At 71.7% G+C, this 49710-nt stretch carries 45 protein-coding genes; 12 read left to right on the top strand and 33 right to left on the bottom strand.

Annotated elements, in window-relative coordinates; all coding sequences use genetic code 11:
* The 8 genes from ACZ7HT_RS27755 to ACZ7HT_RS27790 all read right to left on the bottom strand — a co-directional run.
* A partial coding sequence (locus ACZ7HT_RS27755; protein ID WP_471171162.1) for an FAD-dependent oxidoreductase occupies positions 1 to 164 on the bottom strand: 164 nt, incomplete at its 3' end.
* 215 nt (positions 165 to 379) lie between these two features.
* Positions 380 to 1039, bottom strand: coding sequence for a hemerythrin domain-containing protein (locus ACZ7HT_RS27760; protein ID WP_471170940.1), 660 nt, complete (start codon positions 1037 to 1039; stop codon positions 380 to 382).
* Between the two features lie 343 nt (positions 1040 to 1382).
* A complete protein-coding gene (locus ACZ7HT_RS27765; protein WP_471170942.1) occupies positions 1383 to 2270 on the bottom strand; it encodes a LysR family transcriptional regulator in 888 nt (295 codons plus the stop codon).
* A 367-nt stretch (positions 2271 to 2637) separates the two neighbouring features.
* Complete coding sequence (locus ACZ7HT_RS27770; RefSeq protein ID WP_471170944.1) at positions 2638 to 3546, bottom strand: hypothetical protein; 909 nt, start codon at positions 3544 to 3546, stop codon at positions 2638 to 2640.
* The gene (locus tag ACZ7HT_RS27775) at positions 3543 to 3701 is read right to left on the bottom strand and encodes a hypothetical protein (RefSeq protein WP_471170946.1); all 159 of its coding nucleotides are present in this window, start codon (positions 3699 to 3701) and stop codon (positions 3543 to 3545) included. Before ACZ7HT_RS27775 ends, ACZ7HT_RS27770 begins: the two co-directional genes overlap by 4 nt.
* A gap of 357 nt (positions 3702 to 4058) precedes the next feature.
* Positions 4059 to 4817 carry a hypothetical protein gene (locus ACZ7HT_RS27780; protein ID WP_471170947.1) on the bottom strand — a complete coding sequence of 253 codons (759 nt, stop codon included), beginning with the start codon at positions 4815 to 4817 and terminating at the stop codon, positions 4059 to 4061.
* 3 nt (positions 4818 to 4820) lie between these two features.
* Positions 4821 to 7028: a hypothetical protein gene (locus ACZ7HT_RS27785; RefSeq protein WP_471170949.1), complete on the bottom strand. Its 2208-nt coding sequence runs from the start codon at positions 7026 to 7028 to the stop codon at positions 4821 to 4823.
* A complete protein-coding gene (locus ACZ7HT_RS27790) occupies positions 7025 to 7474 on the bottom strand; it encodes a hypothetical protein (RefSeq protein WP_471170951.1) in 450 nt (149 codons plus the stop codon). The genes ACZ7HT_RS27785 and ACZ7HT_RS27790 overlap by 4 nt, the downstream gene beginning before the upstream one ends.
* Before the next feature lie 1197 nt (positions 7475 to 8671).
* Between ACZ7HT_RS27790 and ACZ7HT_RS27795 the strand changes: the two genes are divergently transcribed.
* Genes ACZ7HT_RS27795 through ACZ7HT_RS27805 form a run of 3 tightly spaced genes read left to right on the top strand, consistent with a single transcriptional unit; the run spans position 8672 to position 10758 of the window.
* Complete coding sequence (locus ACZ7HT_RS27795; RefSeq protein WP_471170953.1) at positions 8672 to 9784, top strand: WXG100-like domain-containing protein; 1113 nt, start codon at positions 8672 to 8674, stop codon at positions 9782 to 9784.
* Positions 9785 to 9816: 32 nt separating this feature from the next.
* Entirely contained in the window at positions 9817 to 10281 is a 465-nt protein-coding gene (locus tag ACZ7HT_RS27800; protein WP_471170955.1) for a restriction endonuclease fold toxin-2 domain-containing protein, read from the top strand.
* A 24-nt stretch (positions 10282 to 10305) separates the two neighbouring features.
* Positions 10306 to 10758 (top strand): hypothetical protein, encoded by a 453-nt coding sequence (locus ACZ7HT_RS27805; protein WP_471170957.1) that lies wholly within the window; start codon positions 10306 to 10308, stop codon positions 10756 to 10758.
* Positions 10759 to 10931: 173 nt separating this feature from the next.
* On the opposite strand, the gene ACZ7HT_RS27810 is transcribed toward ACZ7HT_RS27805, so the two are convergent.
* Together ACZ7HT_RS27810 and ACZ7HT_RS27815 are read right to left on the bottom strand one after the other, a co-directional pair.
* On the bottom strand, positions 10932 to 12260 hold the full coding sequence (locus ACZ7HT_RS27810; protein ID WP_471170959.1) for a class I SAM-dependent RNA methyltransferase: 1329 nt from the start codon (positions 12258 to 12260) through the stop codon (positions 10932 to 10934).
* Positions 12261 to 12353: 93 nt separating this feature from the next.
* On the bottom strand, positions 12354 to 14405 hold the full coding sequence (locus tag ACZ7HT_RS27815) for an APC family permease (RefSeq protein WP_471170961.1): 2052 nt from the start codon (positions 14403 to 14405) through the stop codon (positions 12354 to 12356).
* A 234-nt stretch (positions 14406 to 14639) separates the two neighbouring features.
* Here ACZ7HT_RS27815 and ACZ7HT_RS27820 point away from each other — a divergent pair, with 234 nt between their 5' ends.
* Both ACZ7HT_RS27820 and ACZ7HT_RS27825 read left to right on the top strand, forming a co-directional pair.
* On the top strand, positions 14640 to 15308 hold the full coding sequence (locus ACZ7HT_RS27820) for a potassium channel family protein (protein ID WP_041131658.1): 669 nt from the start codon (positions 14640 to 14642) through the stop codon (positions 15306 to 15308).
* Positions 15308 to 15985 carry a potassium channel family protein gene (locus tag ACZ7HT_RS27825; RefSeq protein WP_471170963.1) on the top strand — a complete coding sequence of 226 codons (678 nt, stop codon included), beginning with the start codon at positions 15308 to 15310 and terminating at the stop codon, positions 15983 to 15985. The genes ACZ7HT_RS27820 and ACZ7HT_RS27825 overlap by 1 nt, the downstream gene beginning before the upstream one ends.
* A 256-nt stretch (positions 15986 to 16241) precedes the next feature.
* Here the strand turns inward: ACZ7HT_RS27825 and ACZ7HT_RS27830 are convergent, their stop codons facing one another.
* From ACZ7HT_RS27830 to ACZ7HT_RS27860, 7 genes are all read right to left on the bottom strand, one after another.
* A complete protein-coding gene (locus ACZ7HT_RS27830) occupies positions 16242 to 16991 on the bottom strand; it encodes a DUF3159 domain-containing protein (RefSeq protein ID WP_471170965.1) in 750 nt (249 codons plus the stop codon).
* Between the two features lie 3 nt (positions 16992 to 16994).
* Positions 16995 to 17393, bottom strand: a complete 399-nt coding sequence (locus tag ACZ7HT_RS27835) for an OB-fold nucleic acid binding domain-containing protein (RefSeq protein WP_015036728.1) — start codon at positions 17391 to 17393, stop codon at positions 16995 to 16997.
* A 69-nt stretch (positions 17394 to 17462) separates the two neighbouring features.
* Positions 17463 to 18149 carry a response regulator gene (locus ACZ7HT_RS27840; RefSeq protein ID WP_398440035.1) on the bottom strand — a complete coding sequence of 229 codons (687 nt, stop codon included), beginning with the start codon at positions 18147 to 18149 and terminating at the stop codon, positions 17463 to 17465.
* A 144-nt stretch (positions 18150 to 18293) separates the two neighbouring features.
* Complete coding sequence (locus ACZ7HT_RS27845) at positions 18294 to 20840, bottom strand: DUF4118 domain-containing protein (protein ID WP_471170967.1); 2547 nt, start codon at positions 20838 to 20840, stop codon at positions 18294 to 18296.
* 301 nt (positions 20841 to 21141) lie between these two features.
* Complete coding sequence (locus ACZ7HT_RS27850) at positions 21142 to 21900, bottom strand: DUF3710 domain-containing protein (protein ID WP_471170968.1); 759 nt, start codon at positions 21898 to 21900, stop codon at positions 21142 to 21144.
* A 1-nt stretch (position 21901) separates the two neighbouring features.
* Positions 21902 to 22414, bottom strand: coding sequence for a dUTP diphosphatase (gene dut / locus ACZ7HT_RS27855; RefSeq protein WP_116158406.1), 513 nt, complete (start codon positions 22412 to 22414; stop codon positions 21902 to 21904).
* Positions 22414 to 22998 carry a PaaI family thioesterase gene (locus tag ACZ7HT_RS27860; RefSeq protein WP_041131652.1) on the bottom strand — a complete coding sequence of 195 codons (585 nt, stop codon included), beginning with the start codon at positions 22996 to 22998 and terminating at the stop codon, positions 22414 to 22416. Before ACZ7HT_RS27860 ends, dut begins: the two co-directional genes overlap by 1 nt.
* 58 nt (positions 22999 to 23056) lie before the next feature.
* Between ACZ7HT_RS27860 and ACZ7HT_RS27865 the strand changes: the two genes are divergently transcribed.
* Positions 23057 to 23548, top strand: a complete 492-nt coding sequence (locus ACZ7HT_RS27865) for a DUF3093 domain-containing protein (RefSeq protein WP_471170971.1) — start codon at positions 23057 to 23059, stop codon at positions 23546 to 23548.
* 19 nt (positions 23549 to 23567) lie between these two features.
* Here ACZ7HT_RS27865 and ACZ7HT_RS27870 read toward each other — a convergent pair whose 3' ends face one another.
* The 4 genes from ACZ7HT_RS27870 to ACZ7HT_RS27885 all read right to left on the bottom strand — a co-directional run bounded on the left by ACZ7HT_RS27870 (position 23568) and on the right by ACZ7HT_RS27885 (position 27230).
* Complete coding sequence (locus ACZ7HT_RS27870; protein WP_471170972.1) at positions 23568 to 24629, bottom strand: hypothetical protein; 1062 nt, start codon at positions 24627 to 24629, stop codon at positions 23568 to 23570.
* Positions 24630 to 24641: 12 nt separating this feature from the next.
* Positions 24642 to 24938 carry a DUF4193 domain-containing protein gene (locus tag ACZ7HT_RS27875; RefSeq protein ID WP_003955561.1) on the bottom strand — a complete coding sequence of 99 codons (297 nt, stop codon included), beginning with the start codon at positions 24936 to 24938 and terminating at the stop codon, positions 24642 to 24644.
* 395 nt (positions 24939 to 25333) lie between these two features.
* Entirely contained in the window at positions 25334 to 26572 is a 1239-nt protein-coding gene (locus ACZ7HT_RS27880) for a sensor histidine kinase (protein ID WP_471170973.1), read from the bottom strand.
* Positions 26573 to 26576: 4 nt separating this feature from the next.
* Positions 26577 to 27230: a response regulator transcription factor gene (locus ACZ7HT_RS27885; protein ID WP_030687123.1), complete on the bottom strand. Its 654-nt coding sequence runs from the start codon at positions 27228 to 27230 to the stop codon at positions 26577 to 26579.
* Positions 27231 to 27593: 363 nt separating this feature from the next.
* On the opposite strand from ACZ7HT_RS27885, the gene ACZ7HT_RS27890 reads away from it, so the two are divergent.
* Entirely contained in the window at positions 27594 to 27767 is a 174-nt protein-coding gene (locus ACZ7HT_RS27890; RefSeq protein WP_181924475.1) for a hypothetical protein, read from the top strand.
* Positions 27768 to 27898: 131 nt separating this feature from the next.
* On the opposite strand, the gene ACZ7HT_RS27895 is transcribed toward ACZ7HT_RS27890, so the two are convergent.
* Both ACZ7HT_RS27895 and ACZ7HT_RS27900 read right to left on the bottom strand, forming a co-directional pair.
* On the bottom strand, positions 27899 to 28699 hold the full coding sequence (locus ACZ7HT_RS27895; RefSeq protein WP_471170975.1) for an inositol monophosphatase family protein: 801 nt from the start codon (positions 28697 to 28699) through the stop codon (positions 27899 to 27901).
* 9 nt (positions 28700 to 28708) lie between these two features.
* Positions 28709 to 29836 (bottom strand): ferrochelatase, encoded by a 1128-nt coding sequence (locus ACZ7HT_RS27900; RefSeq protein ID WP_471170977.1) that lies wholly within the window; start codon positions 29834 to 29836, stop codon positions 28709 to 28711.
* Positions 29837 to 29999: 163 nt separating this feature from the next.
* Between ACZ7HT_RS27900 and ACZ7HT_RS27905 the strand changes: the two genes are divergently transcribed.
* Positions 30000 to 31265, top strand: a complete 1266-nt coding sequence (locus ACZ7HT_RS27905; protein WP_471170979.1) for an MFS transporter — start codon at positions 30000 to 30002, stop codon at positions 31263 to 31265.
* Positions 31204 to 32544: a D-arabinono-1,4-lactone oxidase gene (locus tag ACZ7HT_RS27910; RefSeq protein WP_471170980.1), complete on the top strand. Its 1341-nt coding sequence runs from the start codon at positions 31204 to 31206 to the stop codon at positions 32542 to 32544. The genes ACZ7HT_RS27905 and ACZ7HT_RS27910 overlap by 62 nt, the downstream gene beginning before the upstream one ends.
* Positions 32545 to 32676: 132 nt before the next feature.
* On the opposite strand, the gene ACZ7HT_RS27915 is transcribed toward ACZ7HT_RS27910, so the two are convergent.
* Positions 32677 to 33561, bottom strand: a complete 885-nt coding sequence (locus ACZ7HT_RS27915) for a hypothetical protein (protein ID WP_471170982.1) — start codon at positions 33559 to 33561, stop codon at positions 32677 to 32679.
* Between the two features lie 486 nt (positions 33562 to 34047).
* On the opposite strand from ACZ7HT_RS27915, the gene sepH reads away from it, so the two are divergent.
* Complete coding sequence (gene sepH, locus ACZ7HT_RS27920; protein ID WP_471170983.1) at positions 34048 to 35088, top strand: septation protein SepH; 1041 nt, start codon at positions 34048 to 34050, stop codon at positions 35086 to 35088.
* A 379-nt stretch (positions 35089 to 35467) separates the two neighbouring features.
* On the opposite strand, the gene ACZ7HT_RS27925 is transcribed toward sepH, so the two are convergent.
* On the bottom strand, positions 35468 to 36295 hold the full coding sequence (locus ACZ7HT_RS27925) for a sulfurtransferase (protein ID WP_471170984.1): 828 nt from the start codon (positions 36293 to 36295) through the stop codon (positions 35468 to 35470).
* 160 nt (positions 36296 to 36455) lie between these two features.
* Here ACZ7HT_RS27925 and ACZ7HT_RS27930 point away from each other — a divergent pair, with 160 nt between their 5' ends.
* The gene (locus ACZ7HT_RS27930) at positions 36456 to 37229 is read left to right on the top strand and encodes a VOC family protein (RefSeq protein WP_471170986.1); all 774 of its coding nucleotides are present in this window, start codon (positions 36456 to 36458) and stop codon (positions 37227 to 37229) included.
* A 53-nt stretch (positions 37230 to 37282) separates the two neighbouring features.
* On the opposite strand, the gene ACZ7HT_RS27935 is transcribed toward ACZ7HT_RS27930, so the two are convergent.
* From ACZ7HT_RS27935 to ACZ7HT_RS27950, 4 genes are all read right to left on the bottom strand, one after another.
* Entirely contained in the window at positions 37283 to 38638 is a 1356-nt protein-coding gene (locus ACZ7HT_RS27935) for a polysialyltransferase family glycosyltransferase (RefSeq protein ID WP_471170988.1), read from the bottom strand.
* Positions 38639 to 38641: 3 nt separating this feature from the next.
* A complete protein-coding gene (locus ACZ7HT_RS27940) occupies positions 38642 to 39607 on the bottom strand; it encodes a glycosyltransferase family 2 protein (RefSeq protein WP_471170989.1) in 966 nt (321 codons plus the stop codon).
* Between the two features lie 129 nt (positions 39608 to 39736).
* Complete coding sequence (locus tag ACZ7HT_RS27945) at positions 39737 to 42328, bottom strand: YfhO family protein (protein WP_471170991.1); 2592 nt, start codon at positions 42326 to 42328, stop codon at positions 39737 to 39739.
* Between the two features lie 153 nt (positions 42329 to 42481).
* Positions 42482 to 43084: an isochorismatase family protein gene (locus ACZ7HT_RS27950; protein WP_471170992.1), complete on the bottom strand. Its 603-nt coding sequence runs from the start codon at positions 43082 to 43084 to the stop codon at positions 42482 to 42484.
* A 118-nt stretch (positions 43085 to 43202) separates the two neighbouring features.
* Here ACZ7HT_RS27950 and ACZ7HT_RS27955 point away from each other — a divergent pair, with 118 nt between their 5' ends.
* On the top strand, positions 43203 to 43877 hold the full coding sequence (locus ACZ7HT_RS27955; protein ID WP_471170993.1) for a TetR/AcrR family transcriptional regulator: 675 nt from the start codon (positions 43203 to 43205) through the stop codon (positions 43875 to 43877).
* Positions 43878 to 43881: 4 nt separating this feature from the next.
* On the opposite strand, the gene ACZ7HT_RS27960 is transcribed toward ACZ7HT_RS27955, so the two are convergent.
* The 4 genes from ACZ7HT_RS27960 to ACZ7HT_RS27975 form a co-directional block, all read right to left on the bottom strand.
* Positions 43882 to 44532, bottom strand: coding sequence for a thymidine kinase (locus ACZ7HT_RS27960; protein ID WP_359513345.1), 651 nt, complete (start codon positions 44530 to 44532; stop codon positions 43882 to 43884).
* 54 nt (positions 44533 to 44586) lie between these two features.
* Positions 44587 to 45792, bottom strand: coding sequence for an alkaline phosphatase family protein (locus ACZ7HT_RS27965; protein ID WP_471170996.1), 1206 nt, complete (start codon positions 45790 to 45792; stop codon positions 44587 to 44589).
* Positions 45792 to 46388 (bottom strand): DUF5998 family protein, encoded by a 597-nt coding sequence (locus ACZ7HT_RS27970; protein WP_041131637.1) that lies wholly within the window; start codon positions 46386 to 46388, stop codon positions 45792 to 45794. The genes ACZ7HT_RS27965 and ACZ7HT_RS27970 overlap by 1 nt, the downstream gene beginning before the upstream one ends.
* A gap of 286 nt (positions 46389 to 46674) precedes the next feature.
* Complete coding sequence (locus tag ACZ7HT_RS27975) at positions 46675 to 49590, bottom strand: bifunctional acetate--CoA ligase family protein/GNAT family N-acetyltransferase (RefSeq protein ID WP_471170998.1); 2916 nt, start codon at positions 49588 to 49590, stop codon at positions 46675 to 46677.
* Positions 49591 to 49710 lie beyond the last annotated feature (120 nt).

Here is a 49710-nt window from a genome sequence, read left to right on the forward strand (position 1 = left end):
CGCAGCAGCGCCTTGGTGGGGATGCAGCCGACGTTCAGGCAGACACCGCCCCAGTACTTCTCCTCGACGACCGCGACCCGCTTGCCCAGCTGGGCAGCGCGGATGGCGGCGACGTAGCCGCCGGGGCCAGCTCCGAGTACGACGACGTCGAAGCGTCTACACATGGGAACTCCTTGGATTTGAGAGCGACTTCGAGGCCGGAGGGATGGAGTGCTGCCCGGTCCGCCATTCCGGAGGCGATCGGGCCCGACGAGGGGCGGAGCCGCAGCTGCGTTCCGGCGATCGAGCAGGAACAGCGCCGGGATCGCGGCGGGCAGGAGCCCGATGGAGGGGGACGGCGGCATGCCGAGAACCGCAGAGGCTTCCCGGGGGGCAGGACTCAGGACCGGATGACGCTCGGAGCAGCGGCCCGGGTACCCCACCGGTCGAGCACCGCGTAGGCAGGCTGCCATCGGTTCGTGTACGTGTGGCGCGCGGACTCAGGCAGGAGCTGCGCCAGAACGACGGCCACGGTCCGCTCGGCAGCACCGTCCAGGAGCCAGGGAAGGATCCCGGCCGCGTCGGCCTCGATCAGCTGGGCGTGGACGCGCCCGAAATGCTCCCACTGTTCCTCGCTCAGGACGGTCTGGACCAGCGGGAAGACAGCCTCCTCCTCATGGCGGAGATGTCCGTGCAGACCGGTGACGAGCGAGCCGGTGAGCTCACCCAGCAGGTCGATGCCGACATCGGGGTCGGCCAGCGCCCGGTCGATCGCCTCGAGCAGTCGGGCGAGCGCGGAGTGCTCGGCCTCGATCGCCTCCAGCCGCGTCAGGGAGAAGGGGCGGCCGTGCAGAGCCTGGCGCAGGGAGGGCCACAGGGCGTCGTCCTCGGCGGCGTGGTGGGCGTGCAGAGCCCTCCGGAACAGCTTCCAGCCCGCGGTGCGCAGGACGTTCCGGGGATCGGGACCGGCACGGGCGGTGGCACGGGCGAGGAAGTGCAACTCCCTTCGCAATGCGTTGTGCATCGCGTGCGTCACGGTCATGTCGAACCTGTCTCTCATGTCTGCCTGACTCCTGGTTCCGGTGACCCGGTGAGCCCGTGTCAGGCATCTGCGTCATGACTGGTTCCTCCAGGAACAGGGCAGCGGAAAGCCGTGCCTGACGGAGCGGGGCATCATGGGAAGGGCGGCCGGGCGGGGGACGACCGGGGAACCCAGACCCTCGACGAGCAGCCTGCCCGGGTGCCTGAAGCCTCTCGTGAGAGCCGTGTCCGGATCAACGCAGGCTTCGTGCGTTGATCGATAACTCGACGGTTATCGGCGTACGGGGGGCGGCGCTGGAACGCCTCCGGACCTCCCGAGCAGGAGTCACTCGGCCATCTGAGCCGGGCGGGGCCGGGGCACGTCAGAACCGCACGGCGCCGAGTTCGCGGACCGTGCTGGCGAGGGCACCGATCAACTCGTTCTCCGCCTCGGTCCGCCAGACCAGAACGTAGGACAAGGCCGCCAGGTCCGTGACGGGTATCCAGCGGATGTTCGGCATGCCCCAGTGCCGGGTGACGTGGCTGGGAAAGCTGTGGACGATCTCGCCCATGCCGACCTGATTGATCAGCTCCTCCGCGTTGGTCACGGGGTGCCCACGCTCGATCGGCCGACCCTGGTACGTGTGGAAGGGCAGGTACCTGTCCTCCCAGTACTCCGGCATGCCGGGTGCGACGGCGTGCCGGAAGTCGGCGAACACCTCCAGTCGCACCGACGTCCGCCGGGCGAGCTCGTGATCGGCGGGTACCGCGAGGACTCGGGGGTCGTTGCACAGGACCGGGCCGACGGTGAGGTCCGGCTCCTCCACGGGCAGCCAGGCGACGAGGACGTCCACGTCGTTGTCACGGAGCCGGCCGAACGGATCGACGATCGCCACCTGGCGAACCTCCAGATCCCACTGCGGATACCGCGAGCGGAAGGCCCTCCAGTAGGGGTGCAGATCGACCACGTTGAACGGCAACATGCCGACGCGGAGCCTGCCGGTGACACCACGGGCCGTCAGCCGGGCGCGCTCCAGGGACTCGCGCAGGCCCGCGTAGACCGGTTGCAGGTCGTCGCGCAGCTGGCGCCCGACGCTGGTCAGGCGCACGGTGCGGCTGGTGCGCTCGAACAGCGCGGCACCGATGCGCCGTTCCTGCTTCCTGATGGCCTGACTGACCCGCGCCTGGGAGACCAAGAGCCGCTCGGCACTCCGGCCGAAGTGCAACTCCTCGGCCAGAACCAGAAAGATCTCGATGTCCCGCAGTTCCATGATGCCCCCGCATCCTTCACTGCCGACAGCAATCCGGATGCCGCCGAGCCGCAGAAGTGTACGTTGATCACACTTCCCCGCGCAGGAACAGCACCGGAAGCGACCGCACGGCCGGCGCCCCCACGGAGTGGCACAACGGGTTGCCGTGACCGCCGCCCCCACACGGGGTACGGGTGCGCCGAAGCCGGGGTCGGCCCCCGCGATTCAGCCCCGCTTCACACGTCGCCGGCATCGGTGACCGGCGGACCCTCTCCCACCGTCTTACTGAATCCGAACACCTCGCCGACCCGGCCGTCAGCGCGATTCCCATCGCGCACCGGGCCTGCACCGTTGCCGTAAAGGCAAGGCCAGATCGGTCTGCACGAAGTCAGGCCTGTTCCCACGGTGTGGGATCTGGGCGGCGATGCCACCACCAGCCGACCGAGGTCTGGTCAGACGCACCGGTCAGCTCCCTGCGAAGGCTTCCCGACGGGTCTTCAGCCGTTGCCGCGGCAAACCGGCTGTCCAATTCCTCCAGAGCAGTGTGAAGCAGCTCGGTGACCTCGCGAGGCAGTCGGGCACCGATGCCGGCGAGCTCGTCGCGGGCTTCCAACCGTTCTCGATAGAGGTCGGCCGGATACCACCCCGATGGCGCCCACCCGGATTCCAACTGCCTGATGACTCGCTCCCATACGACCAGGTTGCCCTTGGCGGACCAGACGGGGCTGCCCGTGTCGTCGTCCCAGGCAAGCCGCGCCAGGCCCGTGGCTGCTTCACGCACCTGCTCCACCGATGCCGCAAAGGCCTCGGCCACAGGAGTGTCCGGCTTCTGTTCCCGCACGATCTCGGCAAACCTCGTCACGATCGCCCGGGGCAGCTGCGGCACCGGCGCCTCGATGGCGGTGACCTCGTAGAGAGGGGGTTCGTCGTCGGAGAGTTCGAGCCGGGCACGCGTGAGAAGGCCGTCCGGCGTCACGGCCCAATAGGCGCTCGGAGGTGCTTCGGCTGCGGGGTACAGGACGGTCGTCGTGGCCGCCTTCGCAAACGCCGCGGCGAGCTCGGACTCGAGCGGCTGATCAGCCGCTTCATCCTGGACGTAGATGTCCAGCGACCACGCGATGTCACCGTGGACTGCGCGGTGCTCGCACGAGACGGGCGCATCCCAGTTCCGGAGGTCGGGGTCGCCATCGGGATCGGCCACATCCACGTCACCGACCGCGATACCAAGGCTTCCGGCAAGTGCGACGCCCATGGTCTCGGGGCTGACGGCGCCGACGGTAAGGAGGTTGTATGTCACGGATACGTCCCGTTGTAGATGGCCAGGGCTTTCTCGACGATGCCTGGGTTGTTGGTGAAACGCGGGTTCCTGGTCAGCTGCGGTGCAGCGCTGATGTCCCCCTTCGCCTTGGCTACCTGCTGCAGGGCCGCGTACTCGTTTCTGTCGAGCTTCACGATGCCTGGACCGGAGTCGGGATAGACCCTCCAGGGAGGCCCAGCCCTCCGCCGGAGAGGGCCAGGCCTGACGCTTCCTGGCAGCACAGCTCCGTCAGGTCCTGCCCAACAGCAACCGGTCACGCACCCGGGCGACGTGGCGGGGGGAGATGTCCGGCTTCCCGATATGAGAACTCTTCCGGGTACCGACGGGCGCGGACCTCTCTCCAGGCGACGTCGAAGGAGATGGTGTCGTGGCTGGTCCTGGAGAGCCTCCATGCGAGGAAACTGGTCCGTGGCGAGAGGGCCCAGCGCCAAACCGTGCTGGCTGCCCTCATCGCCACTCCTCGGCGGCGCAGACATAGATGTCGCCGCGCATCAGGCGCTCCCAGAGGGCGCCCGTCTTCCTTCGGCGGCCGCGGCAATCTCCTCTACACGTGCCGCGTGCGCGGGTCGCTCGGCCCTCTGCATTCCGGCGCCCAGGAGTCCGTAGAGCATCTGTTTCTGCGCCGGCTCGGGGAAGGAGGCCAAGAACTCCCGCACCGCTTCCACCAAGGCGTACTCGACACCATGCCGCCCGGGCGGCCGGTAGGTGGCGAACAGCTCGGCGAGAGACTTGGCCTCGCCCGAGCGCTTGCCCCAGTCGGCTGTGTCAGTCGTGGCCCATCGCGCCATGACTGCGGCGGGTTCGGACAACTCTTCGGCGACAGCCTCGATCTCCTTTCGGCGGATGGCAATAGCGATGGACTGCTCGCGCCGGGCGGCCAACAGCGCCTCCACGGCAGCCTGGTCCCCTGGCAGCAGCGTCACGTCCACGCGCGCGTCGTACCGAACTTCAGGAGCGACCAGCGTGTGGGTGTTCGCCATCTCCCGTGCCAGCAGGTCCTGTACGGAGTGGAGGTCGGTCGCGGCCTGGCGGCGTAGGAAATCCGCCGCCTCGTGCCGCAAGGCGATTCGGACAGCGCGGGCCGCCTCGTCCACATCGGCCACCGAGGCGGGCACGCTCCTCACCTGCGCGTGGAAGACCACGTGGAAGGCGATGCCCTCGTGCACGCTGTCCAGTCGGGCCTCGAAGCGCTCCACCCGAGCCTGGACTTCCTGCGGCAGGTCGGGCACGGCCTGCTTTCTCCAGCCCACGCCTTACGGCTCCATCTCACCGTCGACCGCCGACCACGGACCGGTCTGCGACACCTGCCGCAGGTCGGCGCGCAGATCGATCACTGCGGCGTCGTAGGCGACGCCCGGCTCGCCGATCAGCAGCGCGGAGACCGGCGCGGCCGTCAGGTAGCGGGAGATGACACGTCCGAGGATCTCCGTGACGTGCTCACGCGGCACTACGCCGTCGGCCCGCGCGTGGGCCCACCCGTCGATGAGTGCCCGGCACTCCGGATCGACGGTCCGGTTCTCCAGGGCCGTGCTCCACCCGGTGACCAGGGCGTCTGCGACGACCGGGTCGGCCGCAGCCGAGGCAAGGGTGACCTGCAGAGCGTACGGGTGGGTCTGCGGATCGATGACGGCCAGGAAGGCTCGGCTTCCGGCCGTGCTGCCTCGCTTGGCGGCCCGGGCGTTGACCATGCGCCAGACGGTCGGCAGCAGCTTCTCGGTGGCTGCCATGGCACGCAGCGCCGCCTCGGCCTCCCTCACGGCAGCGTCCCGCTCCGCCCTCGCCAGGATGTGCTGAATCCGTACGATCGCCTGTCGCGGGTAGTGGTGGGCGAAGTCGCTCTGGCAGACCATGGCCACCACCCGGGCCACTGCTTCCTGTCCGTCCTTCGCCCAGTCGAGGAGTTTCGCACGGACAGCCGGGCCCAGCCGATCGGCCTGTGCCGTTCGGCTCAGAACACTGGCGATCAACCGCAGGTGCGCTTCGTCGTTGCTGACGTCGATCCAGTTCTTGATCGTCTCCACCACGCGGATGTCGTTCTCGGCGATGGCCAGTTCGACCAGCAGATCGCTGATCTGCTTCAGGCGCTTGGTACCCGCCCGGTCCACCAGACCGTCCAGCCAACGCAGTAACGGGGTGTGGATGTCCGGACGCTGGTGCCACAGGTGCAGGAGCACCGCCCTGGTGTACCCCGGCCGGTGGTCGAAGGAGGCCTGTCGGCCCGACACCTTCGCCTTGACCGACGTGAGCCTGTCGCTCAGGTCCGGCCCAGTGAGGATCTCGCGCACACTGTCAAGCCCCTGGTCTCCCAGCAGTGCCCGGGCCCCATCCTGGATCGTGAGGGCGTCCTCACCGTTGAGGAACACGGCAGCGATGAGCAGCGCGCGGTCTTCGGGCATCCGCGTCGTAGCCGCGAACACCGTGCCGACGTCGGCGGACCACTCCTGGAACCTGCTCACCGCCGTTTCAATGCTCTCGGGTGAGCCGTCCGCAGCTGCCAGCAGCGCGGCGAGCCGGGCTCCGTCCGCCGGTGTCGACTCGTCGGTCAGCAACCGGGCAGCTGTCCCCGCCACGGGGTCGGTACGATCGGCCGTGACAAGGTCAGCGCGGCCCGGCAAGTCGTACACGTACTCCAAGTGCGTACGGGCCACCAGTTGGGCCGACGGCCTGGTCTTCACGGGGACAAGGGCCGCGGTATGCACGGCTGCCTGCGGCCAGACCCGTTCATCAGCGATCACGACCAGACACGACCCGATCTTCGCCAGCTTCTCCGCATGGACGGCCAGGGCGCCAGCCACGCGGTCCGGATTCACCCAGCCGGCCATCTCGCTTTCGACATCCAGCAAGTAGCCGACGTTGGGAGCATCGGGCAGCACGGAGCAGTCCGGCTCTGCGGGGTCCTCCCAGTCGGGCTCGATCTCTTTCAACTCCATCGAGCCACCCCTGGCCAGCCGAGAGCGGGATGTCCGCCACAAGGCTCGGATACCAGCGGTCCGCTTACCGTAGCCGGGAGGTCCGGCGAGCACCGCCAGCGCGCTGTTCGGTACGGAGAGAACCTTGGCAGCCTCGTCGGCCGCCGTCACCGGCAGGTCGTCGGCGTTCTTGGACACCCACCCCTGACTGGCCGCCCTCAGCTCGAACTCGGACAGGTCGATGACGGTCAGCGGTTGCTTGCCCGTCGACAGGAACACCGAGCCGAGAGCGGCCACAATGAGCGCATTGTGGTTGCCGGACACGTTCAGCCTAGGCGCCGGGGTCTCCGCATCGATCTCCGGTAGTGTCTGGCCTGCGTCCTCTCCTTCGGCTGTGGACGTCTGCCCGGCCGCATCGGCAGCGTTCGGAGGGACGACGTGCTCCTGCGACGATCCGGACGGCTCGCCCGGCTGAGGTGTCTCCGCCGACTGCTGGACGGGGCGCTGTGGACGCACCCAATCCGGAATTCCGTCGTCGAAGGAATCCGTCACTTGGACTCCTCCGCCCGATAGGTGAAGCTACCGCCGAAGATGGATTTGCCGGTCATGATGACCTGGCTGTTCGTGTTGTTCTCGGCGACCATGCGCGGCCCTGAGCTTCCCTCGCCGTTGTCCCGCTGCCGCTCACGCACCAGCGCCATGAGATCGACAGCCGTCTCGGGGTATTTCTGAAGGAAGCCCTTCAACTGGATGAACAGCTCCCGACAGACCTCCTCGCGCACCCGCTCACGCTCGGCCTCCGGCGTCTCCAACAGTCGTACCTGGTGGAGATCCAACACGCGGAGCTCGTCCGCTGCCGTCCCCTCGTTGCCCCGCCGGAAGAATGCCACCAGTGCGTCGCGCACGCCTTGCCAACTCGACCTGGCCATCTCCGCCGCCAACACGCCTGCGCCGCTGGTCGCCACCTCGAGGATGTTGAACGCCTCCGTCATGCCCATACCCCCACACTCGATCACCGAATTCGAGAGATCAGAGTGCGGGGGGAATTCGCAGCGAACAATCGAAACAAAGTTCTTGACCGATAACAACCCAAGATGCACATCGCCATTCGGCCATGGTCCATCACGCTCCCGCGCATAGTGGATCACCATTGATGCTGACGGCAGGCCCTCGTGGCAGTGCAACCGAAATCAATCTCAGCCAGTCGATTTGCCGGGTGATCGGCTCAAAGTTTGCGAAGCGCTCCGGATTAACCCGCAAGCTTCCACCTCACTTGCACCCCCTTACCATGCAAATGTTGTCGCACTCATGGCGTGTCGCTGGCAATGCCCCAGCTGCTCAGCGATCGGTGGGGACCGAAGCAGGGCAGCGCTCCCCGCGCGCCCGCCGCTTGACCGGTCACGAGCGGCGGGCGCCCTCTCCTCCACGGCGTCTGCGGTCGCGTCATCAGCGGCCGGAGCAGCGGTCCGCTCCACTCCGACCGATCGGACTGTGTAGCGCGACGGCGCTCCACTTGGATGAACCCAACAAGACAGCCGGACGGCGACGGTGTGCACGCATCCGCCCATCCGCCTGGCAGCCAGCATCGCGTAGGCCCTGCGTTACACATCGGGCAGACCTGCTTCAACACATCTCTGGGCACACTTGGAGGCCAACCGGGAGTTGGGAGCCGTTGATCTGGTTGTGATCGATCCTGCCGCCTCGGGCGGAGGCATTCGCCGGAGTCCGACGAGCACATTCGCGTCCCGTAGACCCCGATGCCCCACTGGCGGACCTTCGGTGACGAGCGGACAGTCGTGGCCGCCGCGCGGATGATGACCTCACTGGCGCCCGCCAGCTCGGCTACTGGCTCCGGGGAAGCAGGCGGCCGGGCATCCCGTCTCATCATCGTCCCGAGAACGCCTGAAGTTTCAGCCAGCGACCTGCAGCCGAAGACGGAGCAGCAGGTCAGAGCCACCCCACTCCCCCACCCACCAGGTGCCTTCTAAGCAATTGGCCGCAGGTTCGAGCCCCGACGATAGCTCACGCGCTCGATGGCCCTCACCCAGTAGGTGGTCGTCTTCGGCCACACCCCGGAGGCCGGAAATCACTGCGGTGCTCCCTCGTCGGAGTCCGTTGTCACCTCTGTGCGATAAAACTGTCGTCGCACGGTCCACTGTTCGCACCCGCAATGCGGGGTTCGGGAGGGGGTCGCAATGAGCGGACTGGCACCACACCTCAAGTTCATCACCGAAGGAATGATCAAGGGCGCGATGGGCCTGACCGACACGATGCGCGGAGTCCGGGACACCGCCATCGCGCTGTACCACGAGCTGGACGGGCAGCGTGGGATGGCCGGGGATGATGAGGCCGGGCGCGCGTTCGCGAAGGTCTACCGAGCCGCTGCCGGAGCCGCTCTGGACAAGATCGGGTCCAGCTCCTACGTACTCGGAGAGGCCAGCCGGGGACTCATGCGCAATGCGCGGGAGTTCATGGCGCAGGAAAGCGCGATCGTCGCCTCGCTGCTCGGCAAACAGCCTGACCTGATCTACGGCATGGGCGACCCCGGGGAAGGTTGCCCCGAGAACTACCTCGGTCTTGGCCGCGAGCTCCCGGAGGTGGTCGGGGAGACGGCCTGGTACGAGCAGTACGCACCGGGCGGAACCGACCGCTTCCGCGGATCGCCGGAGAAGATCCGTGCGGTCGCCGATTGTTGGCGGCGCGGCGGCAAGCTGATGCTGCGTTTCCTGGAGGACGCCCAGGCGTCGGCCATGACGGCCGACAAGGCACACTCTGGGGAGGCCGCCGATGCCTTCCGGGCCTACTTCAAGACGTCCGTCGGGCTCACCTGCCCGCCCTCCCAAGTCCAGGAGGACGAACCACTCGTTGCCAATCTCGTGGCCGCCTGCAACGAGATCGCCAAGGCGTGCGACCGCTACGCCGAGCACGTCGAGGCGGCCGAGAAGTCGATCCAGCAGCACAAGCTGGACCTCTTCGCGGTGGACATGCCCTGGGACAGCCCTCTGTTCGGGGGCAATGGCTTCGACGGAGGTCTCCTCGATGCCGTCCTGGATGACCCATGGATCCGCCGACTCGGCGAGGTGGGCCACGCCCTGGACTCGGCGGAGAAGCGCGTCAGGCTCCCCGAGGGGCGGAGGCGGGCCGAGCGCGCCGGGTCTGCCTTTCCTGCCTCCACTGATCCCGGTGCCGGTTCCGGTGCCGCTCGTCCTCGCTTCGCACACCGGCGGAATGCCAGGCATCGTCCCCGCGGTGTACCGGGACCCCGATCCCAGTATCCCGTGGCGCGACCCGATCCCCCCGGCTGCTGACCCCGGAGGAGCGCAAGGAGTTCGTCGCCTGGGTGAACACCCTGAAGCCGGCCCACTTCGGCGGCAAGTCGGACCCCACGACCCCTGAGAACGTCTACCAATTGCGGATCGCCGGCTACCCCGAGTGCATCATCCCCCTGCCCAAGGACTACGAGAAGCCCGCCATCGGCGCGGACGGCATGCGTCCGGCGGACGGAATGATGGTCGACGCCAAGTACGTGCAGGATGCCGACGACTGCAGGAAGAACACATGGCGCCGCCCGTCCACCTTCGAGATCGAGGACGAGTACAAACCGGACGGCACGAATAAGTGGAACCGGAAGGACATCCTGATCGGCAGGGACGAGAGCGAGCTGGAGAAGTACCGGCAGGCGATGAACGAGCACCAGCAGATCCGGGGGCTGGAGATCGTCACCAACGACAAGGAAGCCGCGGCGTACTGGCAGACGCTCATGGCCCTCCAGCAGCTTCCCGGAACCGTCCGGTACGTGAAGTGACCCACCCCAGGAAGGACACACCCCATGACGCACGATGGCGACGACCGGACCACGTTCTTGTTCTACGCCCCGGAGCGGGAACCGCACGCCTGGGGCCTCGACCTGGCCGGCCTCGGCGAAGCCCTGCGGGAATCGTTCCCCGAGGTCCGCTACAAGGTCCGCCAGGACCGCACGCACCAGGGCGAGCCGTACCTCTCCTTCTGGGCTGGCACCGACGACGGCACCGAGTACGACGGCACCGCCACCGTCCACGGGCGGGACTGCGTGATGCTGGCCGACACCACGGCGGGTGAGGCGACCCCCTTCCTGCTCTGGCTGCGCGACTCCTACCTACCCGCCCCCGACCTCGTCCGCTTCAGCAGCGAGCCGGCCGTGGAACGGGGCATCGAGACGGACTGGCGCCTCCCCGTCGACGGCGACAGGGCACGAGTGGCCGACGAACTCCGCCACCACCTCTCGGTCGTGGAAGGGGCCTGACTCACCCCACCGGTGGGTAGGGCAGTGCACGGTGTTCGTCGGGCCTGGCTGACCCCCGAGCTTGACGCCCCATCAGAACGAGCGTCAAATGAGCGTCACGAGCGTCATCTCAGCGTCAAGATATCGCCCGTAACGCCCACACAGCGCATACCGCGCACCCGCGAAACCGCAGGTCACACGTCCTTCTTCACCGGCTCCAGGATCGCCACGCACTCCACGTGGTGCGTCATCGGGAACAAGTCGAACGCTCGCAGCGTCCGGACCCGGTAGCCGCGTTCCGCGAAGTAGGCGAGGTCTCGGGCCAGGGCGGCCGGGTCGCAGGCTACGTAGGCGATGCGGCGGGCGCCGAGGCCGGCGAGGTGGTGGACGGTCTGCTTGCCGGCGCCGGCGCGCGGGGGGTCCAGGACGATGAGGTCGACCTCGGTGATGCCGGTGCGCGGGAGGACCGACTCGACCTTGCCCTGTTCGATGCGGACGCGCGGGAAGCCGGCCAGGTTGTGGCGGGCGTCCTCGACCGCGCGCTTGCCGGACTCGATGCCGAGGACCGCGCCCTGGTCGCCGACGCGGTCGGCGAGGGCGCCCGCGAAGAGGCCGACGCCGCAGTAGAGGTCGAGGGCCGTCTCGCCCTTGCGGGGGGTGAGGCCCTGCATGACGGCGAGCATGAGGGTCTGCGCGGCCTTCGGGTGGACCTGCCAGAAGCCGCCGCTGCCGACGCGGTAGGTGCGGTCGTCGGCGCGCTCGCGGACGAAGGCGCGGCCGTGGACGCGGTGGACCCCGCCGTCCTTCTCGTCGACGCGCATGACCGAGACCGGCTTGTCCAGCTCCACCAGGGGGAGACGGGCTCCCGGGCGGGGGGTGAGGATGACCTGGCGGTCGTTCGAGCCCGAAGCCGCGATGGCCTCGATCGCCGCCATGCCCTGCCAGTCGCGCTTCTCGATGCCGAGCTCCGAGACGCCCTCCGCCGCGATCATGCAGTGGTCGATGATCTCGACCTCGTGGGAGCGGTGCTTGCGCAGGCCCGCGTGGCCTTCGGCGTCGACGGCGTACTGGACGCGGGTGCGCCACTGCGGGACCTCGCCCGCGGGGAGCTTGTCGCCCTCGGCCGGCATGACGGTGCCGTCCCAGCCGGCCTCCTCCGGGGTGAGCCCGGCCAGGCGCAGGAGCTGTTCCGCGATGACCTCGCCCTTGAGGCGGCGCTGGGCGCCCGGCTTGGCGTGCTGCCAGTCGCAGCCGCCGCACTTGCCGGGGCCCGCGAAGCGGCAGGGGGCCTCGACGCGGTCCTTGGAGGCGTCGAGGATCTCGATCGCGTCGGCGCGCAGGAAGCGGGAGGTCTCCTCGCCCTCGGTGACCCGGACCCGGACGCGCTCGCCGGGCAGGGCGTGACGGACGAAGAGGACGCGGCCGGCTTCCGTACGGGCGATGCAGTGGCCGCCGTGGGCGACCGGGCCGACCTCTACCTCGTACTCCGCCCCGACCAGCGACGTAACAGGGGTGTTCTGCATGAGCGGGGACTCCAGGGAGAGGGGAGAGATCGAGAGTGGGCTGCCGTTCGGGACTCGAGTCCGACGGCAGCCCACCAGTCTAGTTGCTGTTTCTCAGTTGTTCTTTGCGGCCGGTTCCTTCTGGCGCTTCTCCACCGGGCCGCGGCGGACGGAGCCCGGCGCGTTCCACTCCTGGCGCTTCCTGGCGCGCTTCTTCGCGGCCTCGGAGGACTGGAGCTGGTACGGGACGGAGGTGACCATCACGCCGGGGGTGAAGAGCAGGCGGCCCTTGAGGCGCAGGGCGCTCTGGTTGTGCAGCAGGTGCTCGTACCAGTGGCCGACGACGTACTCGGGGATGTAGACGGAGACGGCGTCGCGCGGGCTCTCGCGGCGGATGCTCTTCACGTACTCGATCACCGGCCGGGTGATCTCGCGGTAGGGCGAGTCGAGGATCTTGAGCGGGACGTTGATGCCGCGCCGCTCCCACTCCTCCTTGAGCGCCTTGGTCTCGGCGGCGTCGACGTTCACGGTCAGCGCCTCCAGCTCGTTGGCGTGCAGCAGCTTGGCGTAGGCCAGGGCGCGCAGGGTCGGCTTGTGGAGCTTGGAGACGAGGACGACCGAGCGGACGCGGGAGGGGCGCACGTACTCGTCGGGGCGTTCCTCGGCGGCGGCGATCTCGTCGGAGACGGAGTCGTAGTGCCTGCGGATCGCGGTCATCGTCCCGTAGAAGATCACCATGCCGAGCAGGGCGACCCAGGCGCCGTGCGTGAACTTGGTGGCCAGGACGACGACGAGGACGAGGCCGGTGAAGAAGGCGCCGAAGGCGTTGATCGCGCGGGAGCGGATCATGTGGCGGCGCTTGGCCGGGTCGCGCTCCTCCGCCAGGTGCCGGTTCCAGTGCCGGACCATGCCGATCTGGCTGAGCGTGAAGGAGACGAAGACGCCGACGATGTAGAGCTGGATCAGCCGGGTGGAGTCGGCTCCGTAGATCACGACGAGGAGGGCGGCGGCGCCGGCGAGGAGCACGATGCCGTTGGAGAAGGCGAGGCGGTCGCCGCGGGTGTGCAGCTGGCGCGGCAGGTACCGGTCCTGGGCGAGGATCGAGCCGAGGAGCGGGAAGCCGTTGTACGCGGTGTTGGCGGCCAGGAACAGGACGAGCGCGGTGGCGGCGGCGAGGACGATGAAGAGGAACGTCCCGTCACCGAAGACGGCGGCCGCGACCTGCGAGATGACCGGGTCCTGGACGTAGCCCGCGCCGAGCGGGACGCCGTTGCGGAGGAGGTCCTCGCCGGGGTTCTCGGCCATCCGGACGTCGGTGGCCATGGCCAGGAAGATGATGCCGCAGAACATGGTGACGGCCAGGCCGCCCATGAGGGCGAGCGTGCTGGCGGCGTTCTTCGACTTCGGCTTGCGGAAGGCCGGGACGCCGTTGGAGATGGCCTCGACGCCGGTGAGGGCGGCACAGCCGGAGGAGAAGGCGCGCAGCAGCAGGAAGACCAGCGCGAAGCCGGCCAGGCCCTGGTGCTGGGCCTTGATCTCGAAGTCGGCGGTGGGCGCCTTCATGGTCTCGTCGAGGACGAGACCCCGCCACGCGCCCCAGGCGATCATGATGAAGACGCCGGCGACGAAGACGTACGTCGGGATGGCGAAGAGGCTGCCCGACTCCTTCACGCCCCGCAGGTTCATGAGGGTGAGCAGGATGATCACGGCGACGGCCGAGGCGACCTTGTGCTCGACGATGAAGGGGACCGCGGAGCCGAGGTTCTCGATGCCCGAGGAGATCGACACGGCGACGGTGAGGACGTAGTCGACGAGCAGGGCGCTCGCGACGGTGAGTCCGGCCTTCGGCCCGAGGTTGGTGGTGGCGACCTCGTAGTCGCCGCCGCCGCTCGGGTACGCGTGCACGTTCTGCCGGTACGACGCGACCACCGTGAACATCAGGACGACGACCGCGAGCGCGATCCACGGGCTGAAGTGGTAGGCCGACAGGCCGGCGACGGAGAGGACGAGCAGCACCTCGCCGGGTGCGTACGCCACCGAGGACAGCGGGTCGGAGGCGAAGACGGGGAGGGCGATCCGCTTCGGGAGAAGGGTCTCTCCCAGCTTGTCGCTGCGCAGGGCCCGCCCGATCAGGATCCGTTTGGGCACGTCGGTCAGTTTGGACACGGAGAGGATCGTAAGCGTTCGAAAAGAGCCACGCGTACCGGCACCCCCGATCCGCACCGAATCTCCCTGAGTACCACCTCCGGTGCGCTCCTCGCCAGCGTTGCCGCTTAAGCTCGGACCGGGCGATCCGTCAGGGTGTCGCCCGCCGCGACCCGGGCCGATCGGGCGAGGAGAGTTGTGAGCAGGGTGTATTCGCAGGTCAGCAAGACGATCAGGAGTGCGGGGTAAGGGGACGTGCACATCGTCATCATGGGCTGCGGGCGAGTGGGAGCCGCTCTCGCGCAGACCCTCGAACAGCAGGGGCACACCGTCGCGGTCGTGGACCAGGATCCGACGGCTTTCCGCCGTCTGGGCTCGGGCTTCGGCGGCCGGCGGGTCACGGGCGTGGGTTTCGACCAGGACACGCTGCGTGAGGCCGGGATCGAGGAGGCCGGTGCCTTCGCCGCGGTGAGCAGCGGCGACAACTCCAACATCATCGCGGCGCGGGTCGCGCGCGAGATGTTCGGCATCGAGAACGTGGCGGCGCGGATCTACGACCCGCGTCGCGCCGAGGTCTACCAGCGGCTCGGGATCCCGACGGTCGCGACGGTCCGCTGGACCGCCGACCAGATGCTCCGCCGGCTGCTGCCCTCGGGCGCGGAGCCGCTGTGGCGCGACCCGAGCGGTGGCGTGCAGCTCGCCGAGGTGCACACCTCCCCGGCGTGGATCGGCCACAAGGTGAGCAGGCTCCAGGAGGAGACCGGCGTCCGCGTCGCCTTCCTCACCCGACTGGGCGAAGCGATTCTGCCGACCTCGCAGACGGTGCTCCAGGAAGGTGACCTGGTGCACGTGATGATGCGTACGGACGAGATCGCGAAGGTCGAGGCGGCCTTCGCCGAGGGCCCCGAGGAGGGCGGTCACTGATGCGTGTCGCTATTGCGGGCGCGGGTGCGGTGGGCCGGTCCATCGCGGGCGAGCTCCTGGAGAACGGCCACGAGGTCCTGCTGGTCGACAAGGCGCCGACCGCCATCTCGGTGGAGCGGGTGCCGCAGGCGGAGTGGCTGCTCGCCGACGCCTGCGAGATCACCTCGCTGGACGAGGCGGCGCTGCAGCGCTGCAACGTGGTCATCGCGGCGACCGGTGACGACAAGGTGAACCTGGTCGTCTCGCTGCTCGCCAAGACCGAGTACGGCGTGCCGCGTGTGGTCGCCCGGGTGAACAACCCGAAGAACGAGTGGCTGTTCAACGAGGCCTGGGGCGTGGACGTGGCCGTCTCGACGCCGCGCCTGATGTCGGCCCTGGTCGAGGAGGCGGTGAGCGTCGGCGACCTGGTCCGGCTGCTGCGCTTCAGCCACGGCGACGCGAACCTGGTCGAGCTGACGCTGCCGCCGGAGTCGGCGGTCGCCGGCACCGCCGTCGGGGACGTGGCCTGGCCGCAGGACACCTCGCTGGTGACGATCATCCGCGGTTCGCGGGTGCTCACGCCGAGCGCCGAGGAGACCCTGGAGGCCGGCGACGAGCTGCTGTTCGTGGCCGCGCAGGCCCGCGAGGAGCAGCTGGAGGACCTCCTGCAGGTCCGCCGGGATTCCTCCGAGTCCTGATCAGGCGTGGTACGCGGAAGGGCCCGGGACCCCGAGGGGTTCCGGGCCCTTCCGCGTGGCGTCTCGGGCTCGGGGGGCTTCTCCGTCCGCCGGCTCGGGCTCGGGGGGCTTCCCCGTACGCCCGCTCAGGTCCGGGGGCTTCCCTGTACGCCCGCTCAGGCCCGGGGGCTTCGCTGTACGTACGCCCGCTCAGGCCCGGGGGCTTCGCTGTACGTACGCCCCGCTCAGGCCCCGGGGGCTCCCGTGCGTCGGAGGCTCAGGCCTCCGGGTGGTGTTGTGCCGCCGCGGCCGCCTTGCGCTCCTTCTCGGCGCGCTCCTCGGCCTCCATCTCGGCGAAGACGTCGATCGGCGCCGGGGCCTTCGCGAGGAACACCCAGGTGAGGTAGACCGCGAGCAGGAACGGCGGGATCTTCAGGGCGACGAGGACCCAGCCGAACTTGGTGGTGTCGGCCCACCAGTACATCGGGAAGAGGATCGCGCACTTGCCGAGCAGGATCAGACCCCAGGCCCAGCTCGCCTTGGTGTACGCCTTCTTGCGGCCCGGGTTGCGGGTGCGCCAGGAGAGGTTCTCCTTGAAGACCGGGCCGAGGATCAGGCCGATCAGGGGCACTCCGGCGAGCGCGGTGATGAGGTACGCCAAGGCGAGGCCGAGCGTGTAGAGCATGCCCGGCAGGTAGAAGTCCTTGGCGTTGCCGGTCATCATCGCGAAGACCACGCCGAAGGCGACGCCGAAGACGCCGCTGAAGGCGTGCTTGACGGTGTCCCGACGGATCAGCCGGACGGCCACCAGGACCAGCGAGACCGCGAGCGCGGCGATCGCCGAGACGTGCAGGTCCTTGTTGATCGTGAAGATCGTGACGAACAGCAGGCCGGGCAGGACCGTCTCGATCATGCCCCGCAGACCGCCGAAGGCCTCGAAGAGCGCGGCCTCGGTCACGGCCTTGTCCGCCTGGGCGTCCTGGTCCGGGGTCGACCGGTCCGCGGTCGGCTTGTCGAGGGACGTCACCGGCTACTCCTGTCCGAGCGGTCGGAGCTCGTATTTGGGGTTGAAGAGGACCCGCCGGCCGTGGCTCATGGAGATCCGGCCGGAGGCGATCAGCTTGCGGCCCGGTTCGATGCCCACGATGGAGCGCCGGCCGAGCCACACGACGTCGAGCGGTGCCGTGCCGTCGAAGAGTTCGGCCTCCAGCGCGGGCACACCGGCCCGGGGACGCAGCGTGACCGTGCGCAAGGTACCAGTCACCTTGACTATCTGTCGGTCGGAGCAGTCGGAGATACGCGTGCACCCCGAGGCCTCGGCGTCCTCCTGGAGCTCCTCCGACTCCAGGTCCTCCGGTGAGGAGGAGAGCCGGTCGAGCATCCGGCGGAACCGTCCGGCCGGCTTCTCTGTACGCGGTGCAGCACTCATACAGAAAGCGTACCGGCCGCCACCCACACCGGTCGCGGCCCCGGACCACCCCTCCGCACGGCCCCCGTTTCAGCGTTCGAAGCGGTACCCCATGCCCGGTTCGGTGACGAAGTGGCGCGGGTGCGAGGGGTCGGTCTCCAGCTTGCGGCGGAGCTGCGCCATGTAGACCCGGAGGTAGTTGGTCTCCGTGCCGTACGAGGGTCCCCAGACCTCCTGGAGCAGCTGCTTCTGGCTGACCAGGCGGCCGCTGTTGCGGACGAGGACCTCCAGGAGGTGCCACTCGGTGGGGGTGAGCCGGACGTCGCGTCCGTCGCGGTGCACCTTCTTCGCCGCCAGGTCGACGGTGAAGCCCTCGGTCTCGACCACGACGACCCCGTCCTCGGCTCCGCCGACGGGCTCGGCGCGGCGCACGGCGGCGCGCAGCCGGGCGAGCAGCTCGTCCATGCCGAAGGGCTTGGTGACGTAGTCGTCGGCGCCCGCGTCGAGCGCCTCCACCTTCTCGTCGGAGGTCTGCCGGGCGGACAGGACCAGGATCGGCACCCTCGTCCAGCCGCGCAGGCCCTTGATGACCTCGACGCCGTCCATGTCGGGCAGTCCGAGGTCGAGGACGACGACGTCGGGATGGCGTTCGGCGGCGAGCCGGAGGGCGGTGGCGCCGTCGGGCGCGGCGTCGACCTCGTACTTCCGCGCCTTCAGGTTGATCACCAGGGCGCGGACGATCTGCGGCTCGTCGTCGACCACGAGGACCCGGGTCATGGAGGGGGCCTGCCTTCTTCGCTGTGTCGGTGGGTACGGAGGTGGTTACGGAGGTGGGTACGGCTGCGCTCAAGGGCGCCGGCGCGGGTACGGGCCCGGCGGTCAGGTCACCGCGGTCAGGTCACGGCGGTCACGTCACGGCGGTCACGTCACCGCGTGGGCCGGTAGGTCGGCGGGCGGGGCCTGGGAGCCGCCCGGCGCGGCGCGCAGGGTGAGGACCATGGTGAGGCCGCCGCCGGGGGTGTCCTCGGCGCCGAGCGTCCCGCCCATGGCCTCCACGAAGCCGCGGGCGACCGCGAGGCCCAGGCCGACGCCGGCGCCGCGCGGGGCGTCGCCGAAGCGCTGGAAGGGCTCGAAGATGCCCTCCTTGGCCTCGTCGGGGACGCCGGGGCCGCGGTCGGTGACCCGCAGCTCGACCCGCTCGCCCAGGGCGCTGGCGGCGACGGCGACGGGCACGCCCTCGGGGCTGTACTTCACGGCGTTCTCCACGATGTTGGCGACGGCCCGCTCCAGGAGGCCCTTGTCGACCTCGACCATGGGCAGGGTCTCGGGGATGTCGAGCTCGGCGCTGCCGTCCGGCACTCCCCCGAGGGCCATGGGGACGACCTCGTCGAGGTCGACCGGGCGGATCAGGGGGGTGACGGTGCCGGTCTGGAGGCGGGACATGTCCAGGAGGTTGCCCACGAGGTGGTCCAGGCGGTCGGCGCCGGCCTCGATGCCCTCCAGGAGCTCGGCCCGGTCCTGCTCGGACCACTCGACGTCGTCGGAGCGGAGCGAGGAGACGGAGGCCTTGATGCTCGCGAGCGGGGTCCGCAGGTCGTGGCTGACGGCGGCGAGCAGGGACGTGCGGATCTTGTTGCCCTCGGCCAGCTTCCGGGCCTCCTCCGCCTCGCCGACGAGCCGCTGCCGGTCGAGGACGACCGCGGCCTGGGCGGCGAAGGCGCCGAGCACCCGCCGGTCCTCGGCGGGCAGCACCCGGCCGCTCAGGGCGAGGGCCAGGTGGTCGCCGACGGGCATGTCCACGTCCGCGTCCTCCGGCCGGGCCGCCGGGTGGGGGCCGACGCTGGCCGCCCGGGTCCACGGCTCGACCTCGTCCGCGCGCTCCAGAAGGGCCACCGACTCCATCGAGAAGGTCTCGCGAACCCGTTCCAGGAGGGCGTCCAGGCTCGTCTCGCCGCGCAGCACGCTGCCGGCGAGGTAGGAGAGCACCTCGGACTCGGCGCGCAGCCGGGCGGCCTGGTGGGTGCGCCGGGCGGCCAGGTCGACCACGGAGGCCACCGCCATCGCGACGCCGAAGAAGACGGCGATGGCGACGATGTTCAGGGGGTCGGCGATGGTCAGCCGGTGCAGGGGCGGGGTGAAGAACCAGTTGAGGAGGAAGGAGCCGACGGCCGCCGAGGCGAGCGCCGGGAGGAAGCCGCCGAGGAGGGCCGCGCCGACCGTCAGGGCGAGGAAGAGCAGCATGTCGTTGGCGAGGCCGAGGTCGGCGTCGATGTGCGTGAGCAGCAGGGCCAGGCCGAGCGGGCCCGCGACGCCGACGAGCCAGCCGCCGAGGATCCGGGAGCGGCCGAGGCGGGCCCCGCGCGCGACCGGCAGGCCCCGGCCCTTGGCGACCTCGCCGTGGGTGACGATGTGGACGTCGAGGTCGGGTCCCGAGTCGCGGGCCACGGTCTGGCCGACGCCGGGGCCGAGCACGTACTGCCAGGTCCGGCGACGGCTGGAGCCGAGGACGATCTGGGTGGCGTTGACCCCGCGGGCGAATTCCAGGAGCGCGGAGGGGATGTCGTCGCCGATGACGTGGTGGAACGTTCCGCCGAGGTCCTCGACGAGGGTCCGCTGGACCGCCAGCTCCTTCGGGGAGGCGGCGGTGAGCCCGTCACTGCGGGCGATGTAGACGGCGAGGACCTCGCCGCCCGCGCCCTTCTCGGCGAGCCGGGTGGCGCGCCGTATGAGGGTGCGGCCCTCGGGGCCGCCGGTCAGGCCGACGACGATCCGCTCCCGGGCCTGCCAGGTCGAGCGGATGTCGTGCTCGCCCCGGTACTGCCGGAGGTACTCGTCGACCCGGTCGGCGGTCCAGAGCAGCGCCAGCTCGCGCAGGGCCGTGAGGTTCCCCGGGCGGAAGTAGTTCGACAGGGACGCGTCGATCCTGTCCGGTTTGTAGATGTTGCCGTGGGCCATGCGGCGGCGCAGCGCCTCCGGGGACATGTCGACCAGCTCGATCTGGTCCGCCCTGCGCACCACCTCGTCGGGGACGGTCTCCCGCTGGCGCACCCCGGTGATCGCCTCGACGACGTCGCCGAGGGACTCCAGGTGCTGGATGTTCACGGTCGACACGACGTCGATACCGGCGGCGAGGAGCTCGGCGACGTCCTGCCACCGCTTGGGGTTGCGGGAGCCCGGCACGTTCGTGTGGGCCAGCTCGTCGACCAGGGCGACGGCGGGACGGCGGGCGAGGACGGCGTCGACGTCCATCTCGGTGAAGGTCGCGCCCCGGTACTCCAGGGTGCGGCGCGGGACCTCCTCCAGGCCGTGCAGCATGACCTCGGTGCGCGGGCGGCCGTGGCACTCCACGAAGGCCACCACGCAGTCCGTGCCGCGCTCCACCCGGCGGTGGGCCTCGGAGAGCATGGCGTAGGTCTTGCCGACGCCCGGCGCCGCGCCGAGGTAGATCCGAAGCTTGCCGCGTCCCATGGCTCGACCATATCTCCAGCCAATCGGACATTCCGTACGCGGGGAGTGGCCGGGGGCGGTATTGACGTGATTCTGATGTGCCCCGCGGCCTGCTCCGCTGCCGGTGCGCGCCGCGCGTCCTGTGGACGACCACCCGCACTCTCCTTGCCGGAGCGCGGGCCTGTGGAAAACGGGCGGTGGGCCGCCGGAAGACGGGCCGGTGGGCCGCCGGAAAGGCCGGTGGGCCGCCGGAAAGGCCGGTGGGCCGCTTCCCGTATCTCTCGTACGGGAAGCGGCCCACCGGCCGTAGCGACTTGTTTTCTCAGCGGATCTCGGAGATCTCCGGACCGCGCTGGAGCTGGCCCATGCCGCCGGAGAAGCGGGAGTTCTCCTGCTCCTCCTGCTGCACGCCGTCCGGCACCATCTGCGCGTCGTTCGGCAGCTTGAGGACGATCGGGTCGCGCGGGGCCATCGGGCCGTCGCCGCGGACGACCACGGTGTCCCGGACGATCTGCTCCAGGAGGCCTGCGGCCTCGGGCTGGACCGCGCCCTGCCCGGAGATCACTCCGCGCAGGAACCAGCGGGGCCCGTCGACGCCCACGAAGCGGACCAGCTGCACGCCGCGGTTGCCGTCCGGCAGCTGCACCGGGACCTGCGCCCGCAGCTCCCAGCCGAGCGGGCCCTCGACCTCGTCGATGGCGCCGCCCTGCTGGACGATACCGGTGGCGATCTCGTCGCGGACCTCGCCCCAGATGCCCTCGTTCTTGGGCGCGGCGAAGGCCTGCAGCTGGACGGCGCTGTCACGCAGGACGACGGTGGCCGCGACGATCGCGTCGCCCGCCACCTCCACCCGCAGTTCCATGCCCTCGACTCCGGGCACGAAGATCCCGCCGAGGTCCACACGGCCCTCGTCGGGCTTGGCGACCTCGGAGATGTCCCAGGGCCCGTCGGGCCGGGGCGCCGGCGGAAGGTTCACGCGGCGCGGCTCGGCCGCGTCCTCGCCCTCCACCGCGTCGACGACCTGCTCGGCCTCGCTCGCCGCGTCCTCGGCGGCACCGCTCTTCTTGCGACGTCCGAACACGTCACTGTCCTTCCCGGTCGGATACGACCGAAGCGTATCGATTCCCACCCGTTGTGCCGTCCACGGCGGCATGACCGCCGGTGGACCCGAAGCCCCCCTCGGCCCGCGCCGACCCGGGAAGCTCCGCCACCTCATGGAAGCGGACCTTCTCGACCTGCTGGACGACAAGTTGGGCAATCCGATCGAATCGTTCGAACCGCACGTCCTCGCGCGGGTCGAGATTGACCACGATCACCTTGATCTCTCCACGGTACCCGGCATCCACGGTCCCCGGGGCATTCACGAGCGCCACTCCGCATCGGGCGGCGAGACCGGAGCGCGGGTGCACGAAGGCCGCGTACCCGTCCGGCAGGGCGATGGAGACCCCGGTGGGCAGCACGGCGCGCTCCCCGGGGGCGAGCACGACCGCCTCGGTGGTCACGAGGTCGGCCCCGGCGTCGCCGGGATGCCCGTAGGCCGGGATCGGCACCTCCGGGTCCACACGCCGGATCAGTACGTCGACGGGGTTGCGCATCAGGGGTTCACCTCGAAGGCGCGGGCGCGCCGGACCTGGTCGGGGTCGGACATGGCGGCCTGGATCTCCTCCGGGCGGCCGTTGTCGATGAAGTGGTCGACCTTGACCTCGATGAAGAGGGCGTCGGCGCGGACGGCGACGGGGCCCTCGGGCCCGCCGATCCGTCCGACCGCGGTCGAGTAGATCTTGCGGCCGTGCACGGCGGTGACGGCGGCCTCCAGGTGGAGGACGGTGCCGACCGGGACGGGCCGGGCGAAGTCGGTCTCCAGGCGTCCGGTCACGGCGATGACCCGCAGCAGCCAGTTCAGGGAGCCGAGGGTCTCGTCGAGTGCGGTGGCGAGCACGCCGCCGTGCGCGAGGCCGGGGGCGCCCTGGTGGTCGGGGGTCACCGTGAACTCGGCGGTGACGGTCACGCCCTCGCCCGCACGCGCTTCCAGGTGGAGGCCGTGGGGCTGCCCGCCGCCGCACCCGAAGCAGTACTCGTAGTGCGCACCGAGCAGCTCGCCGGGGGCCGGCGCGTCGGGGTGGCGTACCGGCGGTATGGCGTCGGCCGGCGGGGTGAGGGCGGCAGATGTTGCAGTCACAGCCGCAGACCTTACCCGCGAGGATGGGCGCAGGTCGCGCCGTGCCAAGCTTGGACGCATGCAGCCTTCCGCACCGTCCCCGGCCCCCTCCCCCGCTCCTTCCGCCGCGCCGCGCTTCGACGAGCGGCTGACGGCGCCGCGCTCGTGGTGGGTGATCGTCGGTCTGCTCGGTCTGTCCGGCGCCCTGATCATGTTCCCGCTGGGCGCGGTCCCGATGCTGGGCGGCCTGATCGCGGCGGCGGTGGTCGCGGGCGTGGCGGTCTCCTCGTACGGCTCCGCCCGGATCCGGGTGGTGGCCGGTTCGCTGGTGGCGGGCGAGGCGCGGATCCCGGTCGAGGCGCTCGGGGCGGCCGAGGCGCTCGACGCGGAGGAGGCGCGCGCCTGGCGCACGTACAAGGCGGACCCGCGCGCGTTCATGCTGATGCGCAGCTACGTGCCGCGGGCGGTACGGGTCGAGGTGACGGACCCGGCGGACCCGACGCCGTATGTGTACCTGTCCAGCCGCGAGCCGGAGGCGCTGGTCGCGGCCCTGGAGGCGGAGCGCGCCTGACCCGGCGCGCCCTACGGCGTCAGAAGCCCAGCTCCTTGGGGTTCTCGGGCTGCTCCAGCGGGGGCAGCTCCGGGAGCTCGTCCCAGGGGATCTGGCGGCCGCGCAGGTCCTTGCGGATGTGCGCGGCGAGTTTCCTGGTGTCGCGGCGGTTCATGACGGCGCCGACGGCGGCGCCCACCATGAAGGGCATGAGGTTCGGCAGGTTCCGCATCATGCGTTTCATGATCTGCTGGCGCAGTTCGCGCTTGAGCTGACCGCCGAGTGCGGCGTTGACCGTGGTGGGCCTGGTGGGGTCGATGCCCCGCTCCTCGGTCCAGGAGGTCAGATAGGCCATCGAGCGCTGGGTGAGCCGGCCGGGGGGCCGCAGCCCGTAGACCTCGTGCAGCTCGGCGATGAGTTTGATCTCCACGGCGGCGACGCCGGTGATCTCGGCCGCCAGCTCGGCCGGCATGGCCGGAGCCACGGGAAGCATGGCGGCGGCGCCGACGCCCGCGCCCACGGTCGAACTCGCGTTCGCCGCGCCGGCGACGAGTTTGTCGGCGAGCTCCTCGGGGCCGAGCCCGGGGAACTGTCTGCGCAGGGTCGCCAGGTCGCGGACGGGGATCCGCGGGGCGAGGTCGATCAGCCGGTCGGCCAGGTAGCCGAGGCCGGCCCTGGCGCCGTCTCCGCCGCGCTTCACGCCCTGCCGGACGCCCTGCCGGACGCCCTGCGTGACGCCGCGCCGGACGGCGTCGATCCGGTCCGAGTCGATCCTGATCCGGTCGAGCTGGGCCCGCGCGGGGTTGGCCAGCCGCCTGACGGCGCCGAAGCGTCCGCCCTGCCGCACGTCGACCGGCGCTTCGGCCGCTTCCTGCCGGACCGGCAGGCGCGCCGGATCCGTCTCGGCGATCTCGATGACCGCTTCGAGCGAGGCCGGGAGGCCTCGCTCGTCGTCACGTGCGCCGAGGGAGGGCAGCGAGGCGGCGAGCTCGGCTTCAGGTGCCTCCAGGGCGCCCTCTGCCGGGCCTGAGCCGCCCTTGTGCGTCTCCGGGCTCCTGGGGAGCCGCAGACGCCGCTTCCGGGACGGTGTGTCGCCTGCCACGGCCGAGCGGTCTCAGTCGCAGTCGCGGCAGATCGGCTGGCCGTTCTTCTCCCGGGCCAGCTGGCTGCGGTGGTGCACGAGGAAGCAGCTCATGCAGGTGAACTCGTCGGCCTGCTTGGGCAGGACCCGGACGGCCAGCTCCTCGTTCGAGAGGTCGGCGCCGGGAAGCTCCAGGCCTTCGGCGGCCTCGAACTCGTCGACGTCGACGGTCGAGGTCGACTTGTCGTTCCGGCGGGCCTTCAGTTCTTCAAGGCTGTCCGAGTCGACGTCGTCGTCGGTCTTGCGTGGGGTGTCGTAATCCGTTGCCATGTCGCTCTCCCCCTCTGGGTGGTTGCGGTGTCTCCAGCGCACGTAACGCGTGAGAGGTCGGACTTGTGCCCGACCTGAGGCGGAGATTTTGCCTCACATCAAGGTCTGTTACTCAATCGACACCCGTCGGGCACTCTCGCGAGTGATCGGCTTCGGGTGGCGAACCGGACCGTACACGGTCCTCCGGGCGGTCCTCACGGGCGCCACCCCGTGTACTTCCCGTCATTCCGGGGCCCGGAAACCCGGACTTTTCCTGGTTTTCCGAGGGATTTCTCGGTCACGGAGCGTGGAGGGCCGGACACCCTGTCCTGTGATCGATCACACATGAGCGTCTCAGAATCGGGGCCCCGGAATTCCGCGCAAAGCGAACGGAACCGGTCGGCTCATGCAGTGTGTCAGATCGGCAGAGTGACACGCATCACGAGTCCACCGCCCTCGCGCGGCTCCGCGATGATACGGCCGCCGTGGGCGCGGGCCACGGACCGCGCGATCGACAGGCCGAGACCGACCCCCTTGTCGCTGCCCGTCCGCTCCTGCCGGAGCCTTCTGAACGGCTCGAAGAGGTTGTCGATCTCGTACGCGGGGACCACCGGTCCCGTGTTCGAGACGACCAGGACCGCCTGGTTGTCCTTCACCTCGGTGGTGACCTCCACCCAGCCTCCCTCCGGCACGTTGTACCGCACGGCGTTCTGGAGCAGGTTCAGGACGATCCGTTCCAGGAGGACGCCGTTGCCCTGGACGACGGCGGGCTCGCGCTCGCCGCGGATCTCCACGCCCTTGGCCTCGGCCTCGGCGTGCACCTGGTCGACACCCCGCTCGGCGACCTCGGCCAGGTCGACGGGTTTGCGCTCGACGATCTGGTTGTCGCTCCGGGCGAGCAGCAGCAGGCCCTCGACGAGCTGTTCGCTGCGCTCGTTGGTGGCGAGCAGGGTCTTGCCGAGCTGATGGAGCTCCACCGGCGCCCCGGGGTCCGAGAGGTGGACCTCCAGGAGGGTGCGGTTGATCGCGAGCGGGGTCCGCAGCTCGTGCGAGGCGTTCGCGACGAACCGCTGCTGGGCCGTGAAGGCCCGCTCCAGGCGGTCCAGCATCTCGTCGAAGGTGTCGGCGAGCTCCTTGAGCTCGTCGTCGGGGCCGTCCAGCTCGATCCGCCGGGACAGGTCCGAACTGGCCACCTGGCGGGCGGTCCGGGTGATCCGGCCGAGCGGCGAGAGCACCCTTCCCGCCATGGCGTAGCCGAAGGCGAAGGCGATGATGCTCAGGCCGAGCAGGGCGAAGAGGGACCGCCGCAGGAGGTCTTCCAGGGCGATGTCGCTCTGGTGCCGCAGGCACAGCGTGACGGCGTCGTTGAGCTGGTCGCCGGTCGGCGACTCGGGCAGCCGGCACCAGGAGGTGGTGGGCTGGACCGTGCCGTTGACGACCTTGAAGGGCAGCTGCGAGGTGCTGTCACTGAGGGCCTGGGCGGTGAAGAGGTAGATGATCGACAGCAGCAGGATGCCGGCGATCAGGAACATCCCGCCGTACAGCAGCGTGAGCCGTATCCGGATGGTCGGGCGCAGCAGCGGCCGGACGGGGTCGCGGGGGTCCCAGGTGGGTTTCGGGGGCGCCTGGGGGTGGGGCGCGGGGGTCGTGGCCATCGGGTCAGATCCGGTACCCGGAGCCGGGGACGGTGACGATGACCGGCGGCTCGCCGAGCTTGCGCCGCAGGGTCATGACGGTGACGCGCACGACGTTGGTGAACGGGTCGGTGTTCTCGTCCCAGGCCTTCTCCAGGAGCTGCTCGGCCGAGACGACGGCGCCCTCGCTGCGCATGAGGACCTCCAGGACGGCGAACTCCTTCGGCGCGAGCTGGACCTCGCGGCCCTCGCGGAAGACCTCGCGGCGGTTGGGGTCGAGCTTGATGCCGGCGCGCTCCAGGACGGGCGGGAGCGGGACGGTGGTGCGGCGGCCGAGGGCGCGCACGCGCGCGGTGAGCTCGGTGAAGGCGAAGGGCTTGGGGAGGTAGTCGTCCGCCCCGAGCTCCAGGCCCTCGACGCGGTCGCTGACGTCGCCGGAGGCGGTGAGCATCAGGACGCGGGTGGGCATGCCGAGCTCGACGATCTTGCGGCAGACGTCGTCGCCGTGGACGAGCGGGAGGTCGCGGTCGAGGACGACGACGTCGTAGTCGTTGACCCCGACGCGCTCCAGGGCCGCGGCGCCGTCGTACACGACGTCGACGGCCATGGCCTCCCGGCGCAGTCCGGTGGCCACCGCATCGGCGAGCAGCTGCTCGTCCTCGACGACGAGTACGCGCACGTCGTATTTCCTTCCCGTTGAGCCGCTGTCCGGGGTGGGGACCGGCTGAGATCTGAGCACTGACTGTGCGTGTCCATCCTGCCCCGTACGCGCGTAAACCGGCTGTAAGACGGGGGTGCGGGGCCTTCGTCGGGAGGGGGCGCGCGGCGGGGCGCGTGCGCCGGAACGAAGAATTCACCGGATTCTCGGGCCAGTTGAGGTTTCTCTGAGGAACGGGCTGGGGAGGACGACTGCACACCCCGTGATCACGCCCTGTATGTGGCGCGCCACCTACCGCTCTCTGTCCCCCAGAGTTCGCAGTGCGTGATCCACCCACCCTCGGCACACCCCCGTGCCACCGGACCCACGAGGAGGGGGCGCACGATGGACGCTTTCACCGCAGGACTGCTGCACCGCATCAGGACCACGCAGACGGACCTCACGCGGGCCCGTGAGACGGGCGACGACTACCTGGCGGAGGTGGAGCAGGCGGAGCTTGACGACCTGCACCGGCTGGCCGCCGAGCACGGCGTGGAGGTGGCCGCGCCGGGCGTCTGACCCGTTTCACCCGGACCCTGTCCGACCTCGAGCACGTACGCGTGGGCCCCGGCGCCGTCCCGGCACCGGGGCCCTCGTGCGTCCGTACGGCAGACGCTGGGGCCTGTCGGACCCTGATCCGCCGGACAGGCCTAGTCGTGCCAGGCCCCCAGCTCCTCCAGGAGCTCCTGGAGGGGCGCGAAGAGGCCCGGGGAGGCCGCGAGGGTCAGCTCGCCGGACTCCGGCTCCCCGGGGCGGCCGCCGGTGAGGCCGCCCGCCTCGCGGGCGATGAGCGCGCCCGCCGCGAGGTCCCAGGGGTTGAGGCCGCGCTCGTAGTACGCGTCGAGGCGGCCGGCCGCGACGTCGCAGAGGTCGATGGCGGCCGAGCCGCCGCGGCGGATGTCGCGGACGAGCGGGATGACCCGCTGGGCCACGTCGGCCTGGTGGGCGCGGCGGGCCTGGACGTACCCGAAGCCGGTGCCGAGGAGGGCCTGGTCGAGCGCGGGCGAGGGGCGGACGGCCAGGCGCCGCTCCCCCGCGTAGGCTCCGCCGCCGAGGACGGCCCGGTAGGTCTCGCCGCGCATCGGGGCCTCGACGACGCCGACGACGGTCTCGCCGTCCCGCTCGGCGGCGATCGAGACCGCCCAGGTGGGCAGGCCGTACAGGTAGTTCACGGTGCCGTCGAGCGGGTCGATCACCCAGCGGATCCCGCTCGTCCCGGGGCTCGACGCGCCCTCCTCGCCGAGGAAGCCGTCCTGCGGGCGGTGCTCGGAGAGGAAGCCGGTGATCAGCTTCTCGGCGGCGATGTCCATCTCGGTGACGACGTCGATGGGGCTCGACTTGGTCATCGCCACGGCCAGGTCGTCCGGCCGGCCGTCGCGCAGCAGCGCTCCGGCCCGCCGTGCGGCCTCCAGGGCGAGGTCGTGCAGTTCGGTGAGCAGAGGGTCGGTCACGCTGACTCCTTACGCGTAGGGGCTGTCGGCACCGGCCGCCGCGGGCCGCTCGGCCCTGGCCGGGCAGCAGCCGATCGGGCACAGGTCGTGGGAGGGCCCCAGCGCGCCCAGGGCGCACCGCTCGGCCCTGCTCCCCCGCTCGTGCGCCGCCCGTTCCAGGACGAGCTCGCGGACGGCGGCGGCGAAGCGCGGGTCGGCGCCGACGGTGGCCGAGCGCCGGACGGGCAGGCCGAGCTCCGCGGCCTTGGCGGTGGCCTCCGTGTCGAGGTCGTAGAGGACCTCCATGTGGTCGGAGACGAAGCCGATCGGGACCATGACGGCGGCGGGCACGCCGGCGCCGTGGAGCTCCTCCAGGTGGTCGCAGATGTCGGGCTCCAGCCACGGGATGTGGGGGGCGCCGCTGCGGGACTGGTAGACGAGCTTCCAGGGGTGGTCGATCCCGGTCTCCTCGCGGACGGCGTCGACGATGACCCGCGCCACGTCGAGGTGCTGGCGGACGTAGGCGCCGCCCTCGCCGTGCTCGGTGACCGGTCCTGAGCTGTCGGCGGCGGAGTCGGGGATGGAGTGGGTGGTGAAGGCGAGGTGGGCGCCGTCCCGCACGGCCGGGTCGAGCTCGGCGAGCGAGGCCAGGACGCCCTCGATCATGGGCTCGACGAAGCCGGGGTGGTTGAAGTAGTGCCGGAGCTTGTCGACCCGGGGCAGCGGGAGTCCTTCCGCCTCCAGGGTGGCGAGCGCGTCGGCGAGGTTCTCGCGGTACTGGCGGCAGCCGGAGTAGGAGGCGTACGCGCTGGTGGCGAGGACGGCGATGTGGCGCCGCCCGTCGGTGATCATCTCGCGGAGGGTGTCGGTGAGGTACGGCGCCCAGTTCCGGTTTCCCCAGTAGACCGGCAGGTCGAGCGCGGCCTGCTCGAAGTCCGTCCGCAGCGCGTCGAGCAGCGCGCGGTTCTGGCCGTTGATCGGGGAGACGCCGCCGAAGAGGAAGTAGTGCTGCCCCACTTCCTTGAGCCGTTCCTTCGGGATGCCGCGGCCGCGTGTCACGTTCTCCAGGAACGGGACCACGTCGTCCGGGCCCTCGGGGCCGCCGAAGGAGAGCAGCAGCAGGGCGTCGTACGGGGCGGGATCGTGCTTCTCGGACATGGCACCGATCCTGCCACCCGCCCGTGACGGCGACGGGCGCGGCCCGACCGAGGGTGTTCTTCCGAAGTTCTTCCGAAGTGCCTTCCGGAAAACAGGGATGACCGATCGACTTCAACACCGTAGGCTTTAGCTATTAATTACACGTGTTGACCAAGGACCTCTCTTGCCCAGTCCCTACCGCGCGATCTTCACGGCGCCCGGAACCGCCTCGTTCTCCGTCGCGGGGTTCCTCGGCCGCATGCCGCTGTCCATGATGGGCATCGGGATCGTGACCATGATTTCGCAGGTCACCGGCCGGTACGGCCTCGCCGGCGCGCTCAGCGCGACCCTCGCGATGTCCGCCGCGGTCCTCGGCCCCCTGGTCTCGCGCCTCGTCGACCGGCACGGACAGCGCAAGGTGCTCCGCCCGGTCACACTGGTCTCGCTCGCCGCGGCCGCCGGGCTGCTCCTGTGCGTGCAGCAGAAGGCCCCGGACTGGACCCTGTTCGTCTTCACCGGTGTGATCGGCTGCGTGCCGAGCCTCGGCGCGATGACCAGGGCCCGCTGGGCGGAGATCTACCGCGGCGAGGAGCGGCGCCTGCACACGGCGTACTCCTGGGAGTCGATCGTCGACGAGGTGTGCTTCATCTTCGGGCCGATCCTCTCGATCGGCCTGTCGACCGCCTGGTTCCCCGAGGCCGGACCCCTGTTCGCCGGGGCGTTCCTGGCCGCCGGCGTCTTCTGGCTGACCTCGCAGCGGGCCACGGAGCCGGTCCCCCACCCCAAGGAGGGCGCCGCCCGGGGCACCTCCGCGCTCCGCTCCCGCGGCCTCCAGGTGCTCACGCTCGCCTTCGTCGCCACCGGCGCGATCTTCGGCTCGGTGGACGTGGTGACCGTGGCCTTCGCCGAGGAGCGGGGCCAGAAGGCCGCCGCCAGCCTCGTCCTGGCCGTCTACGCGCTGGGCTCGGGACTGGCCGGCGCCGTCTTCGGACTGCTCCACCTCAAGGGCGAGGCGTCCCGCAGGTGGCTCCTGGGAATCTGCGCGATGGCCGTGAGTATGATCCCCCTCCTACTGGCCGGGAACCTGCCGTTGCTGGCCGTGGCGCTCTTTGTCGCGGGCCTGTCCATCGCACCGACGATGGTGACCACGATGGCCCTCGTCGAAGCGCACGTACCGCGCACCAAGCTGACCGAGGGCATGACCTGGACGAGTACCGGCCTCGCGATCGGCGTGGCGCTCGGCTCCTCGGCCGCCGGCTGGGTGGTCGACGCGTCGGGGGCGAAGGCGGGGTACGTGGTGCCCGTCGTCTCGGGCGCGCTCGCGGTCGCGGTGGGTGTCCTCGGACACCGCCGGCTGCGCACGCCGGCGCCGAACCGGGAGGGGCAGCGTGAGCGGGACGACAGCAGCGGGGTCGGGGAGCGCGAGGACGACGGGCAGCCCGTGGCGTAACTGGGCGGGGAACGTCGCCTCCCGCCCGGTGCGCGAGGTGAGCCCGGCCTCGGCCGAGGAGCTCGCCGAGGCGGTGCGCCGCGCGGCCGCGGACGGGCTGCGGGTGAAGACGGTCGGCACCGGTCACTCGTTCACCTCGATCGCGGCCACCGACGGCGTGCTGATCCGGCCGGGCCTGCTGACCGGGATCCGGCGGATCGACCGTGCGGCGATGACCGTGACGGTCGAGTCGGGCACGCCCCTGAAGCGGCTCAACGTGGCGCTGGCCAGGGAGGGCCTGTCGCTCACGAACATGGGCGACATCATGGAGCAGACCGTCGCCGGCGCCACCTCCACGGGCACCCACGGCACGGGCCGCGAGTCGGCCTCCATAGCCGCGCAGATCCGCGAGCTGGAGCTGGTGACGGCCTCGGGCGAGCTGCTCACCTGCTCGGAGAAGGAGAATCCGGAGGTGTTCGCGGCCGCCAGGATCGGCCTCGGCGCCCTCGGCGTCATCACGGCGATCACCTTCGCGGTGGAGCCGGTCTTCCTCCTCACCGCGCGCGAGGAGCCGATGACCTTCGACCGGGTCACCTCGGAGTTCGACGCGCTGCACGCGGAGAACGAGCACTTCGAGTTCTACTGGTTCCCCCACACGGACAACTGCAACACCAAGCGCAACAACCGCAGCGCCGGTCCCGCGGCTCCCCCCGGACGGATCAGCGGCTGGATCGAGGACGAGCTCCTCTCCAACGGGATCTTCCAGGTCGCCTGCTCGTTGGGCCGCGCGGTGCCGCCGGTCATCCCGTCGATCGCCAAGATCTCCAGCCGGGCCCTGTCGGCCCGTACGTACACCGACATCCCGTACAAGGTCTTCACCTCGCCGCGCCGGGTCCGCTTCCTGGAGATGGAGTACGCGCTTCCGCGGGAGGCGGCGGTCGCCGCGCTGCGCGAGCTCAAGGCGATGATCGAGCGCTCGCCGCTCAAGGTGAGCTTCCCGGTGGAGGTGCGCACGGCCCCGGCGGACGACATCGCGCTGTCCACGGCCTCGGGGCGGGAGACCGCGTACGTCGCCGTCCACCTCTACAAGGGCACGCCCCACCAGGCGTACTTCACCGCGGTGGAGCGCATCATGACGGCGCACGGGGGCCGCCCGCACTGGGGCAAGGTCCACACCCGCGACGCCGCCTACCTCTCCGAGGCCTACCCGCGCTTCGCCGAGTTCACGGCGCTGCGCGACCGGCTCGACCCGGACCGGCTCTTCGCCAACGACTACCTGCGCCGGGTCCTGGGCGACTGACGGTCACTCGGGCGACTGCGATCCGCTGGGACTGCTCCCGTCCAGCACGCGCCTGACGGCCACTCGGACAGTCGGCCGAGCTCGCGTCGCCTGACGGTCAATCGGACAGTCGGCCGGGCTCGCGCCTGACGGTCACTCGGCTCCCGTGCCCGTGCCTGTGCCGGCGTCGGCTCCGGCCGTCGCCGGGGCCGAGGGCGTCTCGGGCTGTCCCGTGCCGGTGGTCGGCGCCTGGGTCGGCGCCGTCGGTTCCGTCGTCGGGCCGGTCGGCGTCGGCGGGGGTGTCGTCCCCTCGCCGGCGGAACCGGACGGGGTGGGCTCGGCCGACGGCGTCCCGGTCTCCCGGCCGCCCGGGGTCGGCGTGGATCCCGTCGTCGGGGTGCCGGCGCCGCCCGACCGCTGCCCCGTGCCGTCAACGGAGCCGGACGGTGCGGGCGTGGGCCCCCGGTCCTGCTCGGGCGCGTCCTGGTCCGCGCTCCCGCCGCGATGGACGACGGAGCCGAAGGTGGTGGTCCCCTGCTTGCCGCTGAAGTCCTCGCCGGAGACCAGCTCGTACGCGGTGATGCCGCCCATCGTGACGCCGAAGACCAGGGCGGCGGCGATCGCCGGGCGCTTCCAGCCGCGGACGCGGGTCCCGTGGGTGGTCGCCTCGCCGAACTCCTCGTCCGACGGCACCGGGGCCGGGAGCGTGCCCAGCAGGAGGGTGCGGTCGTCCTGCGGACCGGCCGGGACCGGGACCTGACGCGCCTTCGGCTTGGCCGCCGTGGTCACGTCGCGGACCTGCTCGCCGGTGCGCTTGAAGAGCTGCTGGAAGAGCGGTCCGCCGCAGGTCGCGATGACACTGATCACACCGGCACCCAGGATCGTGCCGTACACACCGAGGGTCGACGCGAGTTTGGCGGCGACGACCGCGGCCAGGGCACTGCCCGAGACCTGAGCCACGCTCAGGTCGATCCTCCTGCCGCCGTCCTTCTTCCCCTCCCCCGGCTCGTCCCCGTCGGTTTCCGGCCTGTGACGCATCTCCGACCCCTGATGGTTCATCCGTTCGCCTTGCACCCAGAAGGGACAAACAGGCGAAGCGAATAGTTCCGTTTCTGCTGTTTCTGTGAAGAGCGACACGTATGGGGGAAGATCGCGGACACTCAACTCCCGTACCGCCCGAGAAGTTGAGCGGCGCGCCGGTCCACCCAGGTGGCCCGAATGGAGTACATTGACGAACCCTGGGTCCGGACGCCCTCACGGGTGCCCTGGACCAAGGGGAGGGGGCCGGACACGGCGCTCGAACCGGCGGCGCCTAGGCACCGCACGGAAACCGACTGCACAGAGTGACCGCCAGTCACTCCGAGTAGCAAACTGGTAACCGTGCCATAACGGCGCTCCAGGGTCCATGCCCGACACGCCGGGCAACTCGGCAAGGTAGTGGCAGGCTGCACCCGGGCAGGCCACACTCGACTAGCGGAAGCAGCGACGCACGTGACGTCGGCAGGCACCACCCGGGAGGTCCCCATGCCCGAACTGCGTGTCGTGGCCGTCTCCAACGACGGCACACGACTGGTGCTGAAGGCTGCTGACAGCACGGAGTACACGCTTCCGATCGACGAGCGGCTGCGCGCCGCCGTGCGCAACGACCGCGCGCGCCTCGGCCAGATCGAGATCGAGGTCGAGAGCCACCTCCGCCCCCGTGACATCCAGGCGCGCATAAGGGCCGGTGCCTCCGCGGAGGAGGTCGCCCAGCTCGCCGGCATCCCCGTCGACCGCGTGCGCCGCTTCGAGGGCCCCGTGCTCGCGGAGCGCGCCTTCATGGCGGAGCGGGCCCGCAAGACCCCGGTCCGCAGGCCCGGCGAGAACAGCGGCCCGCAGCTCGGCGAGGCGGTGCAGGAGCGACTGCTGCTGCGCGGGGCCGAGAAGGACACCGTGCAGTGGGACTCCTGGCGACGGGACGACGGCACCTGGGAGGTGCTGCTCGTCTACCGCGTCGCGGGCGAGGTCCACACGGCCAGCTGGACGTACGACCCGCCGCGGCGGCTCGTCCAGGCCGTGGACGACGAGGCCCGCGCCCTGATCGGCGAGACGGACGACACGATCGCCGCCGCGCCGGAGCCGAGCTTTCCGTTCGTGCCGCGCATCGCCCGGCTGCCCCGGGACAGGCCGCTCGACCGTGCCCTGGACCGCCAGATCGACCGTTCCGACCGGCAGCTGGAGCGGGCGCCCTCGCCCGTCGAGCCGGAGGAGGAGCGGGACTCCCTGACGAGCCTCCTGGAGGCCGTGCCGAGCTTCCGCGGCGACATGGTCGTGCCCGAGCAGCCGGACACCGAGCCCTCGGAGGCGGCGGAGGCGGAGGAGCCCCCGGCCCCGGCCGCCTCGGCGGGCGCGGGCTCGGCCTACGCCGACGTCCTGATGCCGCGCGCGGTCTCGGGCCACCGCGACCGTCTGCACGGCGCCACGGACCGCCAGGCCGAAGCGGACGGCGTCCGCCCCGGCCGCCGCGCGGCCGTACCGAGCTGGGACGAGATCGTCTTCGGAACCCGCAGGAAGAAGCAGGACTGACCGGGGTACGCGCACGCGTGGAGGGGCCCGGCGGGACCGACTGCTCCGCGCGTACCCGCAGCGATGCGCCAGGCCCGATCGCGGCACGCGCACGCGTAGGGGCGTGGCAGGGACTGACCGCTTCACGCGCGGGCGTACGTGCGCAGGACTGACCGCTTCACGCGCGCGCGTACGTGTGCGGGGCTGAACCGCTTCACGTGCGCGTATGCGTGCAGGACTGCCCCCTTCACCCGCGCGCGTACGTGTGCAGGACTGACCGCTTCACGCGCACGCGTACGCGTACGCGTGTATGGGTGTACGAGGAAGGGGCCCGCGCCGGGTGACGGTGCGGGCCCTTCTCGTACCGCGCTACCGGAGGCCGTCCGCGGCGGTCACACGGTTACCGCGGGTCCGGGCCCGTGGCGACCGGGCGGGTCGGGTCCGAGGACCATTCCGACCAGGAGCCGGCGTAGAGGCCCGCGGGGATGCCCGCGATCTCCAGGGCCAGCACCTCGTGGGCGCCCGAGACGCCCGAGCCGCAGTAGACGGCGACCGGGGTCCCCTCGGCCGCGCCGAGCGCGGTGAAACGGTCCCGCAGGACGCCGGCGGCCAGGAAGAGGCCCTCGGCGTCGACGTTCTCCGTCGTCGGGGCCGAGACCGCGCCCGGGATGTGCCCGCCGACCCGGTCGATCGGCTCCACGTCACCCCGGTAGCGCTCGGCCGCCCGCGCGTCCAGGAGCAGCCCCGCGTCCGGGAACGCGGCGGCCCCGTCGGCGTCGAGCAGCCCCAGGGCGCCCGGCTCCGGCCGGAAGTCGCCCGGCTCCGGCGCGGGGACCTTCTCCGTGAGCTCCCCCCTCCAGGCCGCGAGGCCCCCGTCCAGGACCCGCACGTCGGGGTGGCCCGCCCAGCGGAGCAGCCACCAGGCGCGGGCCGCGCCCCAGCCGAGGCCCCCGTCGTAGACGACGACCGGCCGGTCCGCCGAGACGCCCGCCCGGCGCATCACGGCCCCGAAGGCCTCGGGGTCGGGCAGCGGGTGGCGGCCGCCGCTTCCGGGCGGGCCCGCGAGTTCCGCGTCCAGGTCGACGTAGACCGCGCCGGGGAGGTGACCGGCCTCGTAGGCGGGCAGCCCTGGCGGGCCGCCGAGCGTCCAGCGGACGTCCAGGAGGACCGGCGGCCGGGCCCCGGCCGACTCGCTCTGCAGTTCGCTTGCGGAGATGATGGGCTTCATGGGAGCCATCCTCGCGCAGCCGCACGGCCGCGGGGGACGGACCCGGCGACCTCCGACGGGATCACGCCACGATCGGTGCGGCCGGGGCGCGCCGCCGCGGCGTCGGTGTCACCATCGGACGGGAGCACGGCCACGACGACGGTCCGAGGAGAGTGCGACGATGACCGAGGCGACTCCGCGCCCTCCCGGCACACCCTGCTGGGTGAGCCTGATGGTGCACGGGATTGACGCCACGCAGGAGTTCTACCGCGCGCTCTTCGGGTGGGAGTTCGTCCCCGGTCCGCAGCAGCTCGGCCCGTACGTGCGCGCGCTGCTCGACGGCAAGGAGGTGGCGGGCATCGGCCAGCTGCCGCCCGACCGGCACCTGCGCATCGCCTGGACCCCCTACCTGGCCACCGAGGACGCCGACGAGATCGCCGAGACCATCCGCTGCTGCGGCGGCACCGTCGCCGTCGGCCCGCTGGACGCGGGCGAGGCGGGCCGTCTCGCCATCTGCTCCGACCCGACCGGCGCGGTCTTCGGCGTCTGGCAGGCGGAGGCGCACCACGGCACGGCGGCGGCGGGACCGCCCGGGACGCCCGTGTGGAACGAGCTCCTCACGTACGAGACGTCCGGGACCGGCAAGTTCTACCGGATGGTCTTCGGCTACGAGGTGGAGCCGGTCGTCTCCGCCGAACACGACTACGCGACGCTCCACGTGGCCGGAGCACCCGTGGCCTCGCTGCACGGCGTCGGCAACGCGCTCCCCCGGGACCGGGGCCCGCACTGGATGACGTACTTCGAGGTCGCCGACACGGACGAGGCCGCGCGGCTCGTCCAGGACCTCGGCGGCCACGTGTTGCGTGCGCCGCGCGAGGGCAAGGCGGGACGGCTCGCCGTGGTGGCGGACCCGGAAGGCGCGGTCTTCACGCTGGTCAGGTCGGCCGCGCACTGAGCACCACCCGCACCGGCTCAGCCCCCGTAGCGGTGCGGCGCCGTGCCCCCCGCTCAGCCGCGCCTGCTCCTCACCAGGCTGCGGCGCAGCCGCGACGTGCCGGTCCGAACCGGGGCGGGTCCTCCGCCCGGGAGGCCGAGCTCGGTCAGCCGTTCCGCGGTGAAGTGGTGCGCGGTGCCGGGGTCCGCGTGGTGCTGCGCCAGGAAGGCGGCGGCCTCCGGGCGGAGCCCCGGGTGCGCCTTGTGCCGCATGCAGTAGCCGACGGCCCTGACCAGGGGCGTGAGCGAGGCCGGGGCCGCTCCCGGGACGGCGGGCTCCTCGCCGCCCTCCAGGTCCGCGACGAGGTGGTCGACGACGGTGAGCGGGATGCGGTTGCTGTTCTCGAACGGGGTGAGCCGTTCGAGGACCTCGGCCGTGCCCACGCGCGCGATGGGGACGTCGTAGTAGACGGCGGCGGTGAGCATCGCCGTGGAGAAGCAGCCGACGACGAGCTCGGGCCGGCAGTGCGCGTAGAAGGTCTCGGCGAGCAGCGGACCGGCGAGGACCGTGAGGCGTACGCCGCTCCGCTCGGCCTCCTCGTCCAGGGCCTGGGAGTAGCGGGCGGGGGCGGTCGGGTGCGGCTTGAAGACCACCGAGCGGTGTCCGGCCGCGGCGGCGCCCCGGAGCATCCGTACGTGCAGTTCCTCTTCCTCCTCGGCGGTGAGCAGGGAGAGGGCGGCGAGGTACTGGCCGAGGAGCAGGGCCGTCGGCGCGGCGGCGGCCGCCCGCGCGATGTCCGGGTCGTCGGCCGCGTCCTCGGCGATCTCGGCGAGGACGGCGCGGAAGGCGGCGTCGGGGACGAGCTCGGGCTCGATCCCGTACTCGCTGAGGAGGAGCGGGCGCAGGCCCGGCACCAGGTCGAGGTGGAGCACCCGGCGGACGCGGCAGGCGATCGACTGCGCGAGGTCGGAGCGGGTCGGGCCGTAGCTCATCAGGCCGTCGGCGTAGACGTGCACGGTGCTCTCGGGGAAGCAGCCGGCGAGCGCCTTGGCCGGGTTGACCTGGATGGATTCGACGATCAGCTCGACCGGTCCGGTGCCGAGGTCCCAGGCGGTGCGCAGGACGCGCTGCCAGAGCGGGGCCTCCTCGGGGCGGGGGGCCCAGGCGGCGGGGTGGTACGGGCGGATCGTGTCGTTCCAGTCGAGGGTGCCGTCGAAGCGGGCGGCGATCCGCTCGTACCCGGTCATGGTCTCCAGGCGCAGCGCGGTCTCCGGGATCTCGGCGTTGTGCGAGATCAGCAGGAGCCGGCGGGCGGAGTCGCGGGGGCCGAACTGTCCGGCGTCGAGCGCGGCGGCGAGGGTGGCGGCGCCGTACAGGGTGGACACCTGGAAGATCTGGACCGGCAGGTCGTGGGTGGCTTCGGGGGCCATGGGTCAGGCGGTCCTTCCGGTGTCGCGCAGGCTCCGGAGGAGGGTGCTGCGCGGGGTGTCCATGGTGGCGAGGGTTTCGTCGAGGACCTCCTGCGGCATGCGGTGCAGCGCGTCGCGGACGTCGGCGCGCAGCCGCGCGGCGACGGCCGGTTCGTAGGCGTCGGCCTTCCCCATGTGGAAGGCGATCATCGCGCAGTAGGTGCGGACCGCCTTCGGGAGGAAACGGTCGGCCTCGGCGTCCCGGGAGACGTCGTCGAGCAGGAGGTCGTACGAGGGGATGAAGTCCAGCTGCCGGTTGTCGGTGATCTGGGTGAGCGAGGTGGTGACGCCCCGCCGGTAGAAGACGCCGTGCAGGGAGAGCGCCGCGAACGTGCGCGCCTTGAGGTGGAGACGCCAGATCCAGAGGCGGTCCTCGGCCGTTCTGAGAGAGGTCTCGAAACGGGATTCCCCGTTCTCGAAAAGACGCCCGCTGTAAATGCCGAAAGGCACGAAGGGATAGTCGACCATCGTCACCATGCTGGCCGGCGAGATTCCGTCCCTGGGGTCCATCACGGCGTCGCGCCGCTTGGCCGGGGCATAGCGGATCTGCCGCTTCCGGCCCTCCGACAGGACGTGGTCGGTCCGGGCGAAATCGCAGTCCAGGCGGGAGATTCCGGCCACGGCGGCGCTCAGGTGGCCGGGCGCGTACCAGTCGTCGCCGTCGAGGAACGTGAGGTAGTCGCCGCGCGCCGCGTCGATTCCGGTGTTCCGGGCCTGGGCGACGCCCTTGTTCGTCTCGTGCCGGATGACCGTGGCGTTCGGCAGGCGGCCCTGCCAGCGGTCGAGGATCTCCGGGGTGTCGTCCGTCGAGCAGTCGTCGATCAGCAGGAACTCGAATTCCGGATCCGCGTTGTTCGCGAGACTGCGCAAGGTGTCGGGCGCGTAGGGACCGACATTGTGGAACGGTACGACGACGGACAGTTTCGGCACTCGGGATCCCCACACTGAATCGAACAATTTAACGCCGTTACGGCGGGCACAGTAACGGCCGACTTCTCCGGGTGAACGATCCGTGCGTGCACTCCGGGTGAACTCTTGTCGTCCCCGGCGGAAACCCCGTCACCGCCGGGCCCGTCGGCGATGCAGCAGTCCCGTGACGGCGAGCGCCAGGAGCGCCGCCGCGCCGACCGCGCCGCCGAGCTTCATCCCCGGCGGCCGGAAGGAGCAGCTGACCGAGCTCGCCCGTCCGTCGAGGGGGACGGCGACGAGGCCCTCGTACGCGCGCGCGGGGCGGGCGTCCGCGTCACCGGCGGCGCAGCGCCAGCCATGGATGCGCGGCGCGGCGAGGACCGCGATGCCCTTGCTGCCGGGCGGCAGTTCGGCGGTGACGGCGTGTCCGCCGGCACGCACGCGCGTGGCGCCGGTGGTGGTGAGCTGCCGTACGGCGGAGTCGAGCCGGGCGTCGACGAGGCAGCCGACCGGTTCCCGGGGCAGCCGCACCTTGCCCTTGGGCGCCAGGTCGATCCGTACCGCGCCGGAGTCGGGCACGGTGCCGAGGGCCTGCATGGGGGCGCGGACGGAGGGCGGCTTGCCGTCGAAGGCCACGGGCCGCTCCCCCGCCAGGGCGGCCTCGCCCTGGTACTCGGGCGCCCAGAACCAGACCTGGGAGCCCGCGGGGCAGCGGGCGGTGAGGGTGCGTCCGGTACGGCGCGGAGCGGGGAGCTCGTACACGTCGGCGCCGAGCAGGCGTTCCTGCCGGGCGAAGGCCGAGTCCCCGGGGTGCGTGGCCGGCCGCCCCGACGGGCGGACGGTGACAAGGGGCGGGACGGGGGTGGTGGTGGTGGTGACGGTGGCGCGGGGCAGGGCGTCCTGCCGTACCGGCTCCGTGGGCTTCGAGCGCAGCCGGGTGCCGATGGAGAAGAGGGCGTCCGCGACGGGGTTGTCCAGGCTGACGGGGTGCCGGCCCTTGGCGTAGTAGCCGAAGCCGAGGGAGGCCAGGGTCCGGGAGGTCACGTCGGCGGTGAGGCTGCTGTAGTAGTCGGCGCCCTGGCCTCCGACGAGCAGCACGTCGTTGCCGCCGGGGACCTCGCCGGGGTCCGTGCGGTAGCGGGGCCAGGCGTCCGCGCGGGCGACCTCGTCGGCGGCGGCCGCCTGCCAGGGGCCGATCCGGGGCGACCAGGAGACCTTGCCCCGCTGCTGCTCCTCGATCCGCATGCCGGTGACGGCCACCTCGCCGGCCTGCGCGGCGACGAGCAGCACCACGGCCAGGACGGGGAGTACGCGCGCGCGTGGAGCCCGATCCGGCCGGCGCGCGGTGCCGAGGCGGGCGCCGTCCGAGCCAGGCAGCACGCGCGCGTGGCCCCGGCGGGCGCCGGCCAGGGCGAGGAGGACGGCGGCACCCGCCAGGAGCGCGGCGGCGCCGGATGCGGGGAAGGTCCACCGGTCGATGTCGACGCTCCCCCGGGCCGCCCACGCCAGGACCCCGAGCAGCGCCACGCCCGCGAGGAGCGCGGCCGGCCGGGGCACGCCCCCGGCGGCGGAGAACCAGGCGGCGATGAGCAGCAGGCCGCACAGGACGAAGGTCTGACGGTACGGAATGCCGTTGGGCGAGGCGCCCGCGTGCCACAGCAGATGGGTGGGCTCCCACTGGAGGGAGAGCGTCACCAGGACGATCGCGGCCGTCAGGACGGCCCGGACGCGCGGGGCGACGGCCCGGTTGAAGGGCAGCGTGAGGGCGAGTACGAGGGCGGGCGTGCCGATGAAGAGGGCGGGGCTGGCGACGCTCGCGGTGGCGGGCAGGAACCGGGCGAGGACGTCCGTCCAGGGTGCCGGCGCGAAGACGGTCTCGGGGGTGGGGTCGGCGACCTTCGTGGCGAGGAAGACGACCACGACGAGCGGTGCGGCGAGCCCGATGCCGATGAGGACGCTCCGCGCGGCGCGCAGCGCCCCGGCGAGGCGCTGCCGGGCGCCGGCGGTCTCCTCGGCGGTGAGCAGGCGGACGAGGAGGAAGACGGCCGCGCCCAGGGTCGCCATGTACGCGGTGTAGAAGTTGGAGATCCAGGCCAGGGCGACGACGAGCGGGCCGAGGACGGGGCGGCGCGCGGTGCGGGCCCATTCGCCGACCAGGCAGAGCAGGGGGAAGGCGACGAGCCCGTCGAGCCACATCGGGACGGTGGCGCCGTAGTTGAGGGTCCAGCCGGAGAGGGCGTACGCGGTGCCGAGCACGGCGGCGACCGGCCACGGGCCGGGCCGCAGCCGCACGAGGAGCAGCGCCATCGCGGCCGCCGCGGCGCTGATCTTGGCGACGGTGACGACGTACAAGGCGAGTTCGACGCGGTCCGCCGGGAAGAGCACGACGAGCAGGTCGAAGGGGCTGCTCAGGTACGTGCCGATGTCGCCGAGGAAGTTGGAGCCGAAGCCGGAGTTCCAGTTGAGGAAGGCGTCGCCGTGCGTCTCGCCGAGCAGGAAGGCCCGCCAGTAGGCGTGGTACGGCAGGTACTGCTGGCCGAGGTCGACGATGTTCCGGGTCACCGGGCCGAAGGGGTACGTGCGGGAGAGCCGGGTGGCGAGGCAGAGCAGCACGGCGGTGAACAGGGCGGCGGCGGCCGGGGCCCGGAGGGCGGACCGCCGCCGCGTGTCGCCGCCGGGCTCGTCACGTACGGTCCCGTGCTCGGAGTCCTCGACGTACACGGCCTCGGCGGCGGGTGGCACACATCCTCCAGGGGGCACACGGCACGGGCGGACCCGGAGGGGTCGTCACGGGCCGTCCGCCATTACCGCCGAGGCGGGCGACCCGCAACCGATCAGCAGGCGCTCTTCAGGCACACCCCGGGTGAACTCCGGGTGCCGGCGGCGCCGATGGCGTCAGCCGACGAGCTCGTCGACCGTGCGGGCGACCGTGCCGAAGAGGTCCCGGACCGTCGTCAGGCTCGCGGCCTGGAGGGCCTCCGCGGTCAGGACGGTGCCGTCCGGCGCCTCCAGGGGGCGGGTGGCGGTGGCCTCGGCGACCACGGTGGGGCGGTAGCCGAGGTTGAAGGCGCCCTGGGCGGTGAAGAGGACGCACATGTGCGTCATGAAGCCGGCGATGACCAGGTCGCCGCTCACGCCGAGCTCCTTGAGGGTCTCCTCCAGGTCCGTGGCGTGGAAGGCATTGGGGAACTGCTTGACGACGACCTTCTCGCCCCCGACCGGGGCCACTTCGTCGCTGACGGAGCCTATCTCCGCGCGGATGTCGTACGGGGTGCCCTCACCGCCGTCGTTGACGACGTGGACGACCGGGGCGCGGGCGGCGCGGGCGGCGGCGAGCAGCCGGGCACCGGCGGCGACGGCCTCCTCGGCCCCGGGGAGCCGCATGACACCGGTGCGGTAGGTGTTCTGGAAGTCGATCATGATCAGGGCCGAGTCGGCGAGGAGCGGCAGCTCCTGCGGCAGGCCGATCACCTCGCGCAGGGTGGTGGACGCGGTCATGGCGGTTCCTCTCGGTCGGACACATGGACGTTATAGACGCTAACACAGTTCGTTAACGTCACTACAACCATCCCAGGATTGCCCAGGTCCACCGTGTTAGCGCTGTTATCGTGGGGCCATGTCGACGGCACGAGAGCGCATCCTGGAAGCCACCGGGGAACTGCTCGCCACCAAGGACGCACTGGCCATCTCCACCCGGGCCATCTGCGACCGGGCGAAGGTCGGCGCGCCGGAGATCTACCGCCAGTTCGGCGACAAGCAGGGGCTGCTCACGGCGGTGGCCGACATCGGCTTCGAGCGCTTCCTCGCGGAGAAGCGCCGGAACCCGCTCACCGAGGACCCGGTGGCGGACCTGCGCACGGCCTGGGACAGCCACGTCGCGTTCGCGCTGCGCAACCCGTACCTCTACCGCCTGATGTTCACGCCGACGGGCGACGCCAAGCCGCAGGCCATCAAGGAGGCCCAGGCGATCCTCCTGAAGGCCGTGGAGCGCTGCCGCGACGCCGGACGCCTGCGCATGGCCCCGGAGCTGGCCGGCCAGTCGATCCTCTCCGCCAACGTGGGCGTGTGCATGATGGCGCTGTCCTTCCCCGAACTGTTCGGGGAGCTCTCTCTCTCGTACGCGGTACGGGACGCCGTCATCGGAACGGTCACCGGCGACGAGCGCGAGGACGACCGCCTCGGCACCGCGACCGTCCTGGCCCAGGCCCTGGTCGGCACCCTGACGGGAACGGCACCGGTCGCCGGGACGGCACTCGAGGAGCTGATGCGCACCCTCCGAGGGAGCGCCTGATACGTCAGGCGTTGCCGACGGGCAGGACGTCCGGGGACAAGGCGCCCGCGTGTGCCGCGGCCGAGGTCACGCGGCGGCGGTGATGGCGGCGGCAGAGGACCTCGTAGCCGATCTCCTCGGCCGGGCGGTTCACATCGCCGACGACGACCTGCTCGCCCTCGACGACCATCTCGCCGCCCACCGTGCGGGCGTTGTGCGTGGCGCGGGCGCCGCACCAGCACAGGGCCTCGACCTGGAGCTGCTCGATGCGGTCCGCCAGCTCGATCAGCCGCTGCGAGCCCGGGAACAGCTTCGTGCGGAAGTCCGTCGTGATCCCGAAGGCGAAGACGTCCAGGCCGAGGTCGTCGACGATGCGGGCGAGCTGGTCGATCTGCTCGGGGGCGAGGAACTGGGCCTCGTCCACGATCACGTAGTCGGCCTTTCCACCCTGCGAGAGCTGGCTGACGAGGTACGCGTACAGGTCCATGTCCCGCGGTGCCTCGACCGCGTCCGTCACGAGGCCGAGCCGGGAGGACAGCTTGCCCTCGCCCGCGCGGTCGTCACGCGTGAAGATCACGCCCTGAAGCCCCCGCGCATCGCGGTTGTGGGCGATCTGGAGCGCCAGGGTGCTCTTCCCGCAATCCATGGTTCCGGAGAAGAAGACCAGCTCGGGCATGACGGGACAGGGACCTTTCGGGGCGTGGGAGGGAGGCGTGGGAGGAATCGGGGATCAGGAGCGGACTTCGAGCAGCGGGACGAGCTGCTCCGCGGGGGTCATGGACCCGTGCATGCCGACCATCGCGGACTCGTTCGGCTCGTTGACGGAGGCGGTGATCGCCACGTCGTCGTGGGCCGCGGCGACGACGTCGCCGATCCGGCCGTACACCCGCTCGTCTACCTCGGCGCCGAACCAGCCGAGGTCGATGGCCTCGTCCCGGCTCGCCACCCAGAACTGCTCGCCGACGACCTCGCGCCAGCAGGTGAGGACGTCCGCCTCGGCGCCGGGCACGGCGTAGACGTGGCGGGCGCGGCCCTCGCCGCCGAGGAGGGCGACGCCCGCGCGCAGCTCCCAGTCCTCGTCGAAGTCGATGCGGTGCTGCTCGTCGAAGGGGATGTCGACCATGCCGTGGTCGGCCGTGACGTACAGGGCCGAGCGGGGCGGCAGCTGCTCGGCGAGCCGCTGCACGAGCCGGTCGACGAACATCAGCTGGCCGCGCCAGGCGTCGGAGTCGATGCCGAAGCGGTGGCCGGCGCCGTCGAGTTCGCTGTAGTACGTGTAGACCAGCGAGCGGTCGCCCGCGGCGAGCTGCTCGGCGGCGAAGTCCATGCGCTCCTCGCCGGAGAGCCGCCCGTGAAACGTTCCGCCACTGAGCGCGACCTTGGTGAGCGGGGTCTGCTCGAAGATCGGGGAGGACACCTGGGCGGTGTGGATCCCGGCCTCGTGCGCGTGCTGGAAGACGGTGGGGTACGGCTGCCAGACGCGCGGCGCGGTCCACGGCTTCCAGCGCAGCTGGTTCATCAGCTCGCCGGTCTCGGGGTTGCGCACGGTGTAGCCGGGCAGTCCGTGCGTCCCGGGGTGGAGGCCGGTGCCGACGGAGGCGAGCGAGGTCGCGGTGGTGGCGGGGAAGCCGGCGGTGACCGGACGGCCCGTGCCGCCGCGCGAGGTGCCGAGGAGCGAGGTCAGATACGGGGCTTCGTCCGGGTGCGCCTTGATCTGCTCCCAGCCGAGCCCGTCGATCAGGAAGACGCAGTTCCGGTCGGCCGGGGCCAGCTCCGCGATCCGCGCCTCGAAACCGGGCACGTCCTGGCCGGCCACGAGCGTCGGCAGCAGGTCGCCGAGCGAGCCGGAGGTGTACTCGGGCACCGGCGCGGTCTCCGGCGCGAGCGGGACCGGGTCGTCGGGCCAGCCGTGGGTCACGGCGGTCGGCTGCACCATCAGCGGGTGGGCGCGGCGGTCGCCGCGATGGCTTCGGAGAGGGCCTGGGCGAACGCGAGGGTCTGCCGGACGGTGTCCGGGCCGTCGCCGGCGTCGCTCACGCGCAGGCTGAGGTCGTCGGCGGTGGCGTTGCCGGTGTAGCCGTGGTCGGCGTCGCAGTTGGGGTCGCCGCAGGCGGCGGGCTCCAGGTCGATGCGGGAGACGGCACCCCAGCCGATGGTGAGGACCACCTCGCGGGGCAGCGTGCCCGGCGTGTACGACTCGGGGTTGGCGACGACGCGGCTGACGACGACCGACGAGATCCGGTCGAGCTTCACGGACTCGGTGGAGGTCGTGGCGTACGGCGACGGGGAGCTCGTGTCGGCGGCCTGCTCGTCGGTGTGGCTGACGATGAAGCGGTGCGGCGTCAGGACGAGGACGGTGACGTGGCGCCGGACCTCGTTCGCGTCGAAGGTGGTCTCCTGGTGCACCACGTACGACGTGATGGCCTCGCCGCCGACGGCGGCCTCCACCGCCTCGGCCACGAGGGCCGGGTAGTAGCCGCTGCGCTCGATCGCCGCGCGCAGCCCCTGGGTCGTCGTACCGCTCTTTGCCATGAGCTCCATCCTACGGGGCGGAGGGGGCCCCTCAGGCCCGTCCGCGACGTGACGGTTCCCGCGGGCCTCGCTGACGCGGCGCCTCCGCGGGCCTCGGTGACGCGGCAGCCGCACGGGTCTCGATGACGAGGCGGGCCCGCGGGTCTCGCTGACGCGGCAGCCCGCGCGGGCCGGGCCCGTCCGCGACGCGACGGCTCCCGCGGGTCTCGATGGTGAGACAGGCCCGCGGGTCTCGCTGACGCGGCAGCCCGCGCGGGCCTCAGCGACGCGGCAGGCGCCTCAGGTCTCAGTAACGTGGCAGGCTCCGCGGGCCCAGGTCGGTGCGGGGTGCGGGTGGGGCCAGTCGGACGGTCGCGCCGAGGACGGAAAGTCCGCGGGGGGCCACGACGACCGGCTCCAGGGAGACCGCGACCACCTCGGGGTGGTCGTCGACGAGCCGGGAGACCCGCAGGAGCAGCTCCTCGAGGGCCGGGGTGTCGACGGGGGCGGAGCCGCGCCAGCCGAAGAGCAGCGGGGCGGTGCGCAGGGAGCGGACGAGCTCGGCGGCGTCCCGGTCGGTGGCCGGAACGAGCCGGTGGGCGGTGTCGCCGAGCAGTTCGGAGGGCGCGCCCGCCAGGCCGAAGGAGAGGACGGCGCCGACGGCCGGGTCGATCGCGGAGCGGACGACGGTGTCGACGCCCCGGGGCACCATCGCCTGGACGACGGGCTGGAGCTCCTCCGGTGTGCCGAGGACCTCGGTCAGCTCGGCGTACGCCGTGCGCAGCTGCTCCTCGGTGGCGAGGTCGAGCCGGACGCCCCCGAGGTCGGGGCGGTGGCGCAGGTGGGGCGCGGTCGTCTTGAGCGCGACGGGGTAGCCGAGCCGGGCGGCGGCCGCGACGGCGGCGTCGGGCGTGGGCGCGGGGAGGGTCGGCCGGACGGCGATCCCGTACCGGGCGAGCAGCGCCCCGGCCTCCTCGGTGTCGAGGGTCACACCGCGGTCGTCCACGCCGTCGCCGCCGAGGACCCCTTCGATGAGCGCGGCTGCCCCGGCCTCGTCGATGTCCTCGTACTCGGGCACCCGCCCGGGCTCGGCGGCCTGCCGCCGCCACTGCCCGTACCGGACGGCCTCGGCCAGGGCCCGTACGGCCCGCTCGGCGGCGGGGTAGGCGGGGATGGTGGCCTGCCGCGCGGGGGCGGCGGGTGGCGGGGTCACAGCGGAGGGCCCGGGTGTCGTGTCCGCTCCCGCGGCCGCCGCCGGAGCCCCGGCGGAACGGTTCTCCCGGGAGGCGGCGCCACGTCCCGCCGGCGTCGGCCTCGTGCTCGTCGCGACCGCCAGGGCCTCCGCGAGGCCGCCCATCTCGACGTGGACGACGACGACCGGCTTGGTCGGCGCGGGGGCGGAGGCGACGGCCTCGCGGAGGGCGGCGGCGAGCACCTCGCCGTCGCCGAACTCGGTGGCCCCGTCCTCGCCGACCCAGGGGATCGCGTTGACGACGACCGCGTCGGACGTCTCGTCGGCGAGCGCCGCCGCCAGCGCGTCCCGGAAGTCCGCCGGGACCGCCGCCGTCGTGAGGTCGAGGGGACGCAGCGGGCGCAGTCCCTCGGTGAGGCAGGCGTCGTACGTGAGGAGGCCGAGGGACTCCGAGTTGCCGAGGATCGCGACCCGGGGCCCGGCGGGCAGCGGCTGGGCGGCGAGGAGCAGTCCGGCGTCGACGAGTTCGGTGACGGTGTCGACGCGGATCACCCCGGCCTGGCGGAGCAGGGCGGAGACCGTGGCGTGCGGGATGCGGGTGACCGGCACCCGGTGGCCGGGCGGGGCGCTGCCGCTGTGCCGGGCGCCCTTGACGACGACGACGGGCTTGACGGCGGCGGTGCGGCGGGCGAGCCGGGTGAACTTGCGCGGGTTGCCGATCGACTCCAGGTAGAGGAGGACGACGTCGGTGCCGGGGTCGTCGTACCAGTGCTGGAGGAAGTCGTTGCCGGAGACGTCGGCGCGGTTGCCGGCGGAGATGAAGGAGGAGAGTCCCGCGCCGCGCCGGTGCAGCCCGGCGAGCAGGGCGATCCCGATGGCGCCGGACTGGGTGAAGAGCCCGATCCGCCCGGCGGCCGGCATCTGCGGCGCGAGGGAGGCGTTGAGCCGGACGCCGTCGGCGGTGTTGATGATCCCGAAGGCGTTGGGGCCGATGATCCGCATGCCGTACGAGCGGGCCTGCCGTACGAGCTCGCGCTGGCGCTCGCGGCCGGCGGCCCCGCTCTCGGCGTATCCGGCGGAGAGCACGACGAGGCCGCGCACTCCGTGTTCGCCGCAGTCCGCGACGGCCGCGGGGACCCGTTCGGCGGGGACGGCGACGACGGCCAGGTCGACCGGTTCGCCGATGGCGCCGATCGAGGGGTGGGCGGGGACGCCGTCGAGCTCGGTCGCTCCGCTGAGCGCGGCGTTCACCGCGTACACGCGTCCCGTGAAGCCGCCCCCGAGGAGGTTGCGGAGCACGGTCCGGCCGACGCCGCCGGGCGCGCGCCCGGCGCCGACGACGGCGACGGAGCCGGGGGTGAGGAGGCGCTGCACGGAGCGCGCCTCGGCGCGCTGCTCGCGGGCGCGCTGGACGGCGAGGGAGCGGTCGGTCGGTTCGAGGTCGAGGTGGAGGCGGACGGAGCCGTCCTCGAAGCTGCGCTTCTGGGTGTAGCCCGCGTCGGTGAAGACCTTGATCATCTTGGTGTTGGCGGGGAGCACCTCGGCGGCGAAGCGCCGGATGTCCCGCTCGCGCGCGACCGCCGCGATGTGTTCGAGGAGGGCGGAGGCGACTCCTCTGCCCTGGTGCGCGTCCTGGACGAGGAAGGCGACCTCGGCCTCGTCGGCCGGGGCGGAGGCGGGCAGGCCCTGGGCGTTGATGCGGTCGTAGCGGACGGTGGCGATGAACTCGCCGCCGACGGTCGCCGCGAGCCCGACCCGGTCCACGAAGTCGTGGTGGGTGAAGCGGTGGACGTCCTTGGCGGACAGGCGCGGGTAGGGGGCGAAGAAGCGGTAGTACTTCGACTCGTCCGAGACCTGCTCGTAGAAGCTGACGAGCCGGTCGGCGTCGTCGGCCGTGATGGGCCTGATGCGCGCGGTGCCGCCGTCACGGAGCACCACGTCCGCCTCCCAGTGATCGGGATAGGCGTGCTCCGCCGGGGCGGGTGGAGCCGGTGTTCCCGCCGCTTCCGACTGCTCCGACGCGCTCTGCATGGGGTCAGCCTAGGGGGTGGGTTTGTGGGTTCGCCCCAGCCCCCCCCGCAAAACCCACCCCCACCCCCCCAACACCCCCTACCCCCCCCGCCCGCCTCATTCTTTTTTCCCCCGTTCGTT

The organism is Streptomyces sp. NPDC037410 (assembly GCF_055602235.1).

Coding starts and splice junctions, on each gene's coding strand:
- ACZ7HT_RS27935 (WP_471170988.1), bottom strand. CDS start 38,638: ATGGCCCCCGAAGCCACCCACGACCTGCCGGTCCAGATCTTCCAGGTG.
- ACZ7HT_RS27965 (WP_471170996.1), bottom strand. CDS start 45,792: ATGGTGCAGCCGACCGCCGTGACCCACGGCTGGCCCGACGACCCGGTC.
- ACZ7HT_RS27930 (WP_471170986.1), top strand. CDS start 36,456: ATGACCGAGGCGACTCCGCGCCCTCCCGGCACACCCTGCTGGGTGAGC.
- sepH (WP_471170983.1), top strand. CDS start 34,048: ATGCCCGAACTGCGTGTCGTGGCCGTCTCCAACGACGGCACACGACTG.
- ACZ7HT_RS27880 (WP_471170973.1), bottom strand. CDS start 26,572: ATGGCCACGACCCCCGCGCCCCACCCCCAGGCGCCCCCGAAACCCACC.
- ACZ7HT_RS27970 (WP_041131637.1), bottom strand. CDS start 46,388: ATGGCAAAGAGCGGTACGACGACCCAGGGGCTGCGCGCGGCGATCGAG.
- ACZ7HT_RS27915 (WP_471170982.1), bottom strand. CDS start 33,561: ATGCGTCACAGGCCGGAAACCGACGGGGACGAGCCGGGGGAGGGGAAG.
- ACZ7HT_RS27825 (WP_471170963.1), top strand. CDS start 15,308: ATGCGTGTCGCTATTGCGGGCGCGGGTGCGGTGGGCCGGTCCATCGCG.
- ACZ7HT_RS27835 (WP_015036728.1), bottom strand. CDS start 17,393: ATGAGTGCTGCACCGCGTACAGAGAAGCCGGCCGGACGGTTCCGCCGG.
- ACZ7HT_RS27805 (WP_471170957.1), top strand. CDS start 10,306: ATGACGCACGATGGCGACGACCGGACCACGTTCTTGTTCTACGCCCCG.
- ACZ7HT_RS27950 (WP_471170992.1), bottom strand. CDS start 43,084: ATGACCGCGTCCACCACCCTGCGCGAGGTGATCGGCCTGCCGCAGGAG.
- ACZ7HT_RS27955 (WP_471170993.1), top strand. CDS start 43,203: ATGTCGACGGCACGAGAGCGCATCCTGGAAGCCACCGGGGAACTGCTC.
- ACZ7HT_RS27845 (WP_471170967.1), bottom strand. CDS start 20,840: ATGGGACGCGGCAAGCTTCGGATCTACCTCGGCGCGGCGCCGGGCGTC.
- dut (WP_116158406.1), bottom strand. CDS start 22,414: ATGCGCAACCCCGTCGACGTACTGATCCGGCGTGTGGACCCGGAGGTG.
- ACZ7HT_RS27875 (WP_003955561.1), bottom strand. CDS start 24,938: ATGGCAACGGATTACGACACCCCACGCAAGACCGACGACGACGTCGAC.
- ACZ7HT_RS27810 (WP_471170959.1), bottom strand. CDS start 12,260: ATGCAGAACACCCCTGTTACGTCGCTGGTCGGGGCGGAGTACGAGGTA.
- ACZ7HT_RS27790 (WP_471170951.1), bottom strand. CDS start 7,474: ATGGGCATGACGGAGGCGTTCAACATCCTCGAGGTGGCGACCAGCGGC.
- ACZ7HT_RS27960 (WP_359513345.1), bottom strand. CDS start 44,532: ATGCCCGAGCTGGTCTTCTTCTCCGGAACCATGGATTGCGGGAAGAGC.
- ACZ7HT_RS27840 (WP_398440035.1), bottom strand. CDS start 18,149: ATGACCCGGGTCCTCGTGGTCGACGACGAGCCGCAGATCGTCCGCGCC.
- ACZ7HT_RS27865 (WP_471170971.1), top strand. CDS start 23,057: ATGCAGCCTTCCGCACCGTCCCCGGCCCCCTCCCCCGCTCCTTCCGCC.
- ACZ7HT_RS27890 (WP_181924475.1), top strand. CDS start 27,594: ATGGACGCTTTCACCGCAGGACTGCTGCACCGCATCAGGACCACGCAG.
- ACZ7HT_RS27900 (WP_471170977.1), bottom strand. CDS start 29,836: ATGTCCGAGAAGCACGATCCCGCCCCGTACGACGCCCTGCTGCTGCTC.
- ACZ7HT_RS27975 (WP_471170998.1), bottom strand. CDS start 49,590: ATGCAGAGCGCGTCGGAGCAGTCGGAAGCGGCGGGAACACCGGCTCCA.
- ACZ7HT_RS27925 (WP_471170984.1), bottom strand. CDS start 36,295: ATGAAGCCCATCATCTCCGCAAGCGAACTGCAGAGCGAGTCGGCCGGG.
- ACZ7HT_RS27760 (WP_471170940.1), bottom strand. CDS start 1,039: ATGAGAGACAGGTTCGACATGACCGTGACGCACGCGATGCACAACGCA.
- ACZ7HT_RS27765 (WP_471170942.1), bottom strand. CDS start 2,270: ATGGAACTGCGGGACATCGAGATCTTTCTGGTTCTGGCCGAGGAGTTG.
- ACZ7HT_RS27795 (WP_471170953.1), top strand. CDS start 8,672: ATGAGCGGACTGGCACCACACCTCAAGTTCATCACCGAAGGAATGATC.